The 57,496-nt window shown below is 69.6% G+C and carries 50 protein-coding genes (2 of these 50 cut by a window edge); 18 read left to right on the top strand and 32 right to left on the bottom strand.

Annotated elements, in window-relative coordinates:
- From AB0L53_RS00275 to AB0L53_RS00295, 5 genes are all read right to left on the bottom strand, one after another.
- Positions 1-578: the 5' portion of a MetQ/NlpA family ABC transporter substrate-binding protein gene (locus AB0L53_RS00275; RefSeq protein WP_357946281.1), read on the bottom strand. It extends 247 nt beyond the left edge of the window; 578 of the gene's 825 nt are visible here — the first part of the coding sequence; it begins with the start codon at positions 576-578; its stop codon lies beyond the left edge, outside the window.
- A 9-nt stretch (positions 579-587) separates the two neighbouring features.
- A complete protein-coding gene (locus AB0L53_RS00280; protein WP_363988168.1) occupies positions 588-1,244 on the bottom strand; it encodes a methionine ABC transporter permease in 657 nt (218 codons plus the stop codon).
- Between the two features lie 37 nt (positions 1,245-1,281).
- Complete coding sequence (locus AB0L53_RS00285; protein WP_363988170.1) at positions 1,282-2,226, bottom strand: ATP-binding cassette domain-containing protein; 945 nt, start codon at positions 2,224-2,226, stop codon at positions 1,282-1,284.
- A gap of 279 nt (positions 2,227-2,505) precedes the next feature.
- The gene (locus AB0L53_RS00290) at positions 2,506-3,801 is read right to left on the bottom strand and encodes an alpha-amylase family glycosyl hydrolase (RefSeq protein WP_363988173.1); all 1,296 of its coding nucleotides are present in this window, start codon (positions 3,799-3,801) and stop codon (positions 2,506-2,508) included.
- The gene (locus AB0L53_RS00295) at positions 3,785-4,885 is read right to left on the bottom strand and encodes an FUSC family protein (RefSeq protein WP_363988176.1); all 1,101 of its coding nucleotides are present in this window, start codon (positions 4,883-4,885) and stop codon (positions 3,785-3,787) included. The genes AB0L53_RS00290 and AB0L53_RS00295 overlap by 17 nt, the downstream gene beginning before the upstream one ends.
- Before the next feature lie 110 nt (positions 4,886-4,995).
- Between AB0L53_RS00295 and AB0L53_RS00300 the strand changes: the two genes are divergently transcribed.
- A complete protein-coding gene (locus AB0L53_RS00300; protein WP_363988178.1) occupies positions 4,996-5,463 on the top strand; it encodes a MarR family transcriptional regulator in 468 nt (155 codons plus the stop codon).
- A gap of 79 nt (positions 5,464-5,542) precedes the next feature.
- Here the strand turns inward: AB0L53_RS00300 and AB0L53_RS00305 are convergent, their stop codons facing one another.
- Entirely contained in the window at positions 5,543-6,415 is an 873-nt protein-coding gene (locus AB0L53_RS00305; protein ID WP_363988181.1) for a helix-turn-helix domain-containing protein, read from the bottom strand.
- Here AB0L53_RS00305 and AB0L53_RS00310 point away from each other — a divergent pair.
- Positions 6,414-6,956, top strand: a complete 543-nt coding sequence (locus AB0L53_RS00310) for a TIGR03086 family metal-binding protein (RefSeq protein WP_363988184.1) — start codon at positions 6,414-6,416, stop codon at positions 6,954-6,956. The two genes, AB0L53_RS00305 and AB0L53_RS00310, sit on opposite strands and share 2 nt — an antisense overlap.
- Before the next feature lie 158 nt (positions 6,957-7,114).
- Here the strand turns inward: AB0L53_RS00310 and AB0L53_RS00315 are convergent, their stop codons facing one another.
- Entirely contained in the window at positions 7,115-8,278 is a 1,164-nt protein-coding gene (locus AB0L53_RS00315; protein ID WP_363988186.1) for a Fic family protein, read from the bottom strand.
- A gap of 92 nt (positions 8,279-8,370) precedes the next feature.
- Positions 8,371-10,731, bottom strand: a complete 2,361-nt coding sequence (gene lon, locus AB0L53_RS00320; protein WP_363988189.1) for an endopeptidase La — start codon at positions 10,729-10,731, stop codon at positions 8,371-8,373.
- A gap of 169 nt (positions 10,732-10,900) precedes the next feature.
- On the opposite strand from lon, the gene AB0L53_RS00325 reads away from it, so the two are divergent.
- The 4 genes from AB0L53_RS00325 (at position 10,901) to AB0L53_RS00340 (ending at position 17,435) form a co-directional block, all read left to right on the top strand.
- A complete protein-coding gene (locus AB0L53_RS00325; protein WP_363988191.1) occupies positions 10,901-12,154 on the top strand; it encodes a sensor histidine kinase in 1,254 nt (417 codons plus the stop codon).
- Positions 12,151-12,807: a response regulator transcription factor gene (locus AB0L53_RS00330; protein WP_358550495.1), complete on the top strand. Its 657-nt coding sequence runs from the start codon at positions 12,151-12,153 to the stop codon at positions 12,805-12,807. Before AB0L53_RS00325 ends, AB0L53_RS00330 begins: the two co-directional genes overlap by 4 nt.
- A 321-nt stretch (positions 12,808-13,128) precedes the next feature.
- Positions 13,129-13,461, top strand: a complete 333-nt coding sequence (locus AB0L53_RS00335) for a hypothetical protein (RefSeq protein ID WP_225291468.1) — start codon at positions 13,129-13,131, stop codon at positions 13,459-13,461.
- Between the two features lie 332 nt (positions 13,462-13,793).
- Positions 13,794-17,435 carry a hypothetical protein gene (locus tag AB0L53_RS00340; RefSeq protein ID WP_363988195.1) on the top strand — a complete coding sequence of 1,214 codons (3,642 nt, stop codon included), beginning with the start codon at positions 13,794-13,796 and terminating at the stop codon, positions 17,433-17,435.
- A gap of 715 nt (positions 17,436-18,150) precedes the next feature.
- Here the strand turns inward: AB0L53_RS00340 and AB0L53_RS00345 are convergent.
- The 5 genes from AB0L53_RS00345 to AB0L53_RS00365 all read right to left on the bottom strand — a co-directional run bounded on the left by AB0L53_RS00345 (position 18,151) and on the right by AB0L53_RS00365 (position 22,163).
- A complete protein-coding gene (locus tag AB0L53_RS00345; RefSeq protein WP_363988198.1) occupies positions 18,151-19,095 on the bottom strand; it encodes an acyltransferase domain-containing protein in 945 nt (314 codons plus the stop codon).
- 232 nt (positions 19,096-19,327) lie between these two features.
- Positions 19,328-20,689: a cytochrome b N-terminal domain-containing protein gene (locus AB0L53_RS00350; RefSeq protein WP_363988200.1), complete on the bottom strand. Its 1,362-nt coding sequence runs from the start codon at positions 20,687-20,689 to the stop codon at positions 19,328-19,330.
- Positions 20,686-20,901: a hypothetical protein gene (locus AB0L53_RS00355; protein ID WP_363988202.1), complete on the bottom strand. Its 216-nt coding sequence runs from the start codon at positions 20,899-20,901 to the stop codon at positions 20,686-20,688. Before AB0L53_RS00355 ends, AB0L53_RS00350 begins: the two co-directional genes overlap by 4 nt.
- Before the next feature lie 16 nt (positions 20,902-20,917).
- Complete coding sequence (locus AB0L53_RS00360) at positions 20,918-21,040, bottom strand: hypothetical protein (RefSeq protein WP_363988205.1); 123 nt, start codon at positions 21,038-21,040, stop codon at positions 20,918-20,920.
- A 268-nt stretch (positions 21,041-21,308) separates the two neighbouring features.
- Positions 21,309-22,163, bottom strand: a complete 855-nt coding sequence (locus AB0L53_RS00365) for an SDR family NAD(P)-dependent oxidoreductase (RefSeq protein WP_363988208.1) — start codon at positions 22,161-22,163, stop codon at positions 21,309-21,311.
- Positions 22,164-22,373: 210 nt separating this feature from the next.
- On the opposite strand from AB0L53_RS00365, the gene AB0L53_RS00370 reads away from it, so the two are divergent.
- The 6 genes from AB0L53_RS00370 (at position 22,374) to AB0L53_RS00395 (ending at position 27,947) form a co-directional block, all read left to right on the top strand.
- Entirely contained in the window at positions 22,374-23,000 is a 627-nt protein-coding gene (locus AB0L53_RS00370) for a TetR/AcrR family transcriptional regulator (RefSeq protein ID WP_363988211.1), read from the top strand.
- Between the two features lie 376 nt (positions 23,001-23,376).
- Entirely contained in the window at positions 23,377-24,324 is a 948-nt protein-coding gene (locus AB0L53_RS00375; protein WP_363988214.1) for an alpha/beta hydrolase, read from the top strand.
- A 103-nt stretch (positions 24,325-24,427) separates the two neighbouring features.
- Positions 24,428-25,069 carry a biliverdin-producing heme oxygenase gene (locus AB0L53_RS00380; RefSeq protein ID WP_363988217.1) on the top strand — a complete coding sequence of 214 codons (642 nt, stop codon included), beginning with the start codon at positions 24,428-24,430 and terminating at the stop codon, positions 25,067-25,069.
- 430 nt (positions 25,070-25,499) lie between these two features.
- Positions 25,500-26,147: a TetR/AcrR family transcriptional regulator gene (locus tag AB0L53_RS00385; RefSeq protein WP_363988220.1), complete on the top strand. Its 648-nt coding sequence runs from the start codon at positions 25,500-25,502 to the stop codon at positions 26,145-26,147.
- 110 nt (positions 26,148-26,257) lie between these two features.
- A complete protein-coding gene (locus AB0L53_RS00390; protein WP_363988223.1) occupies positions 26,258-26,575 on the top strand; it encodes a hypothetical protein in 318 nt (105 codons plus the stop codon).
- A gap of 127 nt (positions 26,576-26,702) precedes the next feature.
- Positions 26,703-27,947 carry a DUF6745 domain-containing protein gene (locus AB0L53_RS00395; protein WP_363988225.1) on the top strand — a complete coding sequence of 415 codons (1,245 nt, stop codon included), beginning with the start codon at positions 26,703-26,705 and terminating at the stop codon, positions 27,945-27,947.
- A gap of 121 nt (positions 27,948-28,068) precedes the next feature.
- Here the strand turns inward: AB0L53_RS00395 and AB0L53_RS00400 are convergent, their stop codons facing one another.
- The 5 genes from AB0L53_RS00400 to AB0L53_RS00420 all read right to left on the bottom strand — a co-directional run bounded on the left by AB0L53_RS00400 (position 28,069) and on the right by AB0L53_RS00420 (position 33,177).
- The gene (locus AB0L53_RS00400; protein WP_363988228.1) at positions 28,069-28,944 is read right to left on the bottom strand and encodes an STM4011 family radical SAM protein; all 876 of its coding nucleotides are present in this window, start codon (positions 28,942-28,944) and stop codon (positions 28,069-28,071) included.
- On the bottom strand, positions 28,931-30,217 hold the full coding sequence (locus AB0L53_RS00405) for an STM4012 family radical SAM protein (protein ID WP_363988231.1): 1,287 nt from the start codon (positions 30,215-30,217) through the stop codon (positions 28,931-28,933). The genes AB0L53_RS00400 and AB0L53_RS00405 overlap by 14 nt, the downstream gene beginning before the upstream one ends.
- Positions 30,214-31,011, bottom strand: coding sequence for an STM4013/SEN3800 family hydrolase (locus tag AB0L53_RS00410; protein ID WP_363990298.1), 798 nt, complete (start codon positions 31,009-31,011; stop codon positions 30,214-30,216). Before AB0L53_RS00410 ends, AB0L53_RS00405 begins: the two co-directional genes overlap by 4 nt.
- Before the next feature lie 82 nt (positions 31,012-31,093).
- Positions 31,094-32,248, bottom strand: a complete 1,155-nt coding sequence (locus AB0L53_RS00415; protein WP_363988234.1) for an STM4014 family protein — start codon at positions 32,246-32,248, stop codon at positions 31,094-31,096.
- Positions 32,245-33,177, bottom strand: coding sequence for an STM4015 family protein (locus AB0L53_RS00420; protein WP_363988236.1), 933 nt, complete (start codon positions 33,175-33,177; stop codon positions 32,245-32,247). The genes AB0L53_RS00415 and AB0L53_RS00420 overlap by 4 nt, the downstream gene beginning before the upstream one ends.
- A gap of 61 nt (positions 33,178-33,238) precedes the next feature.
- Here AB0L53_RS00420 and AB0L53_RS00425 point away from each other — a divergent pair, with 61 nt between their 5' ends.
- Entirely contained in the window at positions 33,239-34,639 is a 1,401-nt protein-coding gene (locus AB0L53_RS00425; RefSeq protein WP_363988239.1) for an MFS transporter, read from the top strand.
- Here the strand turns inward: AB0L53_RS00425 and AB0L53_RS00430 are convergent.
- Positions 34,629-35,858 (bottom strand): cytochrome P450, encoded by a 1,230-nt coding sequence (locus AB0L53_RS00430; protein WP_363988242.1) that lies wholly within the window; start codon positions 35,856-35,858, stop codon positions 34,629-34,631. The two genes, AB0L53_RS00425 and AB0L53_RS00430, sit on opposite strands and share 11 nt — an antisense overlap.
- Before the next feature lie 67 nt (positions 35,859-35,925).
- Between AB0L53_RS00430 and AB0L53_RS00435 the strand changes: the two genes are divergently transcribed.
- Entirely contained in the window at positions 35,926-37,320 is a 1,395-nt protein-coding gene (locus AB0L53_RS00435) for an FG-GAP and VCBS repeat-containing protein (RefSeq protein ID WP_363988245.1), read from the top strand.
- 106 nt (positions 37,321-37,426) lie between these two features.
- On the opposite strand, the gene AB0L53_RS00440 is transcribed toward AB0L53_RS00435, so the two are convergent.
- Genes AB0L53_RS00440 through AB0L53_RS00460 form a run of 5 tightly spaced genes read right to left on the bottom strand, consistent with a single transcriptional unit; the run spans position 37,427 to position 42,883 of the window.
- A complete protein-coding gene (locus AB0L53_RS00440) occupies positions 37,427-38,308 on the bottom strand; it encodes an ATP-binding cassette domain-containing protein (protein WP_363988247.1) in 882 nt (293 codons plus the stop codon).
- Positions 38,301-39,350 (bottom strand): ABC transporter ATP-binding protein, encoded by a 1,050-nt coding sequence (locus tag AB0L53_RS00445; RefSeq protein WP_363988250.1) that lies wholly within the window; start codon positions 39,348-39,350, stop codon positions 38,301-38,303. Before AB0L53_RS00445 ends, AB0L53_RS00440 begins: the two co-directional genes overlap by 8 nt.
- On the bottom strand, positions 39,347-40,225 hold the full coding sequence (locus AB0L53_RS00450) for an ABC transporter permease (RefSeq protein ID WP_363988253.1): 879 nt from the start codon (positions 40,223-40,225) through the stop codon (positions 39,347-39,349). The genes AB0L53_RS00445 and AB0L53_RS00450 overlap by 4 nt, the downstream gene beginning before the upstream one ends.
- Positions 40,222-41,172, bottom strand: coding sequence for an ABC transporter permease (locus AB0L53_RS00455; protein WP_363988256.1), 951 nt, complete (start codon positions 41,170-41,172; stop codon positions 40,222-40,224). Before AB0L53_RS00455 ends, AB0L53_RS00450 begins: the two co-directional genes overlap by 4 nt.
- A 16-nt stretch (positions 41,173-41,188) precedes the next feature.
- On the bottom strand, positions 41,189-42,883 hold the full coding sequence (locus AB0L53_RS00460) for an ABC transporter substrate-binding protein (protein ID WP_363988259.1): 1,695 nt from the start codon (positions 42,881-42,883) through the stop codon (positions 41,189-41,191).
- A 120-nt stretch (positions 42,884-43,003) separates the two neighbouring features.
- Here AB0L53_RS00460 and AB0L53_RS00465 point away from each other — a divergent pair, with 120 nt between their 5' ends.
- The 3 genes from AB0L53_RS00465 (at position 43,004) to AB0L53_RS00475 (ending at position 47,663) form a co-directional block, all read left to right on the top strand.
- Complete coding sequence (locus tag AB0L53_RS00465) at positions 43,004-44,464, top strand: amidase (RefSeq protein ID WP_363988262.1); 1,461 nt, start codon at positions 43,004-43,006, stop codon at positions 44,462-44,464.
- Positions 44,461-45,225 carry a FadR/GntR family transcriptional regulator gene (locus AB0L53_RS00470; RefSeq protein ID WP_363988265.1) on the top strand — a complete coding sequence of 255 codons (765 nt, stop codon included), beginning with the start codon at positions 44,461-44,463 and terminating at the stop codon, positions 45,223-45,225. Before AB0L53_RS00465 ends, AB0L53_RS00470 begins: the two co-directional genes overlap by 4 nt.
- A 170-nt stretch (positions 45,226-45,395) precedes the next feature.
- Positions 45,396-47,663: an arylsulfatase gene (locus AB0L53_RS00475; protein ID WP_363988267.1), complete on the top strand. Its 2,268-nt coding sequence runs from the start codon at positions 45,396-45,398 to the stop codon at positions 47,661-47,663.
- Positions 47,664-47,671: 8 nt separating this feature from the next.
- On the opposite strand, the gene AB0L53_RS00480 is transcribed toward AB0L53_RS00475, so the two are convergent.
- Genes AB0L53_RS00480 through AB0L53_RS00505 form a run of 6 tightly spaced genes read right to left on the bottom strand, consistent with a single transcriptional unit; the run spans position 47,672 to position 53,564 of the window.
- Complete coding sequence (locus tag AB0L53_RS00480) at positions 47,672-49,198, bottom strand: HAMP domain-containing sensor histidine kinase (RefSeq protein ID WP_363988270.1); 1,527 nt, start codon at positions 49,196-49,198, stop codon at positions 47,672-47,674.
- A gap of 12 nt (positions 49,199-49,210) precedes the next feature.
- Positions 49,211-49,903, bottom strand: a complete 693-nt coding sequence (locus tag AB0L53_RS00485; protein ID WP_225291483.1) for a response regulator transcription factor — start codon at positions 49,901-49,903, stop codon at positions 49,211-49,213.
- Positions 49,900-50,412 carry a hypothetical protein gene (locus tag AB0L53_RS00490; RefSeq protein ID WP_363988273.1) on the bottom strand — a complete coding sequence of 171 codons (513 nt, stop codon included), beginning with the start codon at positions 50,410-50,412 and terminating at the stop codon, positions 49,900-49,902. The genes AB0L53_RS00485 and AB0L53_RS00490 overlap by 4 nt, the downstream gene beginning before the upstream one ends.
- Before the next feature lie 22 nt (positions 50,413-50,434).
- A complete protein-coding gene (locus AB0L53_RS00495; protein ID WP_363988276.1) occupies positions 50,435-51,709 on the bottom strand; it encodes an ABC transporter permease in 1,275 nt (424 codons plus the stop codon).
- Positions 51,706-52,437: an ABC transporter ATP-binding protein gene (locus tag AB0L53_RS00500; protein WP_363988279.1), complete on the bottom strand. Its 732-nt coding sequence runs from the start codon at positions 52,435-52,437 to the stop codon at positions 51,706-51,708. Before AB0L53_RS00500 ends, AB0L53_RS00495 begins: the two co-directional genes overlap by 4 nt.
- On the bottom strand, positions 52,434-53,564 hold the full coding sequence (locus tag AB0L53_RS00505; protein ID WP_363988282.1) for a biotin/lipoyl-binding protein: 1,131 nt from the start codon (positions 53,562-53,564) through the stop codon (positions 52,434-52,436). Before AB0L53_RS00505 ends, AB0L53_RS00500 begins: the two co-directional genes overlap by 4 nt.
- 177 nt (positions 53,565-53,741) lie before the next feature.
- On the opposite strand from AB0L53_RS00505, the gene AB0L53_RS00510 reads away from it, so the two are divergent.
- Positions 53,742-55,307: an efflux RND transporter periplasmic adaptor subunit gene (locus tag AB0L53_RS00510; protein ID WP_363988285.1), complete on the top strand. Its 1,566-nt coding sequence runs from the start codon at positions 53,742-53,744 to the stop codon at positions 55,305-55,307.
- 134 nt (positions 55,308-55,441) lie between these two features.
- On the opposite strand, the gene AB0L53_RS00515 is transcribed toward AB0L53_RS00510, so the two are convergent.
- A complete protein-coding gene (locus AB0L53_RS00515; RefSeq protein ID WP_363988288.1) occupies positions 55,442-56,968 on the bottom strand; it encodes an alkaline phosphatase D family protein in 1,527 nt (508 codons plus the stop codon).
- A gap of 103 nt (positions 56,969-57,071) precedes the next feature.
- On the bottom strand, positions 57,072-57,496 hold the end of the coding sequence (locus tag AB0L53_RS00520; RefSeq protein WP_363988290.1) for a hypothetical protein. 3,532 nt of this gene lie beyond the right edge of the window; only the last 425 of its 3,957 coding nucleotides appear in the window; the start codon falls outside the window, past its right edge — the gene reads right to left on this strand; it ends in the stop codon at positions 57,072-57,074.

Genomic DNA, 57,496 nt, shown 5'->3' on the forward strand with positions numbered 1-57,496 from the left:
CGGGGCAGCTGCGCGGCTTCCAGCGGCTTGAACACCAGCTTCTTCGGGTTGTCGGTCACGTCACGCTCGGTCGCCGCGGTGCCGGCGCCGTCCTTGAGCTTGACCACGCCGTTGTCGGCGAGCAGCTTGAGCGCGCGGCCCAGGTTCGTGGCGTCGTTGGGCACGGCCACGGTGGCGCCCTGCGGCAGGGCGGCCAAGGCGGTCACCTTCTTGGAGTACAGCCCCAGCGGCTCCAGGTGCACCGGCGCCACAAAGCTCAGCTTGGTGCCCTTGGAGGCATTGAAGTCGTCCAGGTAGGGCTTGTGCTGGAAGAAGTTCGCGTCCAGCTGGCCCTCACTGAGCTGTACGTTCGGCTGCACGTAGTCCGTGAACTCCACGATGTCCAGCTTCAGCCCGGCCGCGGGGGCCAGGTTCTGCTTGACGAAGTTCAGGATCTCGGCGTGCGGGACCGGGCTGGCGCCCACCTTCAGCACGGTGTCGGCCGACTCGGCGGTCTTGCTGGTCGCTCCCTGCGACGTTCCGCATGCGGCGAGCAACAGGGCAAGGGCAATAGCGCCCACAATGGTCCGAAATTTCATTATTTTTCCTTACTTATGCGATAGCCGACGGGCGACCAGGTCGCCCAGGCTCTGGATCAGCTGCACCAGCACGACGAGCAGCACGACAGTGACGATCATGAGCAGGGTCTCGAACCGCTGGTACCCGTACCTGACGGCGAGGTCCCCCAGCCCGCCCCCGCCGATGGTCCCGGCCATGGCCGAGTAGCCGATGAGCGCTACGACGGTGACGGTCACCGCGGCGACGAGGCCGGGCAGCGCCTCGGGCAGCAGCACCTTGCGCACGATCGTCATACGACCGGCGCCCATGGCCTGGGCCGCCTGCACCACGTCGGCGCCCACCTCGCGCAGCGCCGTCTCCACCAACCTGGCGAAGAACGGCACCGCCCCCACGGTGAGCGGCACGACCACGGCCGCGGTGCCGATGGTGGTGCCCACGACGAGCCGGGTGAAGGGGATGATGGCGATCATCAGCACGATGAACGGCAGCGACCGCCCCACGTTCACCACGACACCCAGCACCGACTTCAACGCCGGCACCGGCCGCAGCCCCCCTCGATCGAACACCACGAGCGCCACGCCAAGCGGCAGCCCGAACAGCACCGTGAAGAGGGTCGACCAGCCGACCATCTGCGCGGTCTGCCCGGCCGCCTCCCAGAGCAACGGCGCCATCTCATCCCAGGTCATGCCGACTCCCCCGTGCTATGCCGTACAAGAAGCTTCGTCACGACACCAGCACCCCCCGCGCGCGCAGGAAGTCCAGCGCGCCGGCCTCCTCGCCCCCCGAGAAGGACACCCGCAGGCGCCCGACGGCGCCACCCGCGAGGTCCTCGATCGAGCCGCCCAGGATGTTCACGTCAACGTCGAACTTGCGCACCACCTCCGACACGACCGCCTGCCGCGGGTCGCCAGTGAAGGTGAGCGTGACCGAGCCCGCGGGCGCCGGTTCGGGCAGCGGGAAGATCTCGCGCGTCAGTCGCGATCCTGGCGTCCTGATCAGGTCGGCGATCGTGCCCGACTCCTCGACGCGGCCGTCCGACATGATGGCGACCGAGTCGCAGACGCTCTTGACGACGTTCATCTCGTGGGTGATCAGCAGGATCGTCAGGCCGAGCTCGGTGTTGAGCCGCTTGAGCAGGGCCAGGATCGACTGCGTGGTGGCCGGGTCGAGCGCCGAGGTGGCCTCGTCCGACAACAGGACCGACGGGTTGCCCGCGAGCGCTCTGGCGATGCCGACGCGCTGCTTCTGCCCGCCCGACAGCTGGTTCGGGCGGTCGCCACCCCGGCCGCCGAGGCCGACCAGGTCGAGGAGCTCGGCGACGCGGCGCTCGCGCTCGGCCCTGGGCACGCCCATGACCTCCAGCGGGAAGGCGACGTTCCCGGCGACCGTGCGCGAGGAGAGCAGCGCGAAGTGCTGGTGGATCATGCCGATGCGCTGCCTGGCGCGGTTGAGCTCGCCGCTGCGCAGCGCGGTCAGGTCCTGTCCGGCGACGGTGACGGTGCCTGCGGTGGGACGTTCGAGCAGGTTGACGCAGCGCAGGAGGGTGCTCTTGCCCGCGCCGCTCTGACCGAGCACGCCGTAGATCTCGCCTTCGCGTACGCGTATGTCGACGCCGTCGAGAGCGACGGTGTTCCCATACACCTTGCGCAGGCCGGACGCCTGAATCACGAAAAATCCCCACCACTAAGAGCGGCAGCACGCCGCTGGAATCGACATCAACATCGTTGGAGGGCCCGCGGGCGGGCGGTCTAACGGGTGCCGGGGTGGAAGGGCAGGTGGCTCAACCTGCGCAGCACGAAACTGGGAGTAAGCAGCATGGGTGACCTTCGAGGAGGGACGGCTGGTTAGCGGACCTTGCAGCCCATTGCGGACATTCGCCCCATACAGCAACATCCGGCGCCGCTGCGGGCGCTCTGGTCTGTCACGTATGCCTCGTTCACGCCATTGTTAACGGCCTGACGACTTCCCGCTATTCCCTACTTCCTCGGTGACCTGCGTCACGACGCTCCAGCTGTGCGCCGGGACGACGGCCGGATCAGTCACGCCGTGCCGGGGCTCGGCCGGATCGGCCCGGCCGATCGGGAAGCGGTGCGGCTGGTCGCCGAGGTTCAGCAGCGTGACGATCTCCGTCCCGTCGCCGCCGCCGTCGCGCGGGCGGGAGCGGAGGGCTACGGCCGTGTTGGTCAGGTGCTCGGCGGTGGTGCGGGCTCTGACCAGCCACGGGTGGCGCCTGCGCAGGCCGATGAGCCGCTGGTGCAGCCGGTAGACCTCGATCCCGTCCGGGGCGAGGCCGCCGGGCTCCGCCGGGAACTCCGGCCTGATCGCGTCGTCACCACCTGCCCGCTCCTCCTTCAGCCCCTGGAACGCCTGCTCGTCACCGTAATAGACGCTCGGCAGGCCGCCGACGGTGAAGAGCACGGCCAGGGCGTGGCCGAGGTGGAGGGGGTTCTCAAGCCGGGTGGCGAGCCTGGTGACGTCGTGGTTCCCGACGAAGGTGAGGGGGACGAAGGTGTCCAGCAACCCGTCGTGGCGGGCGAGGGCCCAGGCCAGCTCGAAGAGGTTCCGGTCGTTCAGGGAGCTCCAGATGGCCTTCCACAGCTCGTACTGAGTGACGGAGTCGAGCCCCGACTCGGCGACATATCCGGCATAGTCGCCGTGGATCACCTCACCGCCGAACCACGCCTCCGGGTGCCGCGCCCGCACCCCGGGCAGCACCTCCCGCCAGAACGACGCCGGGACGGCATAGGCCGCGTCAAGCCGCCAGCCCGCCGCGCCGCGGTCGAGCCAGTGGTTCAGTACGGCGGCGACGTGGTCCCGCACGGCCGGTTCGGTGTGGTCGAGCGCGATAAGCCCCGGATGCCCTTCGAACACCTCATAGCCGTCGGGCCCCCTCCTGAACCATCGCTCGTCCGCCTGGAACGACCGGCCGACGTGGTTGAACACGCCGTCGAGGATGATCCGGAGCCCGCGCCGCCGCGCCTCGGCGACGAGGGAGTCGAAGTCGGCGTCGTCACCGAGGCGCGGGTCGATCCTGAAGTGATCGACGGTGTCGTAGCCGTGGGTCTCGGCGGCGAAGATCGGCCCGAGCTGCAGCCCCGAGCAGCCGAGCTCCACAACATAGTCCAGCCACGCCTCCAGGTGGCGCAGCCGGTGCCGCACACCCGCCTGGGCGGTGGCCGGGGCTCCGGTGAAGCCGAGCGGGTAGACCTGCCACCAGATCGCATGGTCAGTCCACGATGGCACGTACGCTCCTCTCCCGGCGTACTGTCCAGGGTAGACAGCCGATCCCCAGGGCCAGCACGCAGCCTATGGCCGTGTCCGCCAGCCGATACCCGATCGTGGCGGGGGCCACTCTTCCGCCGCCCTCCATGAGCAGCAGGACGAGCGGCGTCATGACGGTCGCGTACAAGGTGTACTGGCGATCCTTGAGCACCGGGCGGACCGCGGCCAGCCCCGAGACGAGCAGCACGAACAGCCACGACGGCGGCACCCACAGCAGCACGGCGGACCCGGCCAGCACTCCGGCGGCGGTGCCCGCGGCCCGCTCGATCGCGCGCCGCAGCGCGCCGTCCAGCTGTCGCCTGACCACGATCACGACGGTGACGGCGATCCAGGAGGCGTTCGGCTGCGGCCACACCAGGCCGATGACCTCGGCCGCGGCCAGGCAGGTGGTCAGGCGGATGGGGTACTGCCAGCCGCGCACGGTCCAGAGCGTCCGCCACCAGCGCTTCAGAAGCGCTCTGCTCGTGGGCGCGGGGCCCGTCCGCTCCTCCTGGGGTGGTCGTCGCGTCCGGGCGCCCAGCGTAGTGGGCAGCGCTGCGACCTGCGCCGTGGGCAGTGCGGTGGGCAGTTCTGTGACCAGCGCCGTGGGCGGTGCGGTGGGGAGTGCCGTGACGAGCGCCGTGACAAGTAGGCCCCAGATCGCCCCTTCGGCGAGCAGTACGGCGGCGGCGACGGGAGCGGCGCCCTGTGCGCCCAGGCCGGTCGTAATGACCATGAAGACGATGAAGCGCGTGGTGTGCTCGGCCATGGGGCGGCTCATCCCGCCCACCACCGCCACCACGGCAGCGACGAGCACGACGGTCACCGCCGTGATCCAGCCGTGCCCACCGGCGACGACACCGATGAGCCCCGCCCCGGTCGTGGCCACCAGTGCGTAACCTCCGCTCACCACCGCCCGGCCTCCGCTCAGGGAAACCCCGCTCACGGCGAGGGCGCCGATGGCGGCCAGCGCGCCGAGGGCGGGATGTCCGACGGCGACGCCCCACGCGACCGGGCCGCCGAGCCCCAGCGCGGCGGCGATCATACGTCGCGTCTCGATCCCCACGTCGACACCTCCCGACGCGGGAGCCTAGCACCATCTATACGCATTGCGTAGTAAATAACAGGCGAACATCAAGTGCAGACGGACATTTAGTAAGTGCTACCGTAATAATCATGGACGACGAGGAACTACGAGCCGCGGCCGTGTCACTCCGCCGCGCAGCCGTCGGCCTGGCGCGGCGCCTGCGCGAGGAGCGCCCCGCACACGGCCTCGGCGCCCTGGCCCTCTCTCTGCTGGGCCACCTGCACCGGCGCGGCGCCATGACCGCCGGAGAGCTGGCATCGGCCGAACACCTGCAACCGCAGTCCGTCACCCGCGTCCTCGCCGCGCTGGACGAACAGGGCCTGATCTGCCGCTCCCGCGACGAGGACGACCGCCGCCGGCACCACATCGTCCTCACCGAACGCGGCACCGCGATGCTCACTGAGCAGGCCGGCAACACGGACGTGTGGCTGGCCCAGACGATGGCACAGCGGCTCACCCCGGCGGAGTGCCGCATCCTGGCCGTCGCCGCCGACCTGCTCGACCAGCTGCACGCTTCCACGGGCCGATCAGACCAGCCGCACCCCTCTACCTCCTGATCAGGCCAACCGCCCGCCTCCACCTCCCGATCAGGCCAACCGCACCCCTCTACTTCCCGATCAGACCAACCACCCTCCTCTACCGCCCGGTCAAAGGAGAGGACTCTTGGCTGACGTGAGGATCGGGGGTCTGGCTTCTGAGTCGGGCGTAGGCCGCGGGTGGCATGCCGACCGCGGCGGTGAAGTCGCGGGTCAGGTGCGCCTGGTCGGTGTAGCCGAGTTCGGTGGCCAGCGTGGCGAGATCGAGGCCCTGGTAGACGCGTTCCGCGGCCTCGTGCAGCCGGAAACGGCGGATCACCCACTTGGGGCCGATACCGACATAGTCCCGGAACAACCGCTGCAGCGAGCGCACCGACCGCCCCGAGTTGGCGGCCAGCTCATCGACTCTGGTCATGGACACGTCGTCCTCCACCATCGCCACCAGCGCCGCGACCTCCTCGGCCAGCGGATCCGGCTCCGGATCCACGCTCAGCAGGAACGTCTCGATGAGCGCCATGGCGGCCCGGGAGTCAGGCTCTGCCAGGACCCGCTCGACCAAGGTCGCGCCCGCCGCGCCGTACATCTCGCCGATCTCCACGAAGCGGCCGGTCAGCTCGGAAACCGGGCCGTCGAGGAACGGCCGGAAGCCGCCGGGACGGAAGCGCGTGCCGAGCACCCGGCCGCTGCCCCGCATCGTGTACGAGAACCCGCCCCTGATCACTCCCGCGATCCGGTGGAAGTCCTGGGTGATGGTCATGTTCACGGTGGGGTGGGAGACGATGCGCTGTTCGTACGGCTCAGGGAGGTCGGTCCAGGTGACGACCCAGAAGTGCTCCACGTAAGCCGAAATTTCGGATGATGGCGCCTGGCGGGCGAAATCGAAGGCGTTAAGTCCCGCGTACGGGTCGACCCAGCCGCGCTGTCGCGTTTCTACAAGCCGCGCCTGCGGTGGGCGGGGCACCATGGCTGCCATGGACGACATGATGCCGCTGATGACGCGTGCCACCGAACGCACCTCGGGATTGGTGGCCGCGGTGCGAGAGGAACAGTTCGGGTCGCCGACGCCATGCGCGAAGTTCGACGTCAAAGAGTTGATCAACCACCTGGAGTGGGTGGCGGAGATGTTCGAGTCACTGGCGCGCAAGGGGCCGCGCCTGGAGCAGGGGCCCTACGCGGGCGACTTCCCCGAGCGAGCGGAGCGCACGCTCGCCGCCTGGTCGCGGCGCGAGGCATGGGAGGGGACCAGCCCCGACATGGGTATGCCGATGACCGCGCTGGCCCACATGTACCTCATTGACCTGATCGTGCATGGCTGGGACCTGGCCAGGGCCACCGGTCAGCAGTACGAGCCGGAGCCCGAGGCCGTCTCGCGGGCGCTGGACTTCACCGACCGAATGGTGGAGATGGGCAGGCAGCGCGGCGTCTTCGGGCCGCCGGTGGCGGTGCCGGACGACGCCCCGGCGTTCGACCGCCTGCTGGGCCTCATCGGCCGGGATCCGGCCTGGACACCGTGATCTTCGGTTAACCGGGGGCCTGCGGTCGGTCGAGGTCTACGGTCAGTCGGAGGCTTCGGCTGGTCGGCGGTCTGCGGTCGGTCGGGGGCCCGCGGCTGGTCGGGGCCCCCGATTGGTCGGCGGCCCGCGATTGGTCGGCGGTCGGTGGGTCGGCCACGCTACGCGTTCGCGTCAGTCATCCGGCGGTAGGGGTCGCGCAGCGGGGTCACGCGTTCGGCGAAGTCGGCCTTGATCCTGGCCATGCGCGGACCAGGGGCGTAGAAGCGGCCCTTGGTCTCGCCGTACGGCTGGAGCCAGCCCTTGGCGGCGAGGTCGCGCAGGTCGCGGGCGGCCTGGCCCTGACTGAGCCCTTCGTCGGCCTGGTAGCGGCTCCTGCGCAGGCGCCTGTTGACGAACACCTCGTAGAGGGCGGAGACGCTCCGGCTGTTGAGACCGTCGGCGTCGACCTGCTCCTCCAGCAGCATCCAGATCTCCCCGGCCTCGCCGAGACGCTGGAGGACCCGCTGGGCCTGCATGTGATGCGCCTTCAGGCAGAAGCGCACCCACGGCAACGTGCCCCCATGAGGGCTCCATCGCCGCCCGCCGACCTGGCCGAGCACGTCGTAGTAGTCGATGGTGGTGCGCTGCTGGCCGAGCCATTCCTCGATGGAGGAGAACTCCGGCAGCGTGATCTGGTCCCGGCCCAGGACGAGCGTCTGCAGCGCGCGGGACATCCGGCCGTTGCCGTCACGCCAGGGGTAGATCTTCACCAGGTTGAAGTGGGCCATGGCCGCCCGGACATAGCTGGGGCAATCCTGGTCACCGTCATTGAGCCACGCGACCAACTCGTCCATCGCCCCCGGGACGAGGTCGGCGTCGGGGCCCTCGTAGACCACCTCGCCCGAGTCGGAATCCCGGATGTAGATCCCGCCCGGCCGTATCACGCCTGGCGTCTTGTTGCGGTGGTGGCCGATCATCATGAAGTTGAGCGCGTTGAGCACGCCCACGTCGAATCGGAAGACCTGCGCCCGCGACAACGCCTGGATGTAGGTCAGCGCCTGCTGGTAACCCGCGATCTCTAGCGTCACCGAGGCCGACGTCTCCAGCGGCTCCTCCCCCGCCATGATCGACTCGATGTCCTCGACGCTGGCCCGGTAGCCCTCGATCGAGTTGGACCCCTGGATCGCCCGCGCCCGCAACTGCCTGCGCAGCTGCCCGTCCCAGCGATGCGTCTCGGCCAGGCGATATTTCAGCTCGCGCCGCATGTCCTCGATCTCCGCGAGCGCGGCCTTGTCGGCGGCTTCCAGCGCGGGCGTGCCGTACAGCATGGGCCAGAAAAGCATGAGCGAATCATTCAGTCAAACGAACGGATAATTCGTCCAAAAGGCCAAAAGCCCCGCCGTACCGAAGTACGACGGGGCAGATGGGTGACAGGTCAGGCCGCGACCGTGGAGGCGACCTGAGCCGGGGTCAGGGCGATGTCGAGGACCTCGCGCACGTCGCTGACCGGGTGGATCGTCAGCTCGTTGCGCACCTCCTCGGGCACGTCGTCCAGGTCCGGCTCGTTGCGGGCCGGGATGAGGACCGTGGTGATGCCCGCCCGGTGCGCCGCCAGCAGCTTCTGCTTGACGCCGCCGATCGGCAGCACCCGGCCGGTGAGGGAGATCTCACCGGTCATGGCCACGTCACTGCGTACCGTACGACCGGACAGGAGCGAGGCCAGCGCGGTCGTCAGCGTCACGCCCGCAGAAGGGCCGTCCTTGGGCACGGCGCCCGCGGGGAAGTGGACGTGGACCGAGCGGTCCTTGAAGGCGGTGACCGGCAGCTCCAGCTCCGCTCCGTGCGAGCGCAGGTAGGAGAGCGCGATCCGGGCCGACTCCTTCATCACGTCGCCGAGCTGGCCGGTGAGCGTGAGCCCGGTCTCGCCGGTCTCCGGCTCGGCCAGCGACGCCTCGACGTAGAGGACGTCGCCGCCCGCGCCGGTGACCGCCAGCCCGGTCGCCACGCCGGGCACCGAGGTGCGCTGGGTGGCCTCCGGCAGCGACGACTCCGGCACGAACCTGGGGCGGCCGATGTAGCCGACCAGGTCGTCCTCGCCGACCGTGACGGGCAGCTCGTTCTTGGCCGCGACCTTGCGCAGGATGCGGGCGACCGAGCGCTCCAGGGACCGTACGCCGGCCTCCCGGGTGTATTCGGCGGCCAGCCTGCGCAGCGCCGCGTCCTCGACGCCCACCTCTTCGGCGGTCAGGCCGGCGAGGTCGAGCTGCCGGGGCAGCAGGTGGTCACGGGCGATCGCCACCTTCTCGTCCTCGGTGTAGCCGTCGAGCGTGACGACCTCCATGCGGTCGAGCAGCGGCCCGGGGATGGCCTCCAGGACGTTGGCCGTCGCCAGGAACAGCACGTCGGACAGGTCCAGCTCGACCTCGAGGTAATGGTCGCGGAACGTGTGGTTCTGCGCCGGGTCGAGCACTTCGAGCAGGGCCGCCGTCGGGTCGCCGCGGTAGTCGGCGCCGACCTTGTCGACCTCGTCGAGCAGGACGACCGGGTTCATCGACCCGGCCTCGCGGATGGCGCGGACGATGCGGCCGGGCAGCGCGCCGACGTAGGTGCGCCGGTGACCGCGGATCTCCGCCTCGTCACGGACGCCACCCAGCGCGACGCGGACGAACTTGCGGCCCATCGCCCGCGCGACGGACTCGCCCAGCGAGGTCTTGCCCACTCCGGGAGGCCCGGCGAGCGCGAGTACGGCGCCGCTGCGACGGCCGCCCACCACGCCGAAGCCCTTGTCCTGGCGGCGCTTGCGCACGGCCAGGTGCTCGATGACGCGGTCCTTCACGTCGGCCAGGCCGGTGTGGTCGGCGTCCAGCACCGCACGGGCGCCGGTGATGTCGTAGTTGTCCTCGGTCCGCTCGTTCCAGGGCAGGTCGAGGATGGTGTCGAGCCACGTGCGGATCCAGCCGGTCTCGGGAGACTGGTCGGACGTACGCTCCAGCTTGTCGACCTCCTTGAGCGCGGCCTCGCGCACCTTCTCCGGCAGGTCGGCGGCCTCGACGCGGGCCCGGTAGTCCTCTTCCTCGGTCTCGGTGGAGTCGCCGTTGAGCTCCTTGAGCTCCTTGCGGACCGCGGCGAGCTGCTGGCGCAGCAGGAACTCACGCTGCTGCTTGTCCATGCCCTCCTGGACGTCCTTGCGGATCGTCTCGGCGACATCGAGCTCGGCCAGGTGCTCGCGCGACCACTCGACCAGCCTGGCCAGCCGCTCGGCCGGGTCGGCGGCCTCCAGCAGCTCGACCTTCTGGGCCGTTGTCAGCCAAGGCGTGTAGCCGGAGCTGTCGGCCAGCACCGACGGGTCGTCGATCTGGTTGACCTGGTCGACCACCTGCCAGGCGCCGCGCTTCTGCAGGATCGTGGTGGCCAGGGCCTTGTACTCCTTGGCCAGCTCCTGGGCGCGCTCACCGGCGGCGACGGTGTCGATCGTGATGGCCTCCACCCAAAGGGCGGCGCCGGGGCCGGTCGTGCCGGTGCCGACGCGCACGCGGTCGACGCCGCGCACCACGGCGGCGGGCTCGCCACCGGGCAGCCTCCCGACCTGCTCGACAACGGCCTGCACGCCGACAGCGCCGTAACGGCCGTCGATCCGGGGAACGAGAAGGACCCGCGGCTTGTTACCACCGGATGCCTGAGCCGCGTCAATGGCAGCCCGCACCTCGGAGTCGGACAGGTCCAGCGGAACCACCATGCCCGGCAGGACGACCTCGTCGTCCAGCGGCAGGACCGGGAGGATCAAGCTCTCACTCATACGAACTCCAAAGGGTTGAGTTATATGGACTCAAGTCATTAGAGCCCGGCATTGTTCCCAGGCTTGCCGATGTTCGCTCACGGCGATCGTAATTATGTAAGCGGCCCATACCTGAGGATGACGACCCAGGGTTGATGTCCGCCGGTCCACGCCCCCGTAGGGTGGTCGCGTGTTCTCGGCAGTCGTGCGTCCCTTCGCGCTGGCGCTGTATCAGGGCGACGCGGATCCGCCGCCGCCCAGGTCGCAGCGACTGCACCTCCGGCTGCCCCTCATCGGCGTCATCGATCTGGTGCCGATCGCGGGCATCGTCCTGGCCCTGATCCTTTACGGCACCACGCTGTCCCAGCTGATGGACTGGAACAGCACCGGCACCCGGCGGATGTCGGAGCCGCTGCTCTATTTCACCGCCGCGGCCATCTCCCTGCCGGTGACGATGCGCGACCGATGGCCGCTGGCGGCCTGGCGGGCGACCATGGTCATGCTGCCGGTCGTCCTCTGGGTGATCCGGGGGGTCGGCACGAGCGATCCGCCCTACATGCTCGGACTGGCGGTGATGTACCCGTTGGTGACCTATTCGGTCGCCGTGCGCTGCGACCGCCGGATCACCATCGCCGTTTGGGTGATCAGCTTTCTGACCGCGTGGATCATCGATCCCAACTCGCTCTACCTCGTCACGATCATGGTGACGGTCGCCGCGCTGTTCGGCTACAACGTGCGCGTCCGCCGCAACGCCACGGCCAGGCTCGCGGAGGAGGAGCGGCGCTCGCGGCTGGCCGAAGGCGCGCAGGCCGTGCTCGAAGAGCGCTCCAGGATCGCGCGGGAGCTGCACGACGTGGTCGCCCACCACATGTCGGTGATCGCCATCCAGGCCGAGGCGGTGCCGCTCAAGGCGGCCGGCGATCCCGCGCGGCTGGAGGCGGGCCTGGCCGAGATCCGCAGCCTGTCCCTGGAGGCCATCGCCGAGCTGCGCCAGGTGCTCGGCGTGCTGCGCGACCAGGACGGCCGCACTGACACCGCGCCGCAGCCCGGCCTCGACCGGCTGGACGAGCTCGTGTCCAACGCCCGCGCCGCCGGGCTCACCGTGGGGGTCGAGCTGCCGGATCAGCCGCTCGGGGCGCTGCCGCCCGCCGTCGGGCTTTCCGCGTACCGGATCGTGCAGGAGTCCCTGAGCAACGCGATGCGCCACGCGCCCGGCGCCACGGTCACGATCGCCGTCGCACGCGACGACGACGCCTTACGGCTCCACGTCACCAACGGCGCCGGCGCCACGCCGGGCGGCCCGGAAGGGACCGGTCAGGGGCTGGTGGGCATGCGGGAAAGGGCGGCGCTGCTCGGCGGCACGTTAGAGGCGAGACCCATCGAAGGGGGCGGTTTCCAGGTGTCCGCGACGTTACCGATCGCCGGGGCGGAGGAGACGGCGTGATCCGGGTGCTGATCGCGGACGACCAGGGAATGGTGCGCACCGGGTTCACGGTGTTCCTGAGCGCGCAGTCCGACATCGAGGTGGTGGGCGAGGCGGCCAACGGCGAGGAGGCGGTGCGGCGGGCGGCCGAGCTGCGGCCCGATGTGGTGCTCATGGACGTACGCATGCCGGTCATGGACGGGCTGACGGCGACCAGGCGGCTCCTGTCGTCGGGCGACGGCCCGAAGGTCCTCATCCTGACCACCTTCGACCTCGACGACTACGTCTATGAGGCGCTGCGGGCGGGGGCGAGCGGGTTCCTGCTCAAGGACGCCTCGGCCGTCCAGCTGGCCGAGGCCGTGCGGGTCGTCGCGGCGGGCGACGCCCTCATCGCCCCGGCGGTCACCAAGCGGCTGATCCACGAGTTCGCCCGGCTGGGCGCGCCCCGGGCGCCGACGGTCCGGCGACTGGCGGAGCTGACGGAGCGCGAGACGGAGGTGCTGGCGCTGGTGGCGCAGGCGATGTCCAACCAGGAGATCGCGGAGAAGCTGGTGGTGGCGGAGCAGACGGTCAAGACGCATGTGGGGCGGATGCTGATGAAACTGGGGCTGCGCGACAGGGCACAGGCGATCGTCTACGCGTACGAGACGGGACTGGTACGACCGGGCGACTGACCGCGTACGCGACAAGCGAAGTGACCCGTGAGCTCTGCGGGACTGGATGCGGAGCAACGCGGGGTTCCCTGAGGAAGGTGACGCGCTCTGGCGGCTTTTGTTGCATTCCCACATCGGGCATGCGCCGGTCCGGAAAACAGAGCCTAAACCCGCGTTAACTCACACGCATATCAAAGGAATGCGTTTCACCTGTTAGAAGTTCCAAAACCGACCCGCCTCCGAAGAGTTGTTTGTCCAGCACGCCGTACGCGTGCTGGACAACTTCGGGACGGCTAGACCAGGGGATACGGCTTACTGAGTCACCCGACGAAGGGAATCGACATGGAACGACAGTCCCGCAGGAAGCTCGCGAGCGGTCTGGGCCTTGTGACGGCAGCCATGTTCGCAACGGCTGTCATCGCCTCCGTACCCGGCTTGTCATACGCTTCGACCGCGAGCACCTCGTCGAGCAGCGCGACCTCCACGATCCTCGCCCCAAACCGATGCCACCTCAGGACAGAGGCCAATCCGAACAGCGTGTGGGTGCCCCCGAACTACGAAAGCTGCTACGACTGCTTGAACAGAGCGGCCTATCTGCACTCGCAAACCGGCATCGACTACTACTGCACCTACAACCCAAGCAATGGCAAGACCGACCTGCACTACGACCTGTAAGACCGGATCCAGCCGAGTCCTAGGCTGTCGCCGGCATTACCGGGCGTAACTCGCGTTGAAGAGCCACCCGTCCTCCCCCGGGGGCGGGACGGGCGGTTTATCGCGTAATCAACTCCCGATGGCTATAGTCGATTCCGGTTGTCAAGCGGCGATCTTCGCAGTTCGACAACCGGCGATCGTACGGCCATGGGGGCGGGTTCATGGGACGACCGGAACGACCGCTCGACCCTGACGCGGGCCCGTTACAGCGGTTCGCGCACGAGCTGAGGCAGTTACGCACCGGGGCCCCTCGGCCCAGCTACCGCGAATTGTCCAGGCGCGCGCATTACTCGGTGACCGCACTGTCCGAGGCAGCAGGTGGGGAGGTCTTTCCCACGCTGGCGGTCACCTTGGCCTATGTCGAGGCCTGCGGCGGCGACACCGAGACCTGGGAAAGACTCTGGCGAGAGGTCGCCGCGGAACTGGCCGACACCGACGCCGGCGCGGAGGACCAGATGGACCAGGACGCGCCCTACCTCGGCCTGGTCACCTTCGATCCTGACGACGCGGACCGGTTCTTCGGCCGGCGCGAGCTGGTGAACGAACTCTCCGCGCGATTACGCGACACACCCCTGCTCGCAGTGTTCGGCGCCTCAGGAAGCGGCAAGTCCTCCCTACTTCGAGCCGGCCTGCTTCCGGCGTTGAGGAACAGCGCCGCCTCGGAAGGCCTGTACCGCCCGACGCTCCTTCTCACGCCAGGCGTGCACCCCCTGGACGAACTCGCGGTGGGCCTGGCCAACCTCAGCGGAACCTCCGCTCCCTCCCTGTACGCCGACCTGGTGGCCGCCCCTTCGAACGTCCGGCTGGCGATCGGTCAGATACTGGCGGGCAGGCCGAAGAGCGTGCGCATCGTGATCGTCGTCGACCAGTTCGAGGAGGTCTTCAGCCTCTGCGACGACCAGAAGGAGAGATCCCTCTTCCTGGACTCGCTGCTCGCCGCGGCGGAGGAGACCAACGATCGAGCCCGCGTCGTACTGGGAATCCGCGCGGACTTCTACGCCCGGTGCGCTGAGCACCCGCCGCTGGTGGCCATGCTGCGCGACCGGCACCTGCTGATCGGCCCCATGGAGGACGACGACCTCCGACAGGTGATCATCGGCCCGGCGCTCCGGGCAGAGCTCAAGGTCGAGCGGGCGCTCGTCGAGACCATCCTCAGCGACGCAAGAGGCGAGCCCGGCGCGCTGCCACTGATCTCCCACGCCCTGCTGGAGACGTGGAAGCGCCGCAAAGGCGGCACGTTGACGCTCGCGGGGTACCGGGAAGCAGGAGGCATCCAGGGCGCAATCGCGCAGACCGCCGAGCAGATCTACGACGGGCTCGACGTTGGTGAGCGATATCTGGCCAGGAACGCGTTCCTCCGCTTGACGGCGCTGGGGCAGGGAACCGAGGACACGCGCAGGCGCGTCCCGCCCGCGGAGCTGCTGGCGGGGCCGGACGGGGCGGCGATGGAGGCCGTCCTGTCCCGGCTGACGGCGGCGCGGCTGCTCACCGTCGACGAGGACAGCGTCCAGGTGGCTCACGAGGCGGTGATCCGTTCCTGGCCGAGGCTGCGGGGCTGGCTCGCCGAAGACCGGGAACTCGTCCGGCTCCAGCGGCGGCTCACCGACGCCGCCACCGAGTGGGAGCAGCACGGGCGCGAGAACGAGCTGCTGTACCGGGGAACGCGACTGGCGGCCTGGGAGGACCGCGCGCTCGACCGGCTCAACGACCTGGAACACGCGTTCCTGGCGGCCAGCAGGGCACGGGCGCGCCGGGATCGGGCGGCGGCGAGCCGTCGTGTGCGCGCGGCTCTGATCAGCCTGGTGGTGGTGGCGACCGTGGTCGGAGCGCTGGCCGTGATGGCGCTGGTGAACGCGAACCGGGCGGAGAAGGAGCGAGATCTCGCGTACTCTCGCCAGTTGGCGGCGGACGCGCGTGGCCAGCTCCAGCTGGACCCGCAGCTCGGGCTGCTGCTGGCCCGGCGGGCATACGCGGTCAGCCCAACGGAGGAGGCCACGGCGGTACTCCGGCAGGCCACCGTCGACTCGCGGATCCGGCTCATCGTTCCCATCCCTGCGGGCAAGGTCTGCGGCGTCGCATTCAGCCCGGATGGGCGGCATCTGGCCGCCGGCAGCGGGGACGGCACCGTACGGGTCTGGCAGGTGTCCGCACGAGGGCTGCCCACGGGCGATCCGGTGGTGCTGCACGACCATGCCGGTGAGGCGTGGAACCCCGTGTTCAGCCCGGACGGACGCTACCTGGCGACAGGCGGCATCGACGGAACGGTCAGCGTGTCTGACTGGGCCAGCGGTGACGATCCGCTGGTGCTGCGCGGCCACCGTGGTCCGGTGTGGGGCGTCTCGTTCAACCCCGACGGGCAACGCCTGGCAAGTGCCGGGGACGACGGCACGGTGCGGATCTGGAAAGCACCGGATGGCGGCAAGTGGACCGGCAGTTCATCTGCAGGAGGCGGTGCTCCCAAGGTGCTGCGCGGCCACGATGGGCGGGCTCTGCAGGTCGTGTTCAGCCCGGACGGGCGGAGACTGGCCAGCAGCGGCGGCGACGGCACCGTCCGGATCTGGGACCCGGCCGGTAAGGCGAAAACGGTCGTACTGCGCGGCCACGAGAATTCTGTGGAAGGACTGCAGTACAGCCCGGACGGGCGGAACCTGGTCAGCGGCAGTACCGATGGCACGGTGCGGGTGTGGGACGTGACCGGGCAGAATGCACCAGCAGTGCTGCGTGGGCACGACGGCACGGTGGAGGGTGCGGCGGTCAGCCGCGACAGCCGGAGGATCGCCAGCGTGGGCAACGACGGCACGGTCCGGATCTGGAACATGGCCAGCAACATCGACCCGCTCGTTCTGCGCGGCCATCGGGGTACGACGTGGAACGCGTCGTTCAGCCCGGACGGGCGTACGCTGGCGAGCGCGAGCGATGACGGGACGATGCGGCTGTGGGACGTGGCGTACACCGGTGACGCGATGATCCTGCGAGGTCATACCGGGGCCGTGTACGACGCCGCGTTCAGCCCGGACGGGCGACGCGTCGCCAGTGCCGGTATCGACAGCGCGATCCGCGTCCAGAACATCGACGGTAGCGGTGACGCGCTGGTGCTGCGCGGCCACAAGGCGGACGTCCTCGGGGTCGCGTTCAGCCCGGACGGGCGGCAAGTGGCGAGTACAGGTGCTGACAGCACGGTACGGATCTGGCACGCCAACGGGACCGGCCAGGCTGTCGTGCTGCGCGGCCACAGGGGAAACGTGTGGAACGCCGCCTTCAGCCCGGACGGCACGCGGGTGGTCAGCGGAGGTGACGACGGCACTGTACGGGTCTGGCACACTGACGGGACCGGAGCGCCGGTCATCATGGACAGCCCTCAGCGCCAGGTCCGGTATGTCGCGTTCAGCCCCGATGGGCGGCGGGTGGCGAGCGCAGGCGTGGACGGCACGATCCTGATTCAGAACGCCGACGGGACCGGTCAACCTGTCATGCTGCGCGGCCACCAAGGCCTGGTGTGGTGCCTCGCCTTCAGCTCGGACGGGCGGCGGGTGGTCAGCGGGGGCAATGACGGCACGATCCGCATCTGGAACACCGACGGGACCGGAGACCCGATCGTCCTGCGCGGCCATCAGGGCGTGGTGTGGAGCGTCGGCTTCAGCCCGGACGGGCAGCAGGTCATCAGCAGTGGCAATGACAACACCGTGCGGATCTGGATGCCGGCCGAGGGGCGCGAGCCAGTGGTCTTCAGCGGCTCCGGCACTACGGTCAACTCCGTGAAGTTCAGCCCGGACGGGTGGCGGCTACTCTCGACCTACGACGACGCCACGGTACGGATCTGGCGCTGCGAGGTATGCGGCCCCATGCACCAGGTCCAGGCACTCGCCGCCAAGCGCACCATCCGCGAACTGACCCCCGAAGAACGCAAGATCTACCTCGAACCATCCCCGTGGTGAGGGCATGCGCGGCCGGTCCTGCCCGAATCGGTGGAGCTGTGCGCCATGGGAGTTCATCGAGGTGGAGCTGTCCGTGCCCGTACGTTCGCGATCGTCATCCACGGCACCTGGGTGCGGGCTGCCGGTCTCGCAGATATGACGTTGCCCCTTCACCCGGTTCCGCACAATCGAGTTCGCCCGCCTGGAAGCAGGCTGGGCGCTGGCGGCAGGCGGGGTGACCGCGTGCGTCAACGGGAGGCAGGATCACGACGATCCCAGACCGGTCGATTCCGGCTGTTGCGTCTGCTGCCGGAATTCGCATCCATCTCATCAACCTCATCGCACACGACCACCGCCCCGCCCAACACGCCGCCCACTGCTCCGACCTCAACCACGCGGCTGATGGCCGCCGCCTGCGGGTCGTGATGTGGGAGGCGGGCATGAGGAAGCGGGGGCTGGAAGCGGGGCCCGGAGGCGGGCGCACGGCAGCGCGGCCCGGAAGCGGGCACACGGAAGCAGGCGCGGTCCTGGCCGATCGGGCCGTCCGCCACGTCGCGCTCGATCGCCCGGACGGGATTGGCGTGCTCCTGGAAGCGTTGCCGAGGACGTGTCCTGTCTCGTCGGACTTGCGGCATGAGGCCTCCTTGAACGGCGGTGCCGCAGAATCGATGCGACGAATCGACGAAGTCACGTCTCATCGATCATGAGGCCGATCCGTGGATGTCTCGCGGCCCAGCTAGATCGGGAAGCGGCCGCGGCGGATGCGCCAGTGGCGGCCGGCCTTCAGGTGGTCGACGATCGCGCGCTGGAGCACGGTGCGGCGCGGCAGCTGGTCAAGCGGCGTGGTCAGGGTGCGGAACACGAACCGCAGCACCTCGACGTCGGCGTCCTGCCCCTCCGGCTCCTCGTAGGGCTCCAGCTCGAACCTCCGCTGGAACCGGACGATGTTGGAGTCCCCGGGCAGGTACTCCAGTAACTGGGGGTCGAGCAGCCACGAGCCGCAGGAGAACGCCGTGTAGTGCTCATCGGGAAAGTGGCGTGGGAAGAAGGCGCGGGCCTCGTCGAGCGACGCCGCGACCGCCTCCGGGGTCATCGGACCCGACTCGGGGATGTGCAGGTCGATGGTGGTGCCGCCGCGCTGGTGCTGCAGCCGGCCCAGCTCGTAGATGCCGCCGCGCGCGTGCAGCGTCAGCCAGCTCTGCATGACCGGCCAGCCCTCGCGGCGCATCCGCCGGTCGATCGCGAGGTTGCGGCCCAGGTCCGCGAGGGTCACCCACGACACGGAATCGGCGATGCCGTGGTCGCGGTGGTACCCCATGACGACGTCGACCAGGGCCAGATACGCGTACACGTAGAGATGCCGCCAGGCGGGACCCCGTTCACGTGGCAGCTCCGGACCGGGCGGCAGCCAGCCGTGGCCTCCGAGATCGGCGCGGACCAGGGCGATCGAGCGGTCGAGCAGCCAGCGCAGCTCCGGTGTCCACAGTGGAGAGCCGGGGTCGGGCCAGCCCGCCATGATCTCGGCGGCGTCGTCCGGCCGCACCGCGAGCCGGTCGAGAATGGATGGGGCGTCGGCCTTGGCGGGCAGCGGAGCCGACGGCCGGTCGCCGGCGAGCCGGTGCACGCGGTCGACGTCCTCGACGGGTACCCCGAGCCGGGCGGCGGTGTCGTCCAGAGCCACGCGGACGATCCTACGACCACCGGCAACGCCATGGATCTACCTCGTGTCCTGTTCTGTTGACCTCCTGCTGTCCTCGGCGCGAAAGGACTGCGAGCAGGGTCACCACCCTGCCTTCAGCCGGTGAGACGGCCGACGATGAGCACCTCGCGGCCCGCCTCGGCGGCGAACGCCGCCCACGGCCCGGCCGCCCTGAGCCGATGAGCAGGACATTCACCGGGCGTGGATCTCGATGTCAGTGTTGATCGGCATAGGTACTTCCGTTAGTGAGCATTGCGGGAGCCGCCCGGTGGTCCTCGGTGTATTCACCGAGAGGCGATCGGCGGACCATGCCGGTCTCGATGCCGTGTGTTCGCACTTCCCGCTCCTGGGCTCGCAGGGCCAGGCAGATGCGGCGGGTGACCTCGAAGACCACGACCGGTCCGGCGATGAGCGCGATGCGGAAGAACCAGGTGACGGCGAACAACGACAGGCTGAAGTGGTGGGCGAGCTGGTCGTTGGCGGCCGCCGCCCACAGCAGGCCGTAGAAGGTCATACCGGCGGCGCCCAGGGCGGTGCGGACGGCGGCCTCACGGGGCCGATCCAGGGGACGGTCGACTCCTCGATCGCCGGTGAGCCGGCGTTCGAGGAGGGGGTAGGCGGCCAGGACGGTGAAGAAGGCGCCCGGCACGACCAGGGCAGGAATGAGGACTGACAGGGTGAGCGGGTGGCCGGCGACGACGGGTTCCCAGCCGGGCATGATGCGGATGGCACCGTCCAGGAAGCCCATGTACCAGTCGGGCACCGCGCCCGCGCTCGTGGTGCCCGGCCTGGCCGGGCCGTACAGCCAGATGGGGTTGATCTGCGCGAGGGTGCCCAGCAGCGTGAGCACGCCGCAGGTGGCGAGGAACAGCGCCAGTGAGCTCAGCGGCGGCACGTGGGCCGCGCCCGGATAGTGGGTACGGCCGTGCCGCCGGAGCAGCCCGCGCCGGACGATGAGCAGCTCGATCATGATCGCCGGAACGAGCAGCACGTGCAGCCAGTAGAACAGCGGGATGACCTGCTCGCCGGGGACGGCTTCGCCGAAGAGCAGGCCGGTCAGGTAGGTCCCAGCGAGCGGAATGGCTTGGGTGACGCCCTGGATCAGCGCGAGGCTGCCTCCGGACAGCATGTCGTCGGGCAGGATGCCCCCGGTGACGCCCGCGACGATGCCCAGGACGAACAGGCCGACCCAGACCAGCCAGTTCAGGCCGTGCGGACGACGGAAGGCGCCGGTGAAGAACAGGCGCAGCAGCTGCAGGCTGATGGCGGCGACGAGGATCAGCGTGGCCCAGTGGTGGACCTGCCGCATCAGCAGGCCACCGCGCACCTCCAGGCTGATCTCCAGCGTGGAGGCGAACGCGCGGCTGACCGGCACTCCGCGCAGCGGGGTGTAGTGGCCCTCATAGATCACCTGGGTCATGCCGGGGTCGTAGAAGAAGGTCAGGAAGGCTCCGGTGACGGCGAGCACCACCAGGCTGTAGACCGCGATCTGACCGAACAGGAACGACCAGTGGTCGCTACGGCCGCGCAGCCGCACCCCCACCGCGCGCGCGAGCCGTAGATGCAGGCCCTTCATGAGTGGACCGAGTCGGGGTCGGCGCTGTCCGGCGGCACCGCATCTCCCCGGGCCGGCCCGAGCTGCACGACTGGGCGCTGCGGCACGGCGTCCAGCGCCCGGTCAGCGGCGAGCCTGATCCGGTCGCGGTGGGCGGCGCTGTTCTTCTCAAGGGTGTCGAGCATGGGCCGGGACGCCGAGAGGCCGCCGCGGCCACGGCGGTTGTACTGCATGGGTGTTCAAAACCTTTCAGGCGGTGGGGCTGAACTGCTCGGTGAACAGATCCGCGCCCTCGCACGCGGAGACCATCGCGGCCGGGGCGACGAATGAGCCCTCGGGAGAGAGCGGCTGTCCGAGCGGGAGCAGGATCATGGAGAGGGCCGGGGGCTCCCGGAATCTGGCCCTGCGGCGTGCGGGTCGTGAGCTTGCCGTCGGCGAGGTAGTTCGAACCCTCGGACACCGGAGCCACCAGCACTGACATCGTCCGGAAACTTCTGGCCCGGAAGCTGTACGGCTGGCCCCGGCCGTACAGCTCACACACTCGCGACCACGAACCGGAGAGGTACCTCTATCCAGGGCGAATTCCGCCGGGGGCGTGCGTCGAGCCGCGAAGAACGACCCGGCTCAGATCTGGAAAGGCTCAAACCGCGGCCTGCTGGTCGGCCTTGCCGTGCGCCTCCACCGAAAGGTCCTGCCAGTCGGCCCACATCTTGAGCCGGTCGGCGTAGGCCTGCTGGATCATCGGGTGGAAGCCCTGGCCGAAGAGAATCCGCAGCGGTGGGTTGTCGGAGTCCACCAGCTTGAGCAGCGTCTGGGCCGCGGCGGCCGGGTCCCCGGCGGGCATCTTGCCGGCCATCGCGCCGAGGCGCTGGCGGAGGCCGTCGTAGGCCGGGTCGGGCTGGGCCACATGGCCGTTGTCGAGCGGGTCGGGGTTCTTGCCGGAGCGGGTGGCGAAGCCGCCGGGCTCGATGATGGTCACCTTGACACCGAAGCCGGCGACCTCACCTGCGAGGGCCTCGTTCAAGCCCTCCAGGGCCCACTTGGAGGCGTGGTAGGCGCCGCCGAGCGGCATGGCGATGAGGCCGGCGGCCGAGGACAGCTGGATGATGCGTCCCGAGCGCTGCTCGCGCAGGTAGGGCAGGGCAGCCTGGACCACCCACACCGCGCCGAACAGGTTGGTCTCCAGCTGGTCGCGCAGCTGCTGCTCGGTCAGCTCCTCGACCGCGCCGATCTGGGCGTAGCCGGCGTTGTTCACGATGACGTCCAGGCGGCCGAAGTGCTCGGCGGCCCGCGTCACGCTCTCGAAGACGGCCGCCTTGTCGGTCACGTCCATCGCAAGTGGGAGCACCGCGTCGCCGTAGGCGGCGACCAGGTCGTCAAGGCTCTCGGCCTTCCGGGCGGCCGCGGCCACCTTGTCGCCACGAGACAGCGCTGCCTCGACAAAGTTGCGGCCCAAGCCGCGGGACGAACCAGTGACGAACCAGACCTTGCTCATGATGATCTTCCATTCTTCCGTTGCTTGCTGCCGGACACGAGACGCCGACGACCTGATCCCTGTGACAGGTGCGGCTCTGTGATCTGCGCCATAGAGTATGTAGGTGTGCAGTAATTGCACTCTCGTGCAATGACTGCATCAAGATATACTCATGCCGCGAACGGCCGTCAAGTCGGCCGCGGACCGACCCGAGGAATGCCAGGGGGCACAATGACGAGTGACGAACCAGTCCGCCGCGGCGGACGCGAAGCGCAGCGCCGCCGCACTCGCAAGGCGATCGTCGACGCGGCGGTCCGCCTGAGCGCCATCGGAGCAACGCCGTCCATCGACGAGATCGCGGCCGCCGCCGACGTGTCACGCCGCACGATCTACATGCACTTCCCGACCCTCGATCACCTTCTGATCGACGCGACGGCGGGCGCGCTCAACGAGCCCCCGGTCGAGGCGGCACTGGCCAACCCCGCACTCGCCAACGATCCTGTTGCCCGCGTAGACGCCCTCATCCGGACACTGCTGGAGTACTCACCGCAGTCCCTTCCCCTGGGCCGCCGGCTGATCCGTCTAACCGTCGATCCGGCGCCGAACGACGCTCAGGAGCGAGCCGCCCCGCGCCGGACTCGCCGCCGGGTGGAATGGCTGGAACAGGCCTGCGAACCACTCCGGAGCACCCTCACCGAGGAACGGTTCCAGCGCCTCATCTCGGCCCTGACCATCGTGGTCGGCTGGGAGGCGCAGATCGCCCTACGCGACGTCCGCGGCCTTGACCCTCAAGCCGAGCAGGAGGCCATCACCTGGGCCGCACGCGCCCTGGTAGAGGCAGCGATCAAGGAAAGGTGACCTCCGCCAGGCCCTGCCCCGTCTCAGCACCCGGCCAGCCCGTCGGCCTGTCCTTGTCGCTCACGCCTGGTGACCCATCGCGAGGACAAGCCATGCCGCGCCGGCCCTCCCCAACCGTCGGACGGTGTAGATGACGCCGGCGTCCTTGCAGGCAGGGCAGGCGACCTCGGAGTTGGCGCTGAACCAGCCCGCCGCGGCGAGGCCTTCATACCAAGCAGCACCGCCGCTTCCGCTCGTACACCGGGAGGGCACGGCCCAGATCGCCCGCCGCCCCCACCAAGTGCTTGCCGACGGCCTTGTCAGCCCCAGGTACTACTAGAGAGTTCAACCCCAGCGGTGACGCGGTCGACGGCCTCTGTTTCGTAGCTTTCCGAGCATGCTCAGAATGCTCACGCTCGCCGGAAGTCTCGCGTTCGGCGCGGTCCTGGCGCTGCCCGGCCAGCACAGTGGCCGGCTTGTGAAGGTCTACGGCGACCTGGCCACCGCCGATCGGGTCGCCATCGTGGTGCCGGGGGCCGACACCACGGTGGCCACCTTCGAAGCGAGTACGAAGCGGCCGGGAGGCGCGGCGCGGGCGCTGTTGGCCGAGGCCGCCAAGGTGGGCCACGGCGAACGGCTGGCCGTGATCGCCTGGCTCGGTTATGACGCGCCGCCTACGTGGAGCCTGGGCGCCATCACCGACACGGCGGCCGTCGAGGGGGCGAAGGCGCTGCGCCGTACCGTCGTGGAGTTGCACGCGCGGACGTCCGCGCCGATCGCGTTACTGTGCCACAGCTACGGCTCGGTGGTGTGCGCCAAGGCCGGGACGGACCTGCCCGTCGCGGATGTGGCGCTGTTCGGAAGCCCCGGCATCGACGCACCGTCCGGCCACGCACCGTCTGGCCACGCACCGCCTGGCCGGGCGCCATCAGACCACCCGCCGTCCAGCCACGCAATGTCAAGCCGCACGCCGTCTGAGCGTGCCCTGTCCGACCATCCGCCGTCCGACCATCCGCCGTCCGACTGGGCTCCGTCCGACCACCATCTGTCCGACGCGTCATATCGCCCGCCGTCCGACCACGGAGTGTCCGGCCCGGCGCCGTCTGTCACCAGGGTGTGGGCGGGTGTAGGTGGTAGTGATTGGATCAGGTTCGTGCCGAAGGTGAAGCTCGGGCCGCTTGGTTTCGGGGCCGACGCGCTGAGTCCCGGGTACGGGGCGCGGGTGTTTGAGGTGGGTCCCGGCGGGCACAGTGACTACTTCGCACCAGGCACGCCGTCGTTGCGCAATCTCACACTGATCGCCCTCGGCCGCCCCGGCGATGTGACGGCTGCGGCGCCAGCATGACAGGGTCGGGTTTAATGACAGAGTGTCGTCATCAACTTGACGGGCCCGTCCAGGGTTTGTGACACTTTGTCATGAAAGACCTGGCAACACATTGGGGTGAAGCGTGACGTCGTTCTCCGAGACCTTGAAGAACGCCACTTGGAGCGATCACGAGTCGGCTGAGGACGAGAGCTACCTCAAAGAGCTGATGAGCGGCCGGTTGAGCGAGCACGACTACGGCGAGCTCGTCGCCCAGCACTACTTCGCCTACCTCGCCCTCGACGGCGCCGCCAAGGCACTGGCCGAACACCCGGTGGCCGGCCGGTTCGTCTTCCCGGAGCTCTATCGGGAGCAGGCGCTGGAGCGCGACCTGCGGACCGTCTACGGTGCCGGCTGGCGCGACCGGATCGTGCCCTCGAAGGCGACCCGGACCCTGGTGGCGCGGATCGAGCAGGTGGCCGACTGGCCGGGCGGTTATATCGCCCACCACTACACCCGCTACATGGGCGACCTGTCGGGCGGGCAGTTCATCCGGATGGAGCTGCAGAAGATCTACGGCTACCAGAAGGGCGGCGGGGTCGACTTCTACCTGTTCGACGAGGTCGGCAGCCTGCCCCGATTCAAGAGCGAATATCGCGCCCGCCTCGACGCGCTGCCTTTCGGCGAGCGGGAGCAGCATCACGTGATCCGTGAGGTCAAGCTGGCCTACCAGCTCAACACCGAGGTACTCGGCGAGCTGCTCCACGTGGTCAAGGCCGCCGCGTAGGGCACACCACCGCACCTCTCGACCACCGGTAGCAAAGGCACCATAACCATCGGTTGCACCGGCACCATCAGTTGCATCGGCACCCTCTGTAACACCGTAGCCACGGCACCATCGGCACCACGCGTACCACCGCGTACGGCACACCACCGGATTGGCCACACTGCACAACTGCCGGTGAAAATGCGAGGGACTGTGGGACGAAGAATGCGAGAGGACGCGGGGTGCCGAGCGGGTCTCAGTGTCCGCCGAGCGGGTCTCAGTGTCCGCCGCTAGTGGGCTGATCGCGCCGCCTTCCAGCGGCCGGTCCGCCGCCAACGGTACGTGATCGCGCCGTCTTCCAAGGGCTGGTCCATCCAGCACCTCTCGTACGCGAAGTCCGGCCTATAGAAGTCGGCCTATAGCGGGATGGACACCGGCCTACCATGGACGCATGCCCCGCATCTCCGCAGCCACCATCGGTGAGCACCGAGCCCAGACGCGTGATCGCATCCTCGAGGCCGTCGCCCGCCTGTCGAGGGTGCAGGGGATCGACGCCATCTCCATGACGGACGTGGCGAACGAGGCCGAGATCACCCGGACCGTCCTCTACAACTACTACCCGGACAAGGCCGCCCTGCTGCTGGCCTTCACCGAGCGGGTCACCAGCTACTTCATCCAAAGCTACGAGCAGGAGCTGCCGGCCGTCGCCTCCCCCGCCGACCGGCTGCGGGTGTTCGTCCGGCTGCAGCTGACCGGCCTGCTGGCGCACCCGCACCCTGGAGCAGCGGATCTCAGCGCCGCCCTCGGCCCTGACGCCTACCAGCAGCTCGCCGAGCACGTGGCGCCCATGCAGCGCATCCTGGTGGAGATCTTGGAGAGCGGGATCGAGTCGGCCGATTTCCAGGTGGTCGACGTCGAGGCGACGGCCCGAATGATCATCGCGGTGATCGGCGCGGAGCGGGTGCCTCTGATCAGCGGCGCGGTGACCGTCGAGGCGGCGGGCGAGTTGGTGACGGGCTTCGTGCTCAGGGCTCTGGGCGCTGAGAGCCCTGGGAGCACCTCACCTTCTGAAAGCCCTGCGGAGCGCCTCACCTTCTGAGAGCCCTGGGCAACGCCTCTCGTCAACTTGACCCGGCCCGTCCACGACAGATCGCGGTGAATTGTCGGTCCTCCTCACTACCTTCGAGGTAGATCACCGAGGAGGTTCGCATGTTCCGTCAGGGAGACATCCTGATCGTTCCGGTCGCCGAGGACTCGGTGCCCAACCATCTGAAATCCGCACCATCCGCGCCCCGTGACGCGCGCGGTCGCCTCGTGCTCGCGCTCGGCGAGGCCACCGGCCATACCCACGCCATCCCGGGCCCGGGGACGTTGCTGGTCGATCGGGGCTCGTCCTATCTGCGCCTGCCCTTGGGTGGGCGGCTGGTCCATGAGGAGCATGCCGAGATCTCGCTGCCCAAGGGGTGGTTCCGGGTGGTCAGGCAGCGCGAATACGTCCCGGGTGCCTACCGGCTCGTCGCCGACTGACAGTGGCTCTGTGGGTGAGCCTCCCACCGTGGCCTGGCCCAGCCGGCTGACCTTGGGTCGTCAATGGGAGCCGCCCATCCGTTTCGCGCCGCCATACCCCACCCCCCGATCCAGGAGCACTTCATCGATGACGACTACTGATGTGTCCGCATTCGTCTCCGCCGAGATGGCGACCCGGCTGACCGGGACCGCGTCCGCCTGGGAAGAGATCGCGTTCGCGAGTGGCCCGGCCGACCGCGCCGAGGCCGAGGCGGGCGTCCGGTCCGCCTATCAGGCCGTGGGGCTGGCGGAGCCTGACCATATCGTCTGGCTCTCCTCCCCTGCCCAGGGTGCGGTCGCGGCGGCTCTCCTCACGGGCGGCGCGGCGGTCCGCGACACCTTCGACTCGATCGGGCTGGGGCGGGTGACGGACGAGGTCAGCGCCCAGTTCTCCGGAGTTGGCGAGACTGGGCCGTCCGTCCGGGAGCTCGTACGCACCGGGCCCTGGGAGCGGGCCCGGGCGGAGGTGGTCGCGACACTTGGTGTCCACGCCTGGCCGCACGCCTGGCAGCTCACCGGCGCCCGTCTCTGGCCCGGCGTCCACCGTCTGGTGAACGACATCCGCACAGGCATCGCCGCGTCGGCAAGCGCGGCGAGCACGGCGGCAAGCACGCCAGGCGCGGCGGACGGTGGCGACGACGGGGCCGCGGCGGTCGATGATGACGTGGACGATGCCGTGACAGAGGCGGCGGCGTTGCTCCGGCAGGCCACTCTCGATGCCGTGTTCGGTCAGCAGGACGCGCCGTGGCTGGCGCTGTTCGACGGGCTCGACGGCGACGCTCGACACGTCACGTCGCTCGACGGGCTGATGCGGGTGGCGAGGGCGGCAGGATGGTGGTGGCCGTTCGAGCGGGCGGCCGTACTGTGTGAGCGCCCTGTCTCGATGCACCGCGACGACCTTGGCCGCCTGCATCGGGCCACCGGTCCCGCGCTGGCGTTCGCCGACGGGTTCGCACTGTACGGCTGGCATGGCATGCCGGTCCCCGCCGACTTCGGGGCCGCCATGGCGGACCTCACGCCCGAGCGCATCCGGCAGGAGGAGAACGCCGAGTTGCGCCGCGTCATGCTGGAGCATTTCGGCTTTGACCGCTACCTCACCGAGTCGGCTGCCACGCCGGTCCAACGGGACGCGGCGGGCGTGCTGTGGCGGCTGGAACTGCCCGACGACGAGCCGCTGGCGATGGTCGAGGTGGTCAACTCCACGCCGGAGCCCGACGGCACCAGCCGGACCTACTTCCTGCGGGTGCCGCCGTGGACCAGGACGGCGCAGGAGGGCGTGGCCTGGACGTTCGGGCTGGCGGAGGGCGACTACCGACCCGAACGGGAGACGTGACCGGCCTCGCCGGTGCGGGCCTCTCTCGCGATCCCCGCCATGGCCGATGATCCCCGCCATGGCCTGGTGATCCCCGACCGGTGCCCGGAGGCCGGTCCCTCTCGGGATCGGCCTCGCATGGTCATCCCAAGGCGGTGTCCTTGGGTGGCCAGCCCGCTGGGATGCGTTCGAGGACTCCCCCGGAGAACGTGTCGTACAAGCCCAACGGCTCCAGGTGCACATATCCGATATGGCAATCGCAAGAGCCCATTGGGCAGCCCCTGGGCCGCAAAGCCGCCAGCGCCGTACCGTCGTAGAGGTTGCCCAGGCGATCCGGCACGAAGTGGCAGCGCCGCACCTCCCCCTCACCGTCCACGGAGATCACGCTCTCCCCGGTACGACAGCGCAGACCACCACTGGTGTGCGGGTGGCGGCTGTAGGCGAACAGGGGATCAAGGGCGGTCCAGCCCGCCGCCTCCGTGTCCGTGTAGGAGCTGCCCTCGGCCGCGTTGATCCAGAGGTACACCTCCGGTGGAAGGGCGGCCCGCAGGAGGCGTGCGGGTGTGAGGTGCTCGGGGAGGCCGACAACGCCGACACTGTAGCGGACGCCCTTCGCTGACAATTCACGGCAGCTGGCGAGAAACCGGTCATGTGCCACCTGGCCGGGGTGGTAGGTGGTCCAGAGCGCCAGCGTGTCGAGATCGGCGTCGTCGAGCCAGCGGGTGCGGCCACTGAGGTTCGTCTGGATGGCCACGCGCGACACGTGTTCGAGGTGGCTGAGATCGACCATCGCCCGTCGATACCAAGACCTGACCAGGCCTTCCCCCCACGGCGTGAACAGCACTGAGATGCCGAACCGCTGCGCCGACACCCAGGCGGTGAAGCGTTCGAGCGCCGCCCGGTCGGCCCGCAGTTGGGCGGGGGTGTCTCGGCGCTTGGCGAACGGGCAGTACGGGCAGTCGTAGTCGCAGCTCGCCAAGGGGCCGCGATAGAGGATGGTCAGGTCAGCGCTGGTCATAGGAGTCCATCAGCTCTCGTACGCGGGCGGAGAACAGGGCCGGGCCGATGGCGTCGGAATGGGCGAGGCCCTCGGGGGTGAGCCTGATGCGTTCGGCCCCCGATTCGAGCCAGCCCCGGTCCGCGAAGCCGGACAGATCGAAGTCGTCGAGTACGTCGGCGCCGAACCGCTCTTTGTACGCCGACCGATCGAGGCCCTCCGCCTGGAGGAGCGACTGCAGGAGGTGACGGCGGCGGCGCTCGGGGCCGTCCAGTTCGAAGCCGACGTTGGCGTGGGCGAACGACTCCTGGGGCAGCCGTACGTAGTCGTCGATGATGGCCCGCACGTGGCGGACGGCCACCGCGTACTCGAAGGAGTAGTGCAGGCGAGAGGTGTAGGAGCGGGCACCGCAGCCGAGGCCGATCATGCCGTCGCGCTGGCAGCAGTATTCGACGCCCGCGGGGGCGTCAGCCGGTAGGCGGAACATGCGCATCGACACCTGCTCGTAGCCTGCCGCGAGCAGATGGTCGCGGCCTGCTCGGTAGAGGGCGAGCCGCTGGTCGTCCCAGTCGCGCCGCCGCAGCCCGAGCCCGGTCAGCGGCCGCACGTACAGGGGATACAGATACATCTCCTCCGGCCGCCAGGCCAGCGCGGCGTCCAGCGAATAGCGCCACGACGTCTCCGTCTGCCCATCGATGCCGTAGATGAGGTCCATGTTGAGGGTCGGCACCCCGGACGTCCGGATGGCGGCCAGCGCCCGCTCGACCTCGGTCCGGCGCTGGGGCCGTACCGCCGCCCTGGCCTCGGCGTCGATGAAGCTCTGCACGCCGATCGACAGCCTGGTCACGCCGCGTGACGCGAGCACGGCGAGGCGGTCGGGAGTGGCGGTGGCAGGCGAGGTTTCCACGCCGAGCGGGATCGCCTGGAAGTCGGCGCCCAGAATGCGTTCGGCCAGGTCGAAGAGCCTGGTCAGCTCGGCGGCCGACAGATAGGTGGGGGTGCCGCCGCCGATGGCCGCCGTGGCGAAGCGGGCCTCGGGGATGGCTTCCCGAATGGCCGAGGCCTGGCGTTCGAGGGCGTCGAGGTAGGCGGCGACCAGGTGTTCCGGCGCGCCGGTCCTGGTGAACAGGTTGCAGAATCCACATCGCATCTCGCAGAACGGGATGTGCAGGTACAGAAAAAGCGCCTCGGTCCGCTCGCCCGCCCACACTTCGCGGAGCGGCGGCCGGGGCTCCAGGGGACGGTAGGCGGTCTTGTGCGGATAAGCGTAGACATATCCCTCGTACGGGGTCATCGCCACGTTCCCTTCCCAAGCATGAACTCCCCATAAGGCACGGTCCACACCACCTCATGGCCGATGCGATGGCCCACATGCCCGTCCTCGCCGTACGCGGTGCCGTGGTCGGAACAGACGATGGCCAGACACGGCCGCCGCGCGCTCATCAGCGCGAACAGCCGGCCGATGTGCCGGTCGACGTAGGCGAGGGCAGCGGCCTGGCTGGCCGGGCCGTCGGCGGTGGCGGCCGGCAGGTAGAAGTGGTTGGGCTGGTGGAGCGCGGAGACGTTCACGAACAGGAACACCGGCCCCTCACGGCTCTCGACGACGCGCGCCGCCCGGTCGATTTGCCGTTCGAATGAGTCAGGTGCCGTCACGCCGAACTCCGGCTCCCAGTGCGACTCGGCGAACAGGTCCGGCAATGAGGAGCCGAGCGGGGTCCGCTTGTTGAAGAAACCGACGCCACCGACACAGATCGTGTGATAGCCCGCCTGAGCCAGGCCGGCGGGCAGATCCGCGGCATTGAAGCACCAGGTGCCCTCGGCGGTGGTCTCGCTGCCCGGGAACGCGGCGGCGAACAGCCGGGGGTGCGGTCCCGGCGTGACCGGAGTCGGCAGGAAACCGGCCAGCATCGCCGCGTGGGCCGCGTAGGTGAAGCTTCCCGGCGTGTGCCGCCGCTCCCATACCCCGCCCGGCAGGGCTCGCGCCAGGTTGGGCAGCCGTCCGGCCGCGAGCGCCTCGGCGGCGACGTCGTAGCGCAGCGTGTCGAGCGTGACGAGCAGCAGGTCGTGCGTCCCGATCACCGCGCGCATGTCCCTCATCCGGCCCCCTCGAGGCATCCTGCCCGCTCGAAGAACACGGTCCTCTCGAAGACACCCGGGTCCCCGAATGCCCTCACGCCGCCTGCCTCAGTGCCAGCGCCACCTGCGCGTCGTAGGTGTCGAGCCCGTCGGCTCCACTGCCCGGCAACCCCATAAGGCCCGGCAGCAGGTCTCCGAACGCGTTGACCTCCGCCACCGCGAACCGCCGCCGATCGACCCCGATCAGGAGATCCACCCCCACCGCCGGACTGCCGGGGAAGCAGGCGGCGGCCCTGGCGCAGACGTCCATGGCGCGCGCCCACCCGGTCTCGCCGAGCGCCGACCGCACCTCGCCGAGGTCTCCGCGCGCGCCGCCGAGGTGGAGGTTCGTCATAGGAGCGAGGCTGGTTCGCACGACCGCGTGCGTCGGCCGCCCGCCGGTCACGACGACTCTGAGATCGAACACCCGCCCGCCGATCGACGCCTTGGGGAACCACCGCTCCACATGAAGCCCATCGGGGTCCAACGCGTCGATGATGGCCGCGACGGAAGGTTCGTCCTCGTAGGAGCGGACTCGCAGGGAATTGTGAAGCTCCGGCCCGAGCTCGACAGAGGTAACCGCCTTGACCCGGTCTCCGTGGGCCTCCACCGCGATGACCCCAGAGGCGGATGAGCCGTGAGCGGGCTTGACGAACACCCTGCTCCACCCGGCCGCACGCATCCGCGCCCGCAACCCGGCATAGCCGCCGATAGACCCACTGAGCGGACCACGAACAGAGCCCTCATCACGCTCACCGGCAGGCAGCGCGAGAGGCACCGGCACCCCGGCCGCCAGCAGCCGGGCGTGGCAGCGCCGTTTGTCGAACATCACCGCGATCTCCGCCACATCCCCGAGCAGCCGGGCTCCAGGGGTACGCGCCACCGCCTCCCGTACGGACCTCAGGCCGCGCACGAACGCCGCGTGCCACGCCGCGCCCCCGCCGACGCGGGTCGGATCGCCCGGCCCGCGCAGCAGCGCGTCCGTGGCGGCGTCCTCCCCCGGCGACTCGACTCGTACGAGCGCTCCGCGGGGCAGACCCAGCCACCAGGGCCGCCGCGCCGAGCCCGGATGGGACGACCCGCCGGTCAGCACGTCGGACCAGGCGACCACGTACGGCTCGGGCAGCCCGTGACGTTCAAGAGCGGCGGCGAACAGGCGGACCCGCCGATCCCCAGGAGTACCGACGACGGCGAAGGCGGGCACGCTCACTCCGACACCGCGACGTAGCGCCAGTCCTCGTCATCCTCATTCTCCTGCAAGTCCGACAAGTCGAGCCGGACCTCCGGCAGGGCGGCCTGGAGCCGGGCCATCATAGGCTCGCTCAACCAGTGGTGGCTGAGGTCGAGGCTGCGCAGGTGGGTCAGCGGCTGCCCCGACAGCAGCGCCTCGGCGCCCTCGTCGGTCAGCACGCCCATCGACAGATTGAGTGACTCCAGCCGCACGACGATCGGCGCGGCGGCCACGGCGGCGGCCACCTCGTCCTGCCGGTCGCTGTCCTGGAGGCCGAGGTGGCGCAGCGCGGGCAGGCCGGAGCCGGCCAGGATCCCGGCCCAGTCGCCGGGTCCGGAGTCGCCGGAATAGTGCTCCGTGCCGAGCCAGAGCTCCAGGTGGCGCAGCGCGGGGAACGAGCTCTCACCGACCGCGTGAACCACTCCGGCGGGCAGCCCGCCGCACTCGAACCGCAGGACCTCCAGCCCGGCGTGCACGATGGGCTGGAGCTGCAGCCCATCGCTGCCGCGCACGTCGAGCCGCTTCAGCCGCGGATAGGCCGCGAGCAGCGGCGTGATGTCGCCCTGACTGATCCAGGAGAGTTCGGACTCCTCCGAGACGATGTCGCCCAGAAAGACCGCCTCCAGCGCGGGCAGCAGGTCGGCGACCCCGGCCAGCGCCTCGACCGCGACGTCCGCCGGGGAGTCGTAGTCGGGACCCCACTGTCCGACCACGATCGCCCGGATGCGCGTGCCGTCGACCCGGCTCAACAGGTCATCGAGGTCCTCCCGGAGCGACGGCGCGTCCGATTCTCCGTAGGGAGACATTCCGGTGACGCGCCAGGCGGCGTCGGCGGGCAGCTCTTCGCCGTCCTCCCGATCACAGACCGGTAAGTCGTAGAAGGACGGGAGATGCTGGTGGAAGGACAACTGGGCTCCTCTCATCGGGGGGAGCTCAGATGTACCAGAAAGAGGTGACAAGATTGCCTTTATGCAGGACGACCACGTAGCGCTCAAATCCGCCCGAGGGCGCTGGATCCTGGCGGCCACCGTGCTGGGCTCCGGGATGGCCATGCTCGACAGCACCGTGGTGAACGTCGCGCTGCCCTTCCTCGGCGACGACCTCGACGCGGACATGGCCGGCCTGCAGTGGACGATCAACGCCTACACGCTCACCCTGGCCGGGCTGATCCTTCTGGGCGGCTCGCTCGGTGATCGCTACGGCAGGCGCAAGGTGTTCCTGATCGGCACGGTCTGGTTCGCGCTGGCCTCGGCGCTGTGCGGGCTCTCGCCGAACGTCGAGTTCCTGGTGGCCGCCCGCGCGCTGCAAGGCGTCGGCGGCGCGCTGCTCACCCCGGGGTCGCTGGCGATCATCCAGGCGTCGTTCGTCAGGGACGACCGGCCGCGCGCGGTCGGCGCCTGGTCGGGGCTGGGTGGGGTGGCCGCCGCGATCGGTCCGCTGCTGGGCGGGGTGCTGGTGCAGACGGCGGGCTGGCGGTGGGCGTTCCTGCTCAACCTGCCGGTCGCGGCGCTGGTCGTGCTGGTCACGGTGCGGCACGTGCCCGAGAGCAGGGACGAGCAGGCCGCGGGCCGGTTCGACGTGCTGGGCGCGGTGCTGGCGGCGCTGGCCCTGGCCTTCCTCACCTACGGCCTGATCGAGAAGGGGGCGACGATCCCGCTGGTGGTGGGGGTGGCGCTGGGCGTGGCGTTCGTGGTGCTGGAGAAGCGAAGGTCCCCCGACGCGCTGGTGCCGGTGAGCATCTTCCGTGACCGGGTGTTCACGGCCGTGAACGTGGTGACGCTGATCATGTACGCGGCCATGGGCGTGGTGTTCTTCCTGCTCGTCGTGCAGTTGCAGGTGGTGTCCGGGTTCGCGGCGACCCCGGCCGGGCTGTCGCTGCTGCCGACGACGATCCTGATGCTGCTGCTGTCGGCGCGCGCCGGTGAGGTGGCCAAGCGCTACGGCCCGCGCTGGCCCATGACGATCGGCATCCTGGTGGCCGGACTCGGGTTCCTCCTGATGAGCACGATCGGCTTCGGCGCCTCGTACGTTCTTCAGGTCATCCCCGCGGTCACGGTGTTCGGGCTCGGTCTGTCGGCGGCGGTGGCGCCGCTGACCGCGACCGTGCTGGCCACGGTCGAAGAGCGCCACGCGGGTACGGCCAGCGGCGTCAACAACGCGGTGGCCCGCACCGGCAGCCTGCTCGCGGTGGCCGCGGTGCCACCCCTGGTCGGCCTGGTCGGCGACGCCTTCAAGAACCCGCCCGTCTTCAACGCGGGCTTCCACACCGCGATGCTGATCAGCGCCGCGATGATGGTCGTCGCGGCACTGATCACCTTCCTGACGATCAGAAGGAACGTCCTGGCCCCGGAAGAGCAGCTCAGAACGTGAAGCCCTGACTGCGGACGCTGTTGTCGAAGTTGGACAGCAGCAGCTCCGGCTCGCCGACCGCGCGGATCTCCGGCAACCTGGTCAGCAGCACCCGGAACATCGTCCGCATCTCCTGCCTGGCCAGGTTGGCGCCCAGGCAGAAGTGCGGGCCCGGCCCGCCGAAGCCGACGTGCGGCTTGGTCTCGCGGGTGATGTCGAAGCTGTCGGGATCGGGGAAGACGGTCTCGTCGCGGTTGGCCGAGCCGTAGAAGAGGACCACCTTGTCGCCCTTCTTCAGCTCCAGGCCGCGCAGGGAGTAGTCCTGGGTCAGCGTGCGCCGGAACTGCATGATCGGCGACACGTAGCGGACCATCTCCTCGATCGCGTTGCCGATGCGGCCGTCGAAGTCCTCCATCAGCAGGTCGCGCTGCGCGGGGTTGTCGGTGAGCAGCTTGATGCCGTGGGCCATCGTGTTGCGCGCGGTCTCGTTGCCCGCCACCAGGAGCAGGGCGAAGAAGGAGCCGAGCTCGCGGTCGGTGAGCTTCTCGCCGTCGGGGTTGGCGGTGACCAGCAGGGACACCAGGTCGCCTTGTGGATCGGCGGCCCGCTCGTGCCCCAGCTTGATCACCATGCGCTGGAGGGCGAGGAGGGCCAGCATGTTCTGGCCGGCGAGCTGAACGCTGCGGACCAGGCTGGGGCGTACGCCGGTGTAGGCGGTGGAGACGTCGACGTGTTCGTGGACCTTCGCCCGCAGGTCGTCGGGGATGCCCATCATGTCGCAGATGACGTGGATAGGGAGCCGGGCCGCGACCTGGCCGACGAAGTCGCGCGGGCCCTGCTCGAGGACGTCGTCGACGATCCGCTCGCACGCGGCCTCGATGTCGTCCTGCAGACCGGAGAGCATGCGCGGACTGAACGAGCGGGTGACGATGCGCCGCAGCCGGGCGTGGCGCGGGTCGTCCATATTGACCATCGACTCGCCGAACACCTGCTTGACCCAGCCGGGCGGCTCCGGGTTGGTGACGGCGGGCTCGCTGGAGAAGACCTTGGCGTCACGGCTGGCCTCGACCACGTCCGCGTGCCTGACCAGGGCGTAGAAGCCGCTGCCTGACCGGAGGAAGGGCACCTTCTTCTCCGGGAAGAACACGGGATGCTCTAATTGCCGGAGTCTGGCGAACGCCTCATGCCGGGCCTTGGGGGCCTGGCGCCAGAAACCCAGATCCGCGAGGTCGATGTCCACCCGCCTATCCTGGCACGTTCCCGTAGCGTTAAGACCTGGTTCGGCCGGGGTGGAAATACCTACCGGTATGAACGCACTGCTAGCCGCCTGCCTGGTTCTTCCCCTCGTTTCGGGTACGAGCCACGCCGCGGCTCCGTCGTGTGGCGGATCCCCTTCCGACTTCGACGGCGACGGCCGTCCCGATCTTGCGGTGGCCGCCCCCTACGACAACCGGCGGGCCGGCTCCGTGACAGTCGTCTACGGCAGCGGGCGCAAGGAGAAGCTGACCCAGGAGGGCGCCGAGCCTGGTGACTCGTTCGGCTCGGCGCTCGCGGTGGGCGACTTCAACGGAGACGGATGCGCCGACCTGGCGGTGGGCGTGTCAGAGGAGTTCGTGGGCGAGCGCGTGCCGGGGGCCGACGGCAACGGCGTCGTCGAGCTGTTCCACGGCTCGCCCACGGGCCTGCGGCCGGGCAAGGAGCTGGCGCCGGCGAAGCCGTCGAGCGACCGGTTCGGGGCGTCGCTGGCCGCCGGCGACTTCGACGGCGACGGCCGCGACGAGCTCGCGGTGGGCGCCCCTGGCCACCGTACCGGCGGGGGCGTCACGATCTACTGGATGAAGGGCCGCAAGCCGTACCAGATCACCCAGAAGACCCCCTGGGTACGGCAGGCGGCAAGCGTGACGGACCAGTGGGGCGCGGCCCTGGCGACCGGCGACTTCAACGGCGACGGACGCGCCGAGCTGGCCGTGGGCGCGCCCGCCGACAGCGTCACCCAGGACGGCCAGGGCTCCGTCACCGTCATCGACGTACGGGGCCGGCGGGCCGGGCTCCTCACCCAGAGCAGCCCCGGGATCAAGGGCTCGGCGGAGAAGTGGGACGCCTTCGGGGCGGCACTGACGACCGGCGACTTCGACGCCGACGGGCACGACGACCTGGCCGTCGGCGTACCCGGCGAAGGGCTGAGCGCCAACCAGCGGGCGATGGACTACGGCGACGGGGCCGTGCACGTCCTGTACGGGAGCGGGAGCGCGCTGCTGCGCGGCGCCCGGTCGGAGATGTGGACGCAACGGCTGCTCAAGGGCACGCCCCGGTACTACGACCGGTTCGGCGCCGCGCTGGCGGCCGGGGACTTCAACGGCGACGGCGACGACGAGCTGGCCGTCGGCGTACCCGGAGAGAAGGGGGTCCAAGTGCTGGCCGGGGCCAGGAAGGGCGGGCTGACGAAGGACGGCAACCTGCTCATCAAGGGCAAGGGGCGCGACTTCGGCGCGTCCCTTGCCGCGCTGCCCGCGCTCGGCGGGCGCTACCGGCAGCTCACCAAGGAGCGTCCGCTGTACGGGCTGGTGGTGGCGGCGCCGGACCAGGGCAAGGTGCTGTACGTGCCCGGCTCGCGTCAGGCGGGCCTGCGGCCCGGCCTGCTCCCGGGAAAGGTCCGCGAGCTGAGCAGCGGCCCCGGCCTGTACGGCTACGCGTTCGGCTGATCCCAGCCTGAGAGGCGGGGCGATACACACTTGTCGCCGATGGGAAGACCCGCGGGAAACTCCCTCCCCACGGGCCTGTCGCCGCCGGCGGGTTCGACGTGGGAGGTCACGGTCGGTACTCCCGGTTGAGGTCGGCCGCCGACACACCGGACAGTGCCTTGCCCAGAGTCGGAACGGCGGCGATGAGCCTGCGTGTGTAGGAGTGTTGCGGTTGCTCGTACACCTGCTCCGTGGACCCGATCTCCACGATCTCCCCGTCATGCATGACCGCGACCCGGTCGCACACATGACGTACCACGGACAGGTCGTGGGAGACGAAGACCAGCGTGAGGGACAGCTCGTCGACGAGGTCGGCGATGAGGTTGAGCACCTGGGCCCGTACGGACACGTCCAGGGCGCTCACCGGCTCGTCGGCCACGATGATCTTCGGACGGGGGGCGAGAGCGCGCGCGATCGAGATGCGCTGCCGCTGGCCGCCGGAGAACTGGTGTGGATACCGGTCCGCCGCGTCGGCTCGCAGGCCGACGGCCTCGAGCAACTCGGCCACCCGCTCCTTGCGATTGCGGTGCCCCTGCGCGACGAGCGGCTCGGCCACGATGTCGCCGACGCGCATGCGCGGGTCCAGCGAACTCATCGGGTCCTGGAAGACGAGTTGGAGCCGCTCGCGGACGAACCGGAGCCGGCTCTCCCGGAGCCCGGTGATGTCCCGGCCGTCGATCGCGACGCTGCCGCTGGTGGGGCGGTCGAGCCCGGCCAGAATGCGCAGCAGGGTCGATTTGCCGCACCCCGACTCACCCACGATGCCGAACCGTTGCCCCTGGGGGACGGCGAAGCTGACGCCGCGCAGGGCGTGCACCGGCGGGCTGGGGTGGCGCAGCGAGGTACGCGGCCGTCGGTAGTCGCGCGTGACGTCACGGACGCTGATGGCGTCCGCGGGGCCGGTCTGCGACCCGGGTGCGAGGGGGGCGCTGGTCGGCTGCTCAGCCACGGCCGGCCTCCTGGTTCATGGGGGTGCCGGTCCCGCGTGCGCCGCTCTCGGAGACCGGGTGGAAGCAGGCGTAGCCGGAGTCCGGCCCGGTAGGGACCCATTCCGGCCTGGTGGCGCATACGTCGGTCGCCTGAGCGCATCTGTTTCTGAAGACGCATCCGGCGGGGAAGCGGCCCGCCGGCGGAACCGACCCGCCGATCGTGGCCAGCCGACCGCGGTCGTCGACCATGGTCAGGTCCGACGCGCCGATCAGGCCCTGGGTGTAGCGGTGCCGGGGGCGCGTGAACACCTCCCGGACCGGGCCGGACTCGATCAACCGCCCGCCGTACATGACCATGACCCGCTCGCAGACGGTGGCCACCACGGCCAGGTCGTGGGTGATGAAGAGCATGGCCGACTCGCGTTCCTGGACACCCCGCACGATCAGGTCGAGCACCCGCGCCTGCACCGTGACGTCGAGCGCGGTGGTGGGTTCGTCGCAGACCAGGAGCGCGGGGTCGTTCGCCAGGGCGATGGCCAGCACCACCCGCTGCCGCTGGCCTCCGGAGAACTGGTGCGGGTAGGCGGTCGCGGCGGCCGCGGGATCGGGCAGCCCCACCTGGGCGAGCAGTTCCACGGCGGCGGCTTGAGCGGAGGCGCGGTCGGGCCTGGTCCGGTGGATCAGCAGCACCTCGGCGATCTGCCGCCCGACCCTCATCGTGGGGTTCAGAGCGGTCATGGGCTCCTGGAAGACCATGGCGATCTCTTTGCCCCGCACCCGGGACATCCGCGCCTCGTCGGCACCCACCAGGTCGTGGTCGACTCCGGCGAGCCGCACCGAACCCGTGGCCGAGAGCCCTTCAGGGAGCAGCCCCATGACGCTCAGCGCGGTCAGCGACTTCCCCGACCCCGATTCACCGATCAGACCGACCCGCTCGCCGGCCCGGATGGTGAAGTCGACATCTTCGAGGAGTTTGAGGCCGCCCACCGCGACGTCGAGATTCCGCACGGCCAGGACGTCGTCCGGCCCGGAGGCCGGTGCCGTGTCAGGTGCCGGGGTCATCGGCGGTCCTCCAGCTTGGGGTCGAAACGGTCGCGCAGGCCGTCACCGAGCAGGTTGAATCCGAGCACCGCCACCGCGATCGCGATGCCCGGGAACACGGCGAGCCGGGGAGCGGACCACAACATCTCCTGGCTCTCCTGCAGCATCCGGCCCCAGGACGGTACCGGGGGCGGGGTGCCGAAGCCCAGGAAGGACAGCGCGGCTTCGGCGAGTACGGCGATGGCGAAACCGACCGACGACTGGACGATGACGAGACTGCTGACGTTGGGCAGGACATGCCGCAGGCCGATCGAGAACGGCCTGCGGCCCGCCGCGCGCGCCGCGATGACGTATTCGGTCTTCATGACCTGCAGCGTGCCGCTGCGGGTCAGCCGGGCGAAATGGGGGATGGACGCGATGCCGATGGCGACCATCGCGACCAGCGTGCTGGCGCCGTACACGGCGGCGAACATGATGGTCAGCAGGAGCGCCGGGAAGGCGAGAAGCAGGTCATTGCCGCGCATCAGGAACTCGCCGAACCAGCGGGGCGCCATCCCGGCGACGATGCCGAGGGGCACCCCGACCAGGGCGGCGACTCCCACCGCCACGAAGCCGACGAACAGCGTGGTGCGCGAGCCCACCAGGATCTGGCTGAACACGTCGCGGCCGAATTTGTCCGTGCCGAACCAGTACTCCAGCGACGGCTTCCGCAGCCGCGCCAAGGCGTTCACCAGGGTCGGGTCGTGCGGGGTCCACACGAAGGACAGCAGCGCCATGCCGAGCACGACCGAGACGATGAGACCGCCCACCAGAAGGCTGCCTGTTATCGGGCGGCGCCGCCGACGGCCGTCGGGCACCGTGGACGCGCCAGCGGCTTCGGTGTCTGGAGCGCTCATGACGCACCCGCCCTGAGACGCGGGTCGATCATCAGGTAGATCACGTCCACCAGGAAGTTCACCAGCAGCACCGCCATTGCGATGATCATGACCACGTCCTGCACCATGATGAGGTCCCGGTTGGAGACGCTGTCCAGCAGCAGGCTCCCGAGCCCGGGGATGACGAAGACCCGTTCGATGACGACCGCGCCCACCAGCAGCGTGGCAAGCTGCAACGCCATGACGGTGACCACGGGCACCGCCGCGTTCCGCAGGCCGTGCCGCAGCAGCGCCCGCGTCGGGCGAAGTCCTTTGGCGCGAGCGGTGCGCAGATAGTCCTCCCGGAGGACGTCGAGCACGGCGCTGCGGACGTAGCGGGTGAGCACCGCCCCCTGCACCAGGCCGAGGGACAACGCGGGCAGCACCAGCTGTTTGAGGAACAGGACCGGATCCTGCGCCGGGGGTGTCCAGCCGTTCGCCGGCAGCCACCCGAGCCCCACCGCGAACACGGTGATCAGGAGGATGCCCGCGAGGAAGGCCGGGACGGCCACGCCGACTTGGGACAGGGCCGAGAGAATGAGCCCGGACGGCCTGCGGTGCCGCATGGCCATGAGCGTGGCCATGGGGACCGCCAGGACGCAGGCGAGCACCATCGCGGTGCCGACGAGCCACAGGGTGACCAGAAGGCGGTCGGCGATCTGCGGGCCGATCGGCGTGTGTGAGATGTAGGAGTTCCCCGGGTCGAAGGTCACCAGTCCGTGTACCCAGCTGAGGTACTGGGCCGCGAGCGGCCGGTTGAGCCCGAACTCCGCGCGCAGTTGCGCCACCGCCGTGTCCGACGCGTTGACGCCGAGGGCGACACGGGCCGGATCCCCTGGCAGCACCGCCATGAACGCGAACACCATCACGGAGCTCGCGACAAGGCTGGCCAGGAGGATCGCGACTCGCTGCACCAGACGGACGATCATCGGTTGACGCCGCCTTTCACGAGCGGCCCAGACCGGTGAGATCCAGTGACTCGGAGACGGAGTTCACGGGCAGGCCGGTGATGTCCTTGTCCGCCACCATCAGGTTCGGCAGCAGGAACAGCCAGTCGGCCGCGGCGTCCTTGGACAGCAGCCGGGCGGCCTCCCGCATATGGGCGATCTCCTGCTCCTGAGTGCCCTCGTCCGCCTTCTTCAGCAACGCGCGGAATTCAGGGTTGTCGTAGCGGGTGTAGTAGGTCTTGTTCCCGAACACCGTATAGATGTCGCGGGGCTCCACATGGGAGATGATGGACATGTCATAGTCGGCGTTCTTGAACACGGTGGTCAGCCAGGCGGCGGGAAACTCCAGCTGGTCGAGCTCGACCTTGAACCCGGCCTGTTCGAGCTGGCTCTTGACCACGGTGCCGCAGGCGGTGGCATAAGGCAGCGTCGGAAGCCGCAGCCGCAGCGTAGTGCCGGCCTCGCCGGACTCCTCAAGGAGCTTCTTGGCCTTGCTGATGTCGTACGGATACTCGTTCGCGAGGTCCTCGTACCACGGGTCGGTCGGCGGGACCATGCTGCCGATGAGCTTGCCGCGGCCTGCCCAGCAGGTGTCCACCAGGGCTTTGTGGTCGATGGCGTAGCGGACCGCCTGGCGGGCCTTCAGATTCTTCAGCGGGCCCGAGCCGTTGTTGAAGGAGAGGACCACCTCGCCGTTGGTCGAGCCCTCGATGATCTGGTACTTCGGGTTGTTCTGGAACCGGTCCAGAGCATCCGGGGGCTGCATCGTGCCGATCACGTTGATGGTGCCCGTGAGCAGCGCGTTGTGCATGGCCGTCGGGTCCTTGAAGTACTTGAGGGTGACCGATGCGAAGTGCGGTTTGGGCCCCCAGTAGCCATCATTACGGGCCAGCGTGATCGAGTCGCCGCGGGTCCACGACTTCAGCGCGTACGGGCCGGTGCCCACCGGCTCGGTGGCCAGCTTGCTCACGCCGGTCCGGCTGAACATCGCGCCTACGCGGGTGGTCATCCAGTACAGCCAGTTGTTGCTCGGCTCTTTCAGGGTGACCTTCAGTTCGGTGGGCGACACCGCCTGCACCGTGTCGACGACGTCCATCCGGGACTTCAGCGCTATCGTCCAGCCGGAGGTGACGCGTTCAATGGAGAACTTGGCGTCCTCGGCCGTGAACGGTGCGCCATTGCTGAACTTGGCGTCCTTCACCAACTGGAACGTGTAGGTCTTGCGGTCCTTGGACAGGGTCCACGACGTGGCCAGATCGGGCTCTATCTTCCCGGACTGGTCCGCCTTCACCAGGTTCTCGTAGACGTTGTAGAGCAGCGCCTGCGGAATGGCCGCACCTTCGGTTTTGGTGAAGTCGAGGTTGGCCGGCTCGGCGACGAGGCCGATCTTCAGGGTGTCGCCCGCAGGGCCGCCGGTGCTGTTTCCCGCTGTCGTGGACCCGGCCGAGCAGGCTGTCAGCAGCAGCGATGCGAGCGCGGCCGCGACCGTCCCGATGTGCCGCGTCCGCTGCTTGTTAGGTTTCATAGGTTCTACCCCCTGGCTTTCCATCGTGTTCAGGACGGCGGAGGTCACGTCGGCTGTGGTGGCGTTGCCGCCGAGGTCGGCAGTGTGGTGCCTGGCATGATGCGCCGCCCGCTCGATGGCGCGACGGGAGTGCACGGCGAGCCGCACGACCTTGGTGTCCCTCGTCATAGACGCCACCTTTCGCTATGACTGGCCTGACCAGTAAGCTCACTTGCAGGTACCGTGGCGACTGAAGCTGCACTTGTCAAGGGTTCGAATGCCCCACGTATCGCGACCGAAGGAGAGCGGGTGCTCACGGAACACGGTCTGGCCGCCATGCCGGCCGTCGAGATGGTGGCCGGATTCGCTGACCGCACGTTGTCGCCGGTCCAAGTCCACGACGCCGTCCAGTCGGTGATCGAGGCGCGTGAGAGTGTGCTCAACGCGTTCTGGGTGCGAGATCCAGACGAATCCCGCAAGGCAGCCCTGGCCAGCCAGGCCCGATGGGCGGCGGGGGAACCGCTCGGGCCGATCGACGGCGTGCCTGTGACGCTGAAGGAGAACATCGCCCGCAGGGGCGTCCCCATGCCCTCGGGCAACGCGGGGGTCGAGCCGGTCATCCCCGAGGTGGACGCGCCCATCACCGCGCGGGTCGTCGAATCCGGTGGGGTGATACTCGGGTCGACCGTGATGCCGGACTGGGGCATGCTCTCCTCGGGGGTCTCCAGCCGGCACGGCATTGCGCGCAGCCCCTGGAACGCTGCCTGGACCACGGGCGGTTCCAGCTCCGGTGCGGGGGCCGCGGCCGCCGGGGGATACGGTCCGCTCCACGTCGGCACCGACATCGGGGGATCGATCCGGCTGCCGGGCACCTGGCTGGGCCTCGCCACGCTCAAGCCCAGCTACGGGAGGATCCCGCTGGACACCCCGTACCTGGGGCGCAACGCCGGCCCCATGTCGCGCACCGTGGCGGACGCGGCCCTGTTCATGCGCGTCCTGAGCAGACCGGATCCCCGGGACTGGTCAAGCCTGCCACCGCAGGACATCGACTGGTCGGCGCTGGACGGCGATGTACGCGGACTGCGGGTGGGCGTGCACCTGGACGCCGGTTGTGGGGAGCCGTGCGACGCCGAGATCCTCGCCGCGGTGAACCGTGCCGCCGCGGTCTTCGAGGCGGCGGGAGCCGTCGTGGAGCCGGTCGAGCCGTTCATGAGCCAAGATCTCCTCGACGACCTGGATCTGTTCTGGCGGGTGCGGTCCTGGAACGATTTCCGCGAACTGGCGCCCGAGGCCGGGCTGCGCGTCCACCCCTACGTCATCCAATGGTGTCAGGGGGGCGCGGACATATCGGGTACGAGGCTACTCCAGTGCTACCAGCAAATCATGCGCATCCAGGCGCGGACCGTGGCGGCGACGCTTCCGTACGACCTCGTGCTCTCGCCGGTCGCTCCGGTGGCGGCGTTTCCCGCTGAGCAGCCAATGCCGTTCATGGGGGACGGGAAGACCATGTCCCACATCGGCTTCACCGCGCCGTACAACATGTCGGGGCAACCTGCGGCGACCGTCAACTGCGGCTTTACGGCGGACCGTCGGCCCATCGGCGTGCAGATCGCGGGCCGCCGCTTCGACGATCTCGGCGTCTTGAGGGCGGCGGCGTGGTACGAACGGAACCGACCTGCCGATGCGGTCCCGCGCTGGCCGGACAGCGCTCCCGGGGCGCCCACCGGGGAGAAGACGACATGGACCACGCTCGAGGGGAAGAAGCCATGAGTGACGGGGCACAGTTCCGGCAGGTTTCGCCGGTACGGCTCTACCAGCGCATTGTCGAGCAGATCGAGCAAGCGATCGTTCGAGGTGACCTGAAGCCCGGTCAACGGCTGCCGAGCGAGCGAGAGCTGGTGACGCAGTTCGGGGCGAGCCGGCCCACAGTGCGAGAGGCCTTGCGCGTGCTGGAGAGCAACGGGCTCGTCCGCTCGCGTCCGGGTGACCCGAACGGCCCAGAGATCCTGCCGTTCTCGTCGGCCGGTCTGACCAAGGAGATGACCCGGCTCGTCCAGTTCGACAACATGTCGATGGCCGAGTTGATCTCGTTCCGCATGATCCTCGACGGGTCGGCGAGCTTGCTGGCGGCTCGGCTGCGGTCCGAGGAGGAACTGTCCTCCATGGAACGGACGATTGCCGTCATGTCGGACGCGATCGATGCAGGGTACGAGGAGTTCAGCAAGGCGGACGTCGCATTCCATGAGGCGGTGGCCCGGGCCAGCCGCAACTCCCTCATCGAGGTCTGCAACCAGGTGGTCAGGGACGCTGTCCTCTCGCTGATCTCGGACAAGGTCGCCCACGCACTCAACAGCACGGCGCTCATGCGAGAGTCGCTCCACCACCACCAGGAGGTGCTGGAGGCGATCCGGGAACGGGACGGCTTGGCGGCGGCACGCATCTCGCGGCGCAATCTCTACGACTACTACGCCGGCTACGTCACCGAGAACGAGCAAGGGCTGCTGCTCGCGCTCGTGGACGAAGAGCCCTGAACCTCCACCACACGGGGGTCTGATCTCAGGGCGCGGGAGTTCCGCGTTGCCAGGAGGCGATGACGATCAGCGCCTTCGGGTTCTGCCCGCCCGATCGCCGCGCCGCTCAGCAGATGTGATGAGTGCGGACCCCGCTGCGTTCACATGTCCACGCAAAAGGAGCGTCCTGGATGACCAACGCCTCTCCGCATCCGCCGGCCGCGAGCGGCACCTTCCACGGCAAGATCGGCATGACCTACGAGGAGTCGACTCCGTGGTGGCCCGATCCGCAGGCACTTCCCGAGGACACGCCCAATGTCGTGGTAATCGTGCTCGACGACGTCGGCTTCTCCGATCTCGGCTGCTTCGGCTCTGACATCGACACCCCGGCCATGGACGCCCTCGCCGCCGGCGGCCTTCGCTACACGAACTTCCACACCACCACACTGTGTTCGCCGACCCGTGCCGCCCTGCTGACCGGCCGGAACCACCACTCCGTCGGTATGCGAATGCTGTCCAACTTCGACACCGGCTTTCCCAGCGGTCGCGGACGGATCACCAGGGCCGCCGCGACGCTGTCCGCGGTGCTGCGCGACAGCGGCTTCAACACCATGGCCGTGGGCAAGTGGCACCTGGCGCCGATGGAACAGACCACCGCGTCCGGGCCGTACACCCAGTGGCCGCTGTCTCGCGGGTTCGAGCGCTACTACGGATTTCTGGAAGCGGAGACGGACAGCTTCTATCCGGAACTGTTCTACGACAACCACGCCGTGGCTCCGCCGAAGAGCCCGGAAGAGGGCTATCACCTCAGTGAGGACCTGGTCGACCGGGCGATCGAATTCATCACGGACCAGACTTCGGTCACTCCGGACAAGCCCTTCTTCCTGTACCTGGGGTTCGGCGCGGCGCACGCCCCGCACCAGGCTCCCCGGGAATACCTGGAGAAGTACCGGGGCCGGTTCGACCACGGCTGGGACGCCGAGCGCGACACCCGGCACGCCCGCCAGATCGAACGGGGCATCCTGCCGCCCGGCACCGAATTGGCGCCGCGCAACCCTGGGGTCGTTCCCTTCGACGAACTGTCGGACGACGAGAAGAAGCTGTCCGTACGCCTTCAGGAGGCCTACGCGGCGATGGTCGACCATACCGACCACCAGATCGGCCGGCTGATGGAGTTCCTGGAGCGGATGGGCCGGATGGAGAACACCATCACCATCCTGCTCTCGGACAACGGGGCCAGCCAGGAAGGCGGCCAGAAGGGTTCGCTCAACCCCACGGCATTTCAGAACGGCGTCCCCGAGGACCTCGAGGAGATGGTCGCGCGGATCGATGAGATCGGCACCACACGAGCTCACTCCAACTACCCCTGGGGCTGGGCGCAGGCGGGCAACACGCCGTTCAAGCGCTACAAGCAGAACACCCACGAAGGTGGCGTCCGCTGCCCGCTCATCGTGCGGTGGCCTCGGGGCCTGCCGCGCACCGACGAGATCAGGCAGCAGTTCCACCATGTCACCGACATCGTCCCGACCCTTTTCGAACTGCTCGGTCTGCAGGCTCCCGCAGTCTACAACGGCATCCCGCAACTGCCGATACACGGTGTCAGCATGGCCTATACCTTCGACTCGCCGACCGAGCCGACGCGCAAGGAAGCACAGTACTTCGAAATGTTCGGGCATCGCGCGGTCTGGCACGACGGCTGGAAGGCCGTCGCCTTCCACCAACGCGGAACGCCCTTCGACGCGGACCGATGGGAGCTCTACCACCACGACACCGACTTCTCGGAATGCAACGACCTGGCGCAGGCGCGGCCCGAGCAACTGGAGAAGATGATCTCCCGCTTCTGGGCGGAAGCAGGGAAATACGATGTGCTGCCGCTGGACGATCACGGATTCGCCTACCGGGCGAAGATTCCGCGTCCCGGCTCTCCACGCATGCGCACCACCTTCACCTACCACCCCGGCATGGCTCATCTGCCCGGCGCCGCAGTGCCACCAGTGATGAACCGCGGGCACCGCATCACCGCGTTCGTCGACCGGAGCACCGCGGCAGACGAGGGTGTCCTGGTGTCCCTGGGCAACATCAGCAGCGGATACGTCCTGTATGTCAAGGACAACCGGCTGGTCTACGAGTACAACTTCCTCGGCACCCTGTACGCGGTGACCTCGGCGGAAGAACTCCCGATCGGCCCGGCGGAGCTGACCTTCGAATTCGTCAAGACCGGTGACATGCGGGGCGTCGGACATCTGTACGTGTCAGGAAAGCCGGTCGGCACCGAGGCCATTCCGCGGGTCCTCCCGCACTTCCTGGGATGGCAGGGCCTCGACATCGGCCGGGACACCCTGTCGCCCTCCTCACCCAACTATGACGGCGAATTCGCGTTCACCGGAAAGTTGGAGAAGGTCGTCTTCACAGTCGCGCCGGACGAAGAAAGCAAGGAACCCTTCGAGCGAATCGACTGAAAAGGGGTCTAAAGCCCGTGCGGTTGAGACGCGGCCTGCCCGCTCGGCTGACGCTGAGGGCGGGTGGCCTGGGACGACGGGGCGAGCGGGAGCGTGACGCGGAAGGTGGCGCCCTTGCCCGGCTCGCTCGACGCGGACACGCTGCCCCCGTGCGCCTCGACGAGGGTGGCCGCGATCGACAGCCCCAGCCCGGCACCGCCGTAGCTGCGCGCCGGATCGGCCCGGTAGAACCGCTCGAACACCCGCTCGGCCACCTCCGGCGAGAACCCGGGCCCCTCGTCGGCCACCTCGACGACGGCCTGCCCGTCACGCGCGCCGACCCCGACGGTGAAGGCCGTGCCCGGCGGCGTGTGGCTGAGCGCGTTGCCCACCAGGTTGCCCAGCACCTGCCCGAGCCGCGGCTCGTCACCGGTCACGAACACCGACCCCTCGCTCCCGTACAGCATGACCAGCTCGATCTTCCGGTCCGGCGCGAGCGTCTGGGCGTCGATCACGGCGGTGGCGGCGAGGCTGAGCACGTCGACGGGCTGTTCACCGAGCTCGCGGCGCTGGTCGAGCCTGGCCAGCAGCAGCATGTCCTCGACCAGCAGGCCCATCCGCGCGGCCTGCCCCTCGATCCGGCTCAGCAGCCGGGTCGCCTCCGCCAGGTCCTTGTCCGCCCCGAGCCGGAACAGCTCGGCGAACCCTCTGATCGAGGTGAGCGGGGTACGCAGCTCGTGCGAGGCGTCGGCCATGAACCTGCGGGTCAGCTCCTCCGAGCGCTGGGCCGACCGGGCCGACTCGCGGGCCGACTCGGCCGCCGCCTCGCGCTCGCGTACGGCCACCTCGATGCGGGCGAGCATGCCGTTCAGGGCCCGGCCGAGCTTGCCGACCTCGGTGGTGGCTGACCAGAGCGGTACGCGGCGGGACAGGTCGCCGTCCGCGATGTGGCGGGCGGTTCGCTCGATCTCCCCCAAAGGGCGCAGGCTCCGCCGTACGAGCCAGTAACAGGCGAAACCGAGCACCACGAGGGTCCCGCCGCCGCCGACCGCCACGATGAGCAGCAGCTGGGAGACCGTGTCGTCCAGGTCGCCCAGGCTGATCGCGATGATTCTGCTGTCGCCGTCGCGGCCCGGCATGGCCACGGCCCGCCAGGAGGGTCCCTGCGGATCCTGCGACTCGACGGTGAACGGCTGCCCGGCCATGAGCGCGACGTCGGTGCTGGTGAGCCTGGGCAGCTTGGGGATGTGCGTCTCGGTCGACTCGGTCATGGTCCGGATCTTGACGCCGGTGGAGTCCACGAGCACCGAGTGGAACAGGCCGAAGAAACGCTGCGGGCGTGGGCCCGGCTGCGGCTCAGGAGGCGGCGGCGCGCCCCGCCACGGCACGCTGGCGGCACGCAACTGCTGGTCGACGCGCTCGACGAGATAGCCGCGCAGCAGCCGTACGGCGAACAGCCCGGTCAGCGTGATGGCCAGCGTGACCATCAGCAAGGTCGCCGAGACGAGCCGCAGCCACAGCGGCGTCCGCGCGAGATACCTCCTCAGTCCTGCCATTCGGGGCCGGGGTCAATCCTTGGGCGGGCGCAGGATGTAGCCGACGCCACGCAGGGTGTGCAGGTATCTCCGCTCGCCGGTGTCGATCTTGCGGCGCAGATAGGAGACGTACGACTCGACGAGCCCCACGTCGGTGCGCCAGTCGCCGTTCCAGACGTGGTCGAGGATCTGCGTCTTGGACAGCACCCGTCCCGCGTTGAGCATGAAGTAGAGCAGCAGCCGGTATTCGGTGGGCGACAGCCGCACCTGGACGCCGTCGCGCCACACCTCGTGCGTCTCCTCGTCCAGCTCCAGGTCGGCGATGCGCAGCCGGTTCGGCGGCGGCGCGCCCCGCCGGGTCCGGCGCAGCACCGCGCGGATGCGGGCGATGACCTCCTCCAGGCTGAACGGCTTGGTCACGTAGTCCTCGCCGAGCCCCAGCCCGGCGAGCCGGTCCTCCGGCGTGTCCTTGGCCGTCACGAACAGCACCGGGACCCGGCGACCGCGGGACCGCAGCCTGCCCGCGACCGCCAGGCCGTCCAGGTCGGGCAGCATGACGTCCAGCATGACCAGGTCGGGCGTGCTCTGCTCGGCGACCCGCAGGGCCTCCTTGCCGTCGGCCGCCGTCAGCACCTCGAACCCGGCCATCCGCAGGCTGGCGGAGAACAGCTCCCTGATGTTGGGCTCGTCGTCCACCACCAGCAGCCTGGCCTCCGGCTCGGTCATCTGCCGACTCCCCCCTGGCTGATCGAGGTGGCGGCCACCGAGCCGTCCCCGCCCTTCTCGCCGCGGACCACGACGTTGGTGCCGGTCTGCAGGTCGGCCAGCTTGCCCGGCTTGGTCACCTGGACCGTGGTCGCGTCGGTGGTGGTGACCGTGACCGTCGAGCCGTCCATGGTCTTGACGTAGATCTTGCCGCCCTCGACCTTCTCGACCGTGCCCACGGTGCCGCCGCCCGCTCCACCCATCCTCTGACCGTACCCGCCCGGCATCTGCTGCCGGCCACCTGGCTGCTGACCGTACCCGCCTGGTAGCTGCCGACCGCCCGGCTGCATGGCGGCGGTCGTGTCGGGCGCGCCCAGCGCCTTCTGCGCCTGGATGCCGATCACTACCCCGGCCACCAGCACCACGCCCGCGATCAGTCCGAGCGTCACCTTCGACATCGGCTTGCGCGGCTGGACGGCCAGCTCGCTGTCCAGATCGTCCGGATACGGCGAGCCGTCGAGTTTGGCCATTTCTGTCTCCTTCGGGGGTCCGTCACTCATGGCGCAGGGCCTGGATCGGCCTCAACTTGGCCGCCCTGTTGGCGGGATAGCTGCCGAAGAACAATCCGATGCCGACGGAGACGCCGAGCGCGAGCGCGACCGACGACGGTACGAGCACCGGCTGGATGCCCGCGACGGTGAAGCGGGTGCCCAGGAACGCCACCAGCACCCCCGAGAGCCCGCCGACCAGGCTGAGCAGCGTGGCCTCCATCAGGAACTGGCCCAGGATCGCGCTCCTGGGCGCGCCGATGGCCTTGCGGATGCCGATCTCCCTGGTCCGCTCCGTGACGGTGACCAGCATGATGTTGGTGATGCCGATGCCGCCGACCAGCAGTGAGATCGCCGCGACCGCGCCGAGCAGCACGGTGAACGTGCCGGTCGCCGCGCTGACGGTCTCCTGCAGGGTGGCCTGGTTGAGGATCCGGAAGTCGGCCGAGGCGGTGCCGGTGATGCCGTGCCGCTGGTTGAGGACGGCCGTGACCTCCGACTGCGCCGACTCCGTCGCCGTCGAGCCGCTGGCCTGCACGACGATGGAGTTGAGCGAGCCGAACCCGGTCAGGCTCTGCTGTACGGCCGGCAGCGGCGCGATGGCCACGTCGTCGGCGTCCTGGCCGCCCGTCGACCCGGTCTCCTTCAGCACGCCGACGACCGTGAACGGCACCCCGGAGACCGTCACCTGCTTGCCGATCGGGTCGAGGGTGCCGAACAGCTCCTCGACCACGGTCTGACCGAGCACCACGACCTTCCTGGCGGCCAGCACGTCGTCGTTGAAGAAGTACGTGCCCTTGGTCACCGGCTTGTTCGTGGCCTCGAAGTAGCTCGGGTAGGTGCCGACGAGCTGAGCGATCGAGTGGCTGGCCGCCCCGTAGGTGGTGGCGGCCGAGGAGGCGGTCACGACCGGCGAGACCGACTTGACCGACGGGGCCACCGTCTTGTCGGTCAGGGCCTTGGCGTCGGCGAGGCTGAGCTCCCTGGCCTGGGTACGCGGGCCGGTGTTCTGCTGCCCGCCGCCGGGTCCCCCGCCGCCACCCCGCCCGAAGCCGCCGCCTCCGCCGCCACCGCCCGCGAAGGACTGGGAGATCGTCAGCGTGTTGGCGCCGAGCCGCTGGATGTTCTTCTGGATGCTCTGCGAGGAGCCCTCGCCGACGGCGACCAGCATGATGACCGCGGCGACGCCGATGAGGATGCCGAGCGTGGTCAGCGAGCTGCGCATCTTGTTGGCCAGCAGCCCGCGCAGGGCGAAGCGCAGGACCTCGAACTGGTTCATCGAGCGACCTCCGCCATCCGCGGCGGCGGCCCGTCGATCGGGCCCTGCCGGACGTCTTCCACGATCTCGCCGTCCACCAGCCTGATGACCCGCTTGGCGTGCGCCGCCACGTCGTTCTCGTGCGTGATGAGCACGATCGTGCGGCCCGAGTCGCTGAGCCTGTCCATGATCTCCAGTACGTCCTGCGTGGACGCGGTGTCGAGGTTCCCGGTGGGCTCGTCGGCCAGCAGGAGGGCGGGGGCGGTGATGAGCGCCCTGGCCACGGCCACGCGTTGCTGCTGACCGCCGGACAGCTGGTTGGGCTCGTGGTGGACGCGGTCCGACAGTCCGACCTGCTCCAGCGCGGCCAGCGCGCGGCTGCGCCGCTCGGCCTGGCCGATGCCGCCGTAGACCAGCGGCAGTTCGACGTTGGCCAGCGCGCTCATGCGCGGGATCAGGTTGAAGGACTGGAAGACGAAGCCGACCCGGCGGTTGCGCAGCTTGGCGAGCTGGTGTTCGTCGAGCTGCCCGACGTCGGCGCCGTCGATCAGGTAGCGGCCGGTGGTGGGCACGTCCAGGCAGCCGAGGATGTTCATCAGCGTCGACTTGCCGGAGCCGGAGGCGCCCATGATGGCGACGTAGTCCCCCTGCTCGACGTCGAGGTTCACCCCGCGCAGCGCCCGTACCCTGGCGTCGCCCTCGCCGTACTCCTTGACCAGGTTCTGCACGCGCAGGACGGGAGCGGTCATCGCCCGCCTCCCGGCACGCCGCCGCCACCGGGGAAGCCGCCGCCGAAGCCGCCCTGCCGCTGGTTGTTGCCGGTGCCCGTGGTCGTGGTGGCCGGCGGGACGATCTGGTCGCCTTCGGAGACGCCGGACTTGATCTCGGTCAGCGAGGCGCCCTGTACGCCCACCTCGACCGGGGTTCGGACCTGCTGGCCGTTCTTGAGCAGGGTGACCGAGTTCTGTCCGCCGCTGGTGGAGATCGCGGTGGAAGGTACGGAGATGACGTTCTCCGCCTCGCCGGTCACCACCTCCACGGTGGTTGTCTGCCCGAGTCGCACCTGTTTGGGGACCTTGGTGAAGGAGATCGTCACTGGATACTGCACGACGTTGTTGCTGGTGGCGGCGACCGGCTCGATCTGGGTGACCTTGCCGGTGGCGGTGACGCCCGGCAGCGCGTCGAACGTGACGGTGGCCGCCTGGCCGACCTTGAGCTTGCTGACGTCCGACTCGGTGAAGGTACCGACCAGCTGGAGTTTGCCGGTGTCGGCCAGGTCGATGAACCCCGACCCCGATCCGCTGCTCGACTGGCTGCCGCTCTGCCCGCTCTGCCCGCTCTGCCCGCTCTGGCCGGTGCTTTGGCCGGTGCTCTGGGTGGTGGACGTGCCGGACCCGTTGGAGGAACCGCCGACGGCGCCGTTGACGGCCGTGACCGTGCCGCCGAACGGCGCGCGCAGCACCGTCGCCGCGGCCGTCCGCTGGGCCTCGCGGTAGGCGTTGCGCGCCTTGATGTAGGCGGCGTAGAGCTGGGCGGTCGAGGTCCCGTCATCGACGGCGCTGTTGTACGTGGCGCGGGCGGCCGACAGGCTCTCCTGCGCCGCCGCGTCATCGAGCCTGGCCAGGATGTCGTCCTTGCGAACCTTGTCACCGGCCTTGACGTAGATGTGCTCGACCGTGCCGCTCGTGCCGAACGCGAGCGCTCTGCTCTTGGAGCTCTCCACCGCCCCCGAGGCGGACACCGAGGCGGTCACGGTGCCGCGCCCGGCGGTCACCGTGCGGGTGACCGTCTCGCTCGCCACCTCGCCCGTGCCGAGCTGGGCGTACGCGAACGCGACCCCGCCCAGCAGGAGCACGCTCAGGGCTCCGTTGGTCATCAGCGCTCTGCGCCTTGTCGACACCTTCACAGGCGGTGACCCTTGCACACCAGTCTGCGCTGGAGCCGGGAGCTAGCTGAAGGTTCGCTGACAAAACCGGATCACACGGAGACACACAGACAACTCTGAGCCCGCTCGCAGCCTCGTACCCACCTGTTCACGCCATGATGGGCCTTCATGAGATCGACTATCCCGCCGAAGGCGCTCAAACTCGGCGGGCTCGCCCTGGCCGTCCTGGTGGCCGGCTCCGGCCTGGTGCTGGCGCTCCGTGACGATTCGGAGCCCGCCGCCCAGGTACGGCTGGCGGCGGCCAAGCGGGGCGTCGTCACCGCCTCGGTCACGGCTGCGGGCAACACCGTAGACGGCTCGCGGCGTGACCTGGGCTTCGGCGGCTCCGGAACGGTGACCAAGGTCTACGTCAAGGTCGGCGCCAAGGTCAAGAAGGGGCAGGTGCTGGCCCGGGTGGACAGCCGGGCGGCCCGCGAGGGCTACACGGCCGCCACCGCCGACCTGGCCGCCGCCGAGGAGGCCCTCGAGACCGCCTCGACCGCCGCCACCAGCACGGCCTCGTGCGCGCCGAGCAGCGGCGGCACGTCCGCCTCCGTCGCCGGGGCGGTCGCCGCAAAGGGCGCCTTCGGACCTTCTACGGGCACCGGCAGGGGTGCCTTTGGGCCTTCTGCGGCGCCCGTCGTGGACGCTAGCCCCACCACGACGCTCACTCCGGGCACGACGCCGACCCCCCGGCCCACCTGGACGCCGACCCCGGAGCCCACGCCGAGCGGCCCCGAGCCGCAGCCCACCGTCACGGTGACCGTCACGGCCACGGCGACCGTCACCGCGACCGTCACGGCCACGCCGGAGGGCGGCCGGCCGTCGGCCTCGCCGACCGGCACCTCCACCGGCAAGCCATCCGCCAAGCCCACGGGGAAACCCACGGGCAAGGCCACCGGGAAGCCCACAGGTAAGGCCACCGGGAGGCCCACGGGCAAGCCGTCGACCGGCGCCTCAGGCCGGCCGACCGGGAAGGCCACGCCCGGAACCCGCCAGTCCCAGGGCGGCAGCCCCTGCGCCGGCACGAACGGCAAGGGCGGCATCAGCGAGGACCAGGCCAGCGCGAACGTCGACCGCGCCCAGGCCGCCCTTGAGCAGGCCGCCGACGCGGTGCGCGGCACCCGGATCGTGGCCCCCGCGTCCGGCACGGTCCTGTCGGTGGCGGGATCGGTCGGCGACACGGCGGGCACCAGTACGTTCATCAGCCTCGGCGACCTGAACGAGCTCCAGGTCGACGCGCTGGTCACCGAATCCGACGTGAACAAGCTCAAGCTCGGCCAGCAGGCGAGCATCACCCTGGCCACGCGCGGCGCGCAGAAGTACCCGGGCACGGTCACCCGCATCGCGCCGACCGCCACCGTGAGCAACCAGCTTGTCCGCTACTCGGTGACACTCGCCTTCGACCAGCCGCCGCGCGGGCTGATGCTCGGGCAGACCGCCTCGGTGTCGGTGACGACGGGCACGGCCAATGACGGGATCTACGTGCCGGCCGAAGCGGTGAAGAGCCGGGCCGACGGTACGAGCGTGGTCACCGTACGCTCCGGCGGGCGCGACGCGGCGCGGGCCGTGCGTACCGGAGTGCGCGGGGACCAGTACGTGGAGATCACCTCGGGCCTGAGCGAGAGCGACCAGGTGGTCATGGCGGACAGCACCACGGGCGAGTTCCCGGACGGCAGCTGGCCGGAGAGCTGACCACCCACCGGCCGGGCCACATGGGGTGGCTCGGCCGCGTTTCCGTTGAGCGAACCCTCAGCCCTTTGACAGCGAACGTTCAGGCTCGGGCCCGGGGCTCAGGCTCGGTCCAGAGGGCTCGGGGTCGGGCGGGCTCAGGCTCGGGGTCCGGCGGTGGCCGGGATGGTGAGGCTGTGGGCGGTCTTGGCCGGGGCGCCCTTGCGCGAGATGTAATCCAACGTCCGGAAATCCACCGAAATATCGTCACGAGTGACCTTGGCCATCAGGTAGCCCCGCCGCTGGTCGATGTAGGAGATGTGCGGGTTCTCCTGCAGCGACTCGGCGATCCACGTCCGGTCCCGGTACCCGTCACCGTCGCTGGCGATCGACGACGTCACCAGCTCCTTGGCCACCACGGGCGAGTCGGGGTCGTCGAAGTCGGTCTTGAGGTCGGCCAGGTGGTGCATGTGGGCGTCGCCGGTCAGCACGACCGGGTTCGAGGTGCCGGACAGCGAGCCCAGCAGCCGGGTCCGCTCGGCGGCGTACCCGTCCCACGCGTCGAGGTTCACCTCGCGGCCCGGCCCCACCTTGTAGTCGCGCTGCGCCATCAGGATCTGCTGCCCGAGGAGGTTCCACCGGGTGCCGGAGCCGCGCAGGCCGTCCTCCAGCCAGCGCCACTGGTCGGCGCCCAGCAGCGTACGCCCGGCTGCCAGCCGCTCGTCGCACCCGGCGCGTACCCCGTCCAGGCACGCCTGGTCGTCACGGAACTGCCGCGTGTCGAGCAGGTGGAAGCGGGCCAGCGACCCCCAGGAGACGCGCCGGTTCACCCGCAGCACCGCGCCCTGCAGGCTCTCCCGGCGCAGCGGCATGTTCTCGTAGTACGCCCGGAAGGCGTCCGCCCGGCGCCGGGTGAAGTGGGGCGCGTCGGTGCTGGAGACGGACCCGGCCCAGTTGTTCTCCACCTCGTGGTCGTCGAAGGCCACCAGCCAAGGCGCCACCGCGTGCGCCCGCTGGAGGTCGTGGTCGCTCTTGTACTGGGCGTGCCGCAGCCGGTAGTCGGCCAGCGTCTCGCACTTGCCCGGCGTGTGCGTACGCACCCGGCCGGCCAGCGCGGTGTAGCCGCTGGGGCCGTACTCGTACATGTAATCCCCGAGGAAGACCACCAGCTCGGGCTCCTGCTCGGCCAGCCGCCGGTAAGCGGTGTAGTAGCCGTGCTCGTAGTGCGCGCACGCGGCGACCGCGAACGTGAGCGGCACCTCTCCCGTGGGCGTGGTCCTGGTACGGCCGGCGGGCGAGAGCCTGCCCTCGCTCTTGAAACGGTAGAAGTAGTCGCGCCCCGGCTCCAGGCCCGCGACCTCGACGTGGACGCTGTGAGCGGCGCCCGGCCGCGCCTCGGCCGTACCGGACTTGACGATCTTCGAGAAGCGCTCGTCGGTGGAGACCTGCCAGTCGACGTCCACATCGCGGGAGGGCATGCCGCCGCGACCGTCTCCGGCGAGGGGGTTCGGGGCGAGGCGGGTCCAGAGGACGAAGCCGTCGGTGGACGGATCTCCGGAGGCCACACCTAGGTTGAACGGGTCGGATTTGAGGGTTCTGGTCTGCTGGAAAGAGGCTGCTGCTGCCTGCTGAGATGGCGCGAGGAACGTCACTGCCGCCGCGGCGAGGAAGGATCTGCGGTCCACGGTCCAGGTATGTCCACCTCGACTGACGGGGTTGTGACAGTGGAGTCAAGGCTGGATGAACAGCGTCGGTCGTCCAGTTCCAGCGACTGAACCCGCTGCGCCCTCAGATCGTCCGGCAGCTGTTCCGGTAGGGAAGTTCATGGATGTGGGCCTTCCAGTCCGCCGGAGACAGGGCGCCGAACTGGGCACAGAACGCATCCTTGATCTTGCCGGGTGCGATGACGTGGGTGCGGAGACGGCTGTGGCCGTCGACGGCCAGGACGGTCGAGCCGTCCCGGGTGAACGCCAGCGAGTACAGGGAACTGAAGCCCGAGGAGTCGGCTTCCGGTGGAATGCCGGCGAACGGTAGCCCGAGAGGCCGGTTGGTGGCGACGTCCCACAGCTGGATCTGGTCCGCCGCGTCCGGCACGGCCATGAGACGTCCGTCGGGAGAGAAGGCCACAGGGGCGCCGCCGATGGACACCTCCCCCTCCTGCCGCAATGTTCGGCTGTTCCGAAGCTGGAGCTTGCCGCTGTCGCCGTGGTAGT

This window comes from Nonomuraea sp. NPDC052129 (assembly GCF_040680095.1).
GTDB lineage: Bacteria > Actinomycetota > Actinomycetes > Streptosporangiales > Streptosporangiaceae > Nonomuraea.

Coding starts and splice junctions, on each gene's coding strand:
- AB0L53_RS00400 (WP_363988228.1), bottom strand. CDS start 28,944: ATGACCAGCGCTGACCTGACCATCCTCTATCGCGGCCCCTTGGCGAGC.
- AB0L53_RS00350 (WP_363988200.1), bottom strand. CDS start 20,689: ATGAAGGGCCTGCATCTACGGCTCGCGCGCGCGGTGGGGGTGCGGCTG.
- AB0L53_RS00470 (WP_363988265.1), top strand. CDS start 44,461: ATGAGTGACGGGGCACAGTTCCGGCAGGTTTCGCCGGTACGGCTCTAC.
- AB0L53_RS00390 (WP_363988223.1), top strand. CDS start 26,258: ATGTTCCGTCAGGGAGACATCCTGATCGTTCCGGTCGCCGAGGACTCG.
- AB0L53_RS00475 (WP_363988267.1), top strand. CDS start 45,396: ATGACCAACGCCTCTCCGCATCCGCCGGCCGCGAGCGGCACCTTCCAC.
- AB0L53_RS00500 (WP_363988279.1), bottom strand. CDS start 52,437: ATGACCGCTCCCGTCCTGCGCGTGCAGAACCTGGTCAAGGAGTACGGC.
- AB0L53_RS00370 (WP_363988211.1), top strand. CDS start 22,374: ATGACGAGTGACGAACCAGTCCGCCGCGGCGGACGCGAAGCGCAGCGC.
- AB0L53_RS00375 (WP_363988214.1), top strand. CDS start 23,377: ATGCTCAGAATGCTCACGCTCGCCGGAAGTCTCGCGTTCGGCGCGGTC.
- AB0L53_RS00460 (WP_363988259.1), bottom strand. CDS start 42,883: ATGACGAGGGACACCAAGGTCGTGCGGCTCGCCGTGCACTCCCGTCGC.
- AB0L53_RS00490 (WP_363988273.1), bottom strand. CDS start 50,412: ATGGCCAAACTCGACGGCTCGCCGTATCCGGACGATCTGGACAGCGAG.
- AB0L53_RS00485 (WP_225291483.1), bottom strand. CDS start 49,903: ATGACCGAGCCGGAGGCCAGGCTGCTGGTGGTGGACGACGAGCCCAAC.
- AB0L53_RS00480 (WP_363988270.1), bottom strand. CDS start 49,198: ATGGCAGGACTGAGGAGGTATCTCGCGCGGACGCCGCTGTGGCTGCGG.
- AB0L53_RS00335 (WP_225291468.1), top strand. CDS start 13,129: ATGGAACGACAGTCCCGCAGGAAGCTCGCGAGCGGTCTGGGCCTTGTG.
- AB0L53_RS00450 (WP_363988253.1), bottom strand. CDS start 40,225: ATGAGCGCTCCAGACACCGAAGCCGCTGGCGCGTCCACGGTGCCCGAC.
- AB0L53_RS00355 (WP_363988202.1), bottom strand. CDS start 20,901: ATGCAGTACAACCGCCGTGGCCGCGGCGGCCTCTCGGCGTCCCGGCCC.
- AB0L53_RS00310 (WP_363988184.1), top strand. CDS start 6,414: ATGGACGACATGATGCCGCTGATGACGCGTGCCACCGAACGCACCTCG.
- AB0L53_RS00445 (WP_363988250.1), bottom strand. CDS start 39,350: ATGACCCCGGCACCTGACACGGCACCGGCCTCCGGGCCGGACGACGTC.
- AB0L53_RS00410 (WP_363990298.1), bottom strand. CDS start 31,011: ATGCGCGCGGTGATCGGGACGCACGACCTGCTGCTCGTCACGCTCGAC.
- AB0L53_RS00435 (WP_363988245.1), top strand. CDS start 35,926: ATGAACGCACTGCTAGCCGCCTGCCTGGTTCTTCCCCTCGTTTCGGGT.
- AB0L53_RS00385 (WP_363988220.1), top strand. CDS start 25,500: ATGCCCCGCATCTCCGCAGCCACCATCGGTGAGCACCGAGCCCAGACG.
- AB0L53_RS00495 (WP_363988276.1), bottom strand. CDS start 51,709: ATGAACCAGTTCGAGGTCCTGCGCTTCGCCCTGCGCGGGCTGCTGGCC.
- AB0L53_RS00405 (WP_363988231.1), bottom strand. CDS start 30,217: ATGACCCCGTACGAGGGATATGTCTACGCTTATCCGCACAAGACCGCC.
- AB0L53_RS00365 (WP_363988208.1), bottom strand. CDS start 22,163: ATGAGCAAGGTCTGGTTCGTCACTGGTTCGTCCCGCGGCTTGGGCCGC.
- AB0L53_RS00425 (WP_363988239.1), top strand. CDS start 33,239: ATGCAGGACGACCACGTAGCGCTCAAATCCGCCCGAGGGCGCTGGATC.
- AB0L53_RS00455 (WP_363988256.1), bottom strand. CDS start 41,172: ATGATCGTCCGTCTGGTGCAGCGAGTCGCGATCCTCCTGGCCAGCCTT.
- lon (WP_363988189.1), bottom strand. CDS start 10,731: ATGAGTGAGAGCTTGATCCTCCCGGTCCTGCCGCTGGACGACGAGGTC.
- AB0L53_RS00360 (WP_363988205.1), bottom strand. CDS start 21,040: ATGATCCTGCTCCCGCTCGGACAGCCGCTCTCTCCCGAGGGCTCATTC.
- AB0L53_RS00315 (WP_363988186.1), bottom strand. CDS start 8,278: ATGCTTTTCTGGCCCATGCTGTACGGCACGCCCGCGCTGGAAGCCGCC.
- AB0L53_RS00395 (WP_363988225.1), top strand. CDS start 26,703: ATGACGACTACTGATGTGTCCGCATTCGTCTCCGCCGAGATGGCGACC.
- AB0L53_RS00280 (WP_363988168.1), bottom strand. CDS start 1,244: ATGACCTGGGATGAGATGGCGCCGTTGCTCTGGGAGGCGGCCGGGCAG.
- AB0L53_RS00510 (WP_363988285.1), top strand. CDS start 53,742: ATGAGATCGACTATCCCGCCGAAGGCGCTCAAACTCGGCGGGCTCGCC.
- AB0L53_RS00505 (WP_363988282.1), bottom strand. CDS start 53,564: ATGACCAACGGAGCCCTGAGCGTGCTCCTGCTGGGCGGGGTCGCGTTC.
- AB0L53_RS00300 (WP_363988178.1), top strand. CDS start 4,996: ATGGACGACGAGGAACTACGAGCCGCGGCCGTGTCACTCCGCCGCGCA.
- AB0L53_RS00305 (WP_363988181.1), bottom strand. CDS start 6,415: ATGGCAGCCATGGTGCCCCGCCCACCGCAGGCGCGGCTTGTAGAAACG.